The sequence below is a fragment of the Pseudonocardia lutea genome, assembly GCF_042658055.1.
Lineage (GTDB): Bacteria > Actinomycetota > Actinomycetes > Mycobacteriales > Pseudonocardiaceae > Pseudonocardia > Pseudonocardia lutea.
Map to the genome: position 1 here is coordinate 1 of NZ_JBHSQK010000039.1, position 50,105 is coordinate 50,105.

The 50,105-nt window shown below is 72.8% G+C and carries 47 protein-coding genes and 3 pseudogenes; 29 read left to right on the forward strand and 21 right to left on the reverse strand.

The window, feature by feature from the left end:
- Nucleotides 1-1,007: 1,007 nt before the first annotated feature.
- Nucleotides 1,008-2,633, reverse strand: a complete 1,626-nt coding sequence (locus ACFQH9_RS16100; RefSeq protein WP_379566940.1) for a flavin-containing monooxygenase — start codon at nt 2,631-2,633, stop codon at nt 1,008-1,010.
- 1,079 nt (nt 2,634-3,712) lie between these two features.
- Here ACFQH9_RS16100 and ACFQH9_RS16105 point away from each other — a divergent pair.
- The 3 genes and pseudogenes from ACFQH9_RS16105 to ACFQH9_RS16115 all read left to right on the forward strand — a co-directional run bounded on the left by ACFQH9_RS16105 (nt 3,713) and on the right by ACFQH9_RS16115 (nt 6,888).
- Entirely contained in the window at nt 3,713-4,783 is a 1,071-nt protein-coding gene (locus ACFQH9_RS16105; protein ID WP_379566941.1) for an alpha/beta fold hydrolase, read from the forward strand.
- A gap of 566 nt (nt 4,784-5,349) precedes the next feature.
- Nucleotides 5,350-5,903 (forward strand): annotated as a pseudogene (locus ACFQH9_RS16110) (PP2C family protein-serine/threonine phosphatase).
- A 625-nt stretch (nt 5,904-6,528) separates the two neighbouring features.
- The gene (locus ACFQH9_RS16115) at nt 6,529-6,888 is read left to right on the forward strand and encodes a helix-turn-helix domain-containing protein (protein WP_379566942.1); all 360 of its coding nucleotides are present in this window, start codon (nt 6,529-6,531) and stop codon (nt 6,886-6,888) included.
- Between the two features lie 426 nt (nt 6,889-7,314).
- On the opposite strand, the pseudogene ACFQH9_RS16120 reads toward ACFQH9_RS16115, so the two are convergent.
- Nucleotides 7,315-7,437: pseudogene (locus ACFQH9_RS16120) on the reverse strand (DUF3618 domain-containing protein); the annotation flags it as partial.
- A 696-nt stretch (nt 7,438-8,133) separates the two neighbouring features.
- Here ACFQH9_RS16120 and ACFQH9_RS16125 point away from each other — a divergent pair.
- The 9 genes from ACFQH9_RS16125 (at nt 8,134) to ACFQH9_RS16165 (ending at nt 15,001) form a co-directional block, all read left to right on the forward strand.
- A complete protein-coding gene (locus ACFQH9_RS16125) occupies nt 8,134-8,796 on the forward strand; it encodes a vWA domain-containing protein (RefSeq protein ID WP_379566943.1) in 663 nt (220 codons plus the stop codon).
- A gap of 242 nt (nt 8,797-9,038) precedes the next feature.
- Nucleotides 9,039-10,103, forward strand: a complete 1,065-nt coding sequence (locus tag ACFQH9_RS16130; protein WP_379566944.1) for a PP2C family protein-serine/threonine phosphatase — start codon at nt 9,039-9,041, stop codon at nt 10,101-10,103.
- A complete protein-coding gene (locus ACFQH9_RS16135; RefSeq protein WP_379566945.1) occupies nt 10,100-11,278 on the forward strand; it encodes a protein kinase domain-containing protein in 1,179 nt (392 codons plus the stop codon). Before ACFQH9_RS16130 ends, ACFQH9_RS16135 begins: the two co-directional genes overlap by 4 nt.
- Nucleotides 11,275-11,580 (forward strand): hypothetical protein, encoded by a 306-nt coding sequence (locus tag ACFQH9_RS16140; RefSeq protein ID WP_379566946.1) that lies wholly within the window; start codon nt 11,275-11,277, stop codon nt 11,578-11,580. Before ACFQH9_RS16135 ends, ACFQH9_RS16140 begins: the two co-directional genes overlap by 4 nt.
- 113 nt (nt 11,581-11,693) lie before the next feature.
- Nucleotides 11,694-11,924, forward strand: coding sequence for a hypothetical protein (locus ACFQH9_RS16145; RefSeq protein WP_379566947.1), 231 nt, complete (start codon nt 11,694-11,696; stop codon nt 11,922-11,924).
- A 149-nt stretch (nt 11,925-12,073) separates the two neighbouring features.
- Nucleotides 12,074-12,505 (forward strand): ATP-binding protein, encoded by a 432-nt coding sequence (locus tag ACFQH9_RS16150; protein WP_379566948.1) that lies wholly within the window; start codon nt 12,074-12,076, stop codon nt 12,503-12,505.
- Nucleotides 12,502-13,332 (forward strand): STAS domain-containing protein, encoded by an 831-nt coding sequence (locus tag ACFQH9_RS16155; RefSeq protein ID WP_379566949.1) that lies wholly within the window; start codon nt 12,502-12,504, stop codon nt 13,330-13,332. Before ACFQH9_RS16150 ends, ACFQH9_RS16155 begins: the two co-directional genes overlap by 4 nt.
- Before the next feature lie 254 nt (nt 13,333-13,586).
- Nucleotides 13,587-13,991: a hypothetical protein gene (locus ACFQH9_RS16160; RefSeq protein ID WP_379566950.1), complete on the forward strand. Its 405-nt coding sequence runs from the start codon at nt 13,587-13,589 to the stop codon at nt 13,989-13,991.
- A gap of 605 nt (nt 13,992-14,596) precedes the next feature.
- On the forward strand, nt 14,597-15,001 hold the full coding sequence (locus tag ACFQH9_RS16165) for a hypothetical protein (protein WP_379566951.1): 405 nt from the start codon (nt 14,597-14,599) through the stop codon (nt 14,999-15,001).
- On the opposite strand, the gene ACFQH9_RS16170 is transcribed toward ACFQH9_RS16165, so the two are convergent.
- On the reverse strand, nt 14,961-15,638 hold the full coding sequence (locus ACFQH9_RS16170; protein ID WP_379566952.1) for a class I SAM-dependent DNA methyltransferase: 678 nt from the start codon (nt 15,636-15,638) through the stop codon (nt 14,961-14,963). The two genes, ACFQH9_RS16165 and ACFQH9_RS16170, sit on opposite strands and share 41 nt — an antisense overlap.
- 65 nt (nt 15,639-15,703) lie before the next feature.
- A complete protein-coding gene (locus ACFQH9_RS16175; RefSeq protein WP_379566953.1) occupies nt 15,704-16,465 on the reverse strand; it encodes an AraC family transcriptional regulator in 762 nt (253 codons plus the stop codon).
- A gap of 54 nt (nt 16,466-16,519) precedes the next feature.
- On the opposite strand from ACFQH9_RS16175, the gene ACFQH9_RS16180 reads away from it, so the two are divergent.
- Complete coding sequence (locus ACFQH9_RS16180; RefSeq protein ID WP_379566954.1) at nt 16,520-17,713, forward strand: MFS transporter; 1,194 nt, start codon at nt 16,520-16,522, stop codon at nt 17,711-17,713.
- Here the strand turns inward: ACFQH9_RS16180 and ACFQH9_RS16185 are convergent.
- Nucleotides 17,604-18,089: a DUF7144 family membrane protein gene (locus ACFQH9_RS16185; protein WP_379566955.1), complete on the reverse strand. Its 486-nt coding sequence runs from the start codon at nt 18,087-18,089 to the stop codon at nt 17,604-17,606. The genes ACFQH9_RS16180 and ACFQH9_RS16185 overlap by 110 nt on opposite strands.
- A gap of 247 nt (nt 18,090-18,336) precedes the next feature.
- Between ACFQH9_RS16185 and ACFQH9_RS16190 the strand changes: the two genes are divergently transcribed.
- The 4 genes from ACFQH9_RS16190 to ACFQH9_RS16205 all read left to right on the forward strand — a co-directional run bounded on the left by ACFQH9_RS16190 (nt 18,337) and on the right by ACFQH9_RS16205 (nt 24,255).
- Nucleotides 18,337-20,925, forward strand: coding sequence for an MGH1-like glycoside hydrolase domain-containing protein (locus tag ACFQH9_RS16190; protein WP_379566956.1), 2,589 nt, complete (start codon nt 18,337-18,339; stop codon nt 20,923-20,925).
- Nucleotides 20,922-23,030 (forward strand): glycogen debranching protein GlgX, encoded by a 2,109-nt coding sequence (gene glgX / locus ACFQH9_RS16195; protein ID WP_379566957.1) that lies wholly within the window; start codon nt 20,922-20,924, stop codon nt 23,028-23,030. The genes ACFQH9_RS16190 and glgX overlap by 4 nt, the downstream gene beginning before the upstream one ends.
- Nucleotides 23,031-23,153: 123 nt before the next feature.
- Nucleotides 23,154-23,774 carry a GyrI-like domain-containing protein gene (locus ACFQH9_RS16200; protein ID WP_379566958.1) on the forward strand — a complete coding sequence of 207 codons (621 nt, stop codon included), beginning with the start codon at nt 23,154-23,156 and terminating at the stop codon, nt 23,772-23,774.
- A gap of 124 nt (nt 23,775-23,898) precedes the next feature.
- Nucleotides 23,899-24,255, forward strand: coding sequence for a nuclear transport factor 2 family protein (locus ACFQH9_RS16205; protein WP_379566959.1), 357 nt, complete (start codon nt 23,899-23,901; stop codon nt 24,253-24,255).
- Between the two features lie 29 nt (nt 24,256-24,284).
- Here ACFQH9_RS16205 and ACFQH9_RS16210 read toward each other — a convergent pair whose 3' ends face one another.
- The 5 genes and pseudogenes from ACFQH9_RS16210 to ACFQH9_RS16230 form a co-directional block, all read right to left on the reverse strand.
- Nucleotides 24,285-24,917, reverse strand: a complete 633-nt coding sequence (locus ACFQH9_RS16210) for a DUF3159 domain-containing protein (RefSeq protein WP_379566960.1) — start codon at nt 24,915-24,917, stop codon at nt 24,285-24,287.
- 188 nt (nt 24,918-25,105) lie between these two features.
- The gene (locus ACFQH9_RS16215; RefSeq protein ID WP_379566961.1) at nt 25,106-26,278 is read right to left on the reverse strand and encodes a PP2C family protein-serine/threonine phosphatase; all 1,173 of its coding nucleotides are present in this window, start codon (nt 26,276-26,278) and stop codon (nt 25,106-25,108) included.
- A gap of 61 nt (nt 26,279-26,339) precedes the next feature.
- A complete protein-coding gene (locus tag ACFQH9_RS16220; protein ID WP_379566962.1) occupies nt 26,340-27,140 on the reverse strand; it encodes an alpha/beta fold hydrolase in 801 nt (266 codons plus the stop codon).
- 85 nt (nt 27,141-27,225) lie between these two features.
- Nucleotides 27,226-27,636, reverse strand: a complete 411-nt coding sequence (locus tag ACFQH9_RS16225; protein ID WP_379566963.1) for an ATP-binding protein — start codon at nt 27,634-27,636, stop codon at nt 27,226-27,228.
- A 65-nt stretch (nt 27,637-27,701) separates the two neighbouring features.
- A pseudogene (locus ACFQH9_RS16230) lies at nt 27,702-28,004 on the reverse strand (MEDS domain-containing protein); the annotation flags it as partial.
- A gap of 293 nt (nt 28,005-28,297) precedes the next feature.
- Here ACFQH9_RS16230 and ACFQH9_RS16235 point away from each other — a divergent pair.
- Together ACFQH9_RS16235 and ACFQH9_RS16240 are read left to right on the forward strand one after the other, a co-directional pair.
- Nucleotides 28,298-28,705 carry an STAS domain-containing protein gene (locus tag ACFQH9_RS16235; RefSeq protein ID WP_379566964.1) on the forward strand — a complete coding sequence of 136 codons (408 nt, stop codon included), beginning with the start codon at nt 28,298-28,300 and terminating at the stop codon, nt 28,703-28,705.
- Nucleotides 28,705-29,175 (forward strand): ATP-binding protein, encoded by a 471-nt coding sequence (locus ACFQH9_RS16240; RefSeq protein WP_379566965.1) that lies wholly within the window; start codon nt 28,705-28,707, stop codon nt 29,173-29,175. Before ACFQH9_RS16235 ends, ACFQH9_RS16240 begins: the two co-directional genes overlap by 1 nt.
- On the opposite strand, the gene ACFQH9_RS16245 is transcribed toward ACFQH9_RS16240, so the two are convergent.
- Genes ACFQH9_RS16245 through ACFQH9_RS16270 form a run of 6 tightly spaced genes read right to left on the reverse strand, consistent with a single transcriptional unit; the run spans nt 29,168 to nt 35,222 of the window.
- The gene (locus tag ACFQH9_RS16245; RefSeq protein WP_379566966.1) at nt 29,168-30,748 is read right to left on the reverse strand and encodes a SpoIIE family protein phosphatase; all 1,581 of its coding nucleotides are present in this window, start codon (nt 30,746-30,748) and stop codon (nt 29,168-29,170) included. The two genes, ACFQH9_RS16240 and ACFQH9_RS16245, sit on opposite strands and share 8 nt — an antisense overlap.
- A complete protein-coding gene (locus ACFQH9_RS16250; protein WP_379566967.1) occupies nt 30,745-32,511 on the reverse strand; it encodes an ATP-binding protein in 1,767 nt (588 codons plus the stop codon). The genes ACFQH9_RS16245 and ACFQH9_RS16250 overlap by 4 nt, the downstream gene beginning before the upstream one ends.
- On the reverse strand, nt 32,508-33,545 hold the full coding sequence (locus ACFQH9_RS16255; RefSeq protein ID WP_379566968.1) for an ATP-binding protein: 1,038 nt from the start codon (nt 33,543-33,545) through the stop codon (nt 32,508-32,510). The genes ACFQH9_RS16250 and ACFQH9_RS16255 overlap by 4 nt, the downstream gene beginning before the upstream one ends.
- Nucleotides 33,533-33,943: an anti-sigma regulatory factor gene (locus tag ACFQH9_RS16260; RefSeq protein ID WP_379566969.1), complete on the reverse strand. Its 411-nt coding sequence runs from the start codon at nt 33,941-33,943 to the stop codon at nt 33,533-33,535. Before ACFQH9_RS16260 ends, ACFQH9_RS16255 begins: the two co-directional genes overlap by 13 nt.
- A complete protein-coding gene (locus tag ACFQH9_RS16265) occupies nt 33,940-34,365 on the reverse strand; it encodes an STAS domain-containing protein (protein ID WP_379566970.1) in 426 nt (141 codons plus the stop codon). Before ACFQH9_RS16265 ends, ACFQH9_RS16260 begins: the two co-directional genes overlap by 4 nt.
- Before the next feature lie 11 nt (nt 34,366-34,376).
- A complete protein-coding gene (locus ACFQH9_RS16270) occupies nt 34,377-35,222 on the reverse strand; it encodes an STAS domain-containing protein (RefSeq protein ID WP_379566971.1) in 846 nt (281 codons plus the stop codon).
- Nucleotides 35,223-35,330: 108 nt separating this feature from the next.
- Here ACFQH9_RS16270 and ACFQH9_RS16275 point away from each other — a divergent pair, with 108 nt between their 5' ends.
- Nucleotides 35,331-35,567, forward strand: coding sequence for a hypothetical protein (locus ACFQH9_RS16275; protein ID WP_379566972.1), 237 nt, complete (start codon nt 35,331-35,333; stop codon nt 35,565-35,567).
- 48 nt (nt 35,568-35,615) lie between these two features.
- Here the strand turns inward: ACFQH9_RS16275 and ACFQH9_RS16280 are convergent, their stop codons facing one another.
- On the reverse strand, nt 35,616-36,356 hold the full coding sequence (locus ACFQH9_RS16280; RefSeq protein ID WP_379566973.1) for a class I SAM-dependent methyltransferase: 741 nt from the start codon (nt 36,354-36,356) through the stop codon (nt 35,616-35,618).
- Between the two features lie 45 nt (nt 36,357-36,401).
- Between ACFQH9_RS16280 and ACFQH9_RS16285 the strand changes: the two genes are divergently transcribed.
- Complete coding sequence (locus ACFQH9_RS16285) at nt 36,402-36,977, forward strand: P-loop nucleotide/nucleoside kinase family protein (RefSeq protein WP_379566974.1); 576 nt, start codon at nt 36,402-36,404, stop codon at nt 36,975-36,977.
- A 7-nt stretch (nt 36,978-36,984) separates the two neighbouring features.
- On the opposite strand, the gene ACFQH9_RS16290 is transcribed toward ACFQH9_RS16285, so the two are convergent.
- From ACFQH9_RS16290 to ACFQH9_RS16300, 3 genes are all read right to left on the reverse strand, one after another.
- Entirely contained in the window at nt 36,985-38,520 is a 1,536-nt protein-coding gene (locus ACFQH9_RS16290; RefSeq protein WP_379566975.1) for a hypothetical protein, read from the reverse strand.
- A 130-nt stretch (nt 38,521-38,650) separates the two neighbouring features.
- Nucleotides 38,651-39,553, reverse strand: a complete 903-nt coding sequence (locus ACFQH9_RS16295) for a hypothetical protein (RefSeq protein WP_379566976.1) — start codon at nt 39,551-39,553, stop codon at nt 38,651-38,653.
- Between the two features lie 132 nt (nt 39,554-39,685).
- Nucleotides 39,686-40,183 (reverse strand): Dps family protein, encoded by a 498-nt coding sequence (locus tag ACFQH9_RS16300; protein WP_379566977.1) that lies wholly within the window; start codon nt 40,181-40,183, stop codon nt 39,686-39,688.
- 91 nt (nt 40,184-40,274) lie between these two features.
- On the opposite strand from ACFQH9_RS16300, the gene ACFQH9_RS16305 reads away from it, so the two are divergent.
- Nucleotides 40,275-40,712 (forward strand): Fur family transcriptional regulator, encoded by a 438-nt coding sequence (locus ACFQH9_RS16305; protein ID WP_379566978.1) that lies wholly within the window; start codon nt 40,275-40,277, stop codon nt 40,710-40,712.
- 96 nt (nt 40,713-40,808) lie between these two features.
- Here ACFQH9_RS16305 and ACFQH9_RS16310 read toward each other — a convergent pair whose 3' ends face one another.
- Complete coding sequence (locus ACFQH9_RS16310; RefSeq protein ID WP_379566979.1) at nt 40,809-41,543, reverse strand: GntR family transcriptional regulator; 735 nt, start codon at nt 41,541-41,543, stop codon at nt 40,809-40,811.
- A gap of 119 nt (nt 41,544-41,662) precedes the next feature.
- Here ACFQH9_RS16310 and iolC point away from each other — a divergent pair, with 119 nt between their 5' ends.
- From iolC to ACFQH9_RS16345, 7 genes are all read left to right on the forward strand, one after another.
- Nucleotides 41,663-42,640 (forward strand): 5-dehydro-2-deoxygluconokinase, encoded by a 978-nt coding sequence (gene iolC, locus ACFQH9_RS16315; RefSeq protein ID WP_379566980.1) that lies wholly within the window; start codon nt 41,663-41,665, stop codon nt 42,638-42,640.
- Complete coding sequence (locus tag ACFQH9_RS16320; protein ID WP_379566981.1) at nt 42,637-43,536, forward strand: class I fructose-bisphosphate aldolase; 900 nt, start codon at nt 42,637-42,639, stop codon at nt 43,534-43,536. Before iolC ends, ACFQH9_RS16320 begins: the two co-directional genes overlap by 4 nt.
- Nucleotides 43,533-44,435 carry a 5-deoxy-glucuronate isomerase gene (gene iolB / locus ACFQH9_RS16325; RefSeq protein WP_379566982.1) on the forward strand — a complete coding sequence of 301 codons (903 nt, stop codon included), beginning with the start codon at nt 43,533-43,535 and terminating at the stop codon, nt 44,433-44,435. The genes ACFQH9_RS16320 and iolB overlap by 4 nt, the downstream gene beginning before the upstream one ends.
- Nucleotides 44,435-46,342 (forward strand): 3D-(3,5/4)-trihydroxycyclohexane-1,2-dione acylhydrolase (decyclizing), encoded by a 1,908-nt coding sequence (iolD, locus tag ACFQH9_RS16330; protein ID WP_379566983.1) that lies wholly within the window; start codon nt 44,435-44,437, stop codon nt 46,340-46,342. Before iolB ends, iolD begins: the two co-directional genes overlap by 1 nt.
- Nucleotides 46,343-46,355: 13 nt before the next feature.
- Entirely contained in the window at nt 46,356-47,867 is a 1,512-nt protein-coding gene (locus ACFQH9_RS16335; RefSeq protein WP_379566984.1) for a CoA-acylating methylmalonate-semialdehyde dehydrogenase, read from the forward strand.
- Nucleotides 47,868-48,049: 182 nt separating this feature from the next.
- Nucleotides 48,050-48,514 (forward strand): MarR family winged helix-turn-helix transcriptional regulator, encoded by a 465-nt coding sequence (locus tag ACFQH9_RS16340; protein ID WP_379566985.1) that lies wholly within the window; start codon nt 48,050-48,052, stop codon nt 48,512-48,514.
- Between the two features lie 199 nt (nt 48,515-48,713).
- Nucleotides 48,714-49,172, forward strand: coding sequence for a hypothetical protein (locus ACFQH9_RS16345; protein WP_379566986.1), 459 nt, complete (start codon nt 48,714-48,716; stop codon nt 49,170-49,172).
- The last annotated feature ends 933 nt before the right edge of the window (nt 49,173-50,105 follow it).

Genomic DNA, 50,105 nt, shown 5'->3' on the forward strand with positions numbered 1-50,105 from the left:
GCCGACGTTGGACAGGTGCTCGGCCAGGGCGTCGAGCAGCTCGGCGAGCGGCCGGCGGCAGCGGTCGGGGTCGGGCAATGGGGGCCGCCTGGCCACACCAAGGACATCTGGCAGGTCACGACGGACCGGATCTGCCGCGCGCTCGTTCGGCAGGACCAGGCCGCGACACGCAGGTGCCCGAGGTCGAGGGCCGGATCACGTCGACGGAGGCCGGCTACGACTTCGCGAGGAAGACCTGTCACCTTCGGCCCGGTGCTCGGACGACAACGTCAGGACGATCAACAGCGACACGGAGTCCGTGGTCTTCAGCCAGCTGCCGGCCCAGCGATGGAGATCTTTGGTGCGCGGCGCGATGAGTCGGACGGTTGGCTCATCCCGTAGTCGGTCTCGGGACCGGCAACTCCATGTGGCTCGGCACCGAGCGTGATACCTTCGCGAGCCATTACCCCCGTCGGATCGGCGCGATCACCGCCGGCGCACTCGTCCTCCTCCACCAGGGAAACGGCCGCACAACACGCAGCCGACAGTTCGCGAGCGAAACACGTACTGGTTCGTCGTCCACGCCTGCTGCGAGAGCAGCGTCAGCCGGGGACGGCCGCCGGCGCGTCCTCGCGCCCCAGAGGGAACGGTGGCCGGGCGTGCGCGTCGCCGGGTCGCAGCGCAGGCCGTGGAGCGCGATGTCGGTGATGTCCCGGGCGACCTCCTGGATGCTCGAGGGGCCGTCGGGGCGGAACCACATGTTCACCAAGTCACGTTGCGGTCGGCGCCGGTGACGCGGGCGACGGGGTGCCGAGGTGGTCATTACGCTCGGATGATCACTCGATCTGCGGCGGTCGCGAACTCGGGTCGAGAGGTGGGTGAGGGGCCTTGGCGACGACGCGGTCCCGGCTCAGATCAGGGCGTGTTCTGCGAAGCCCGTGCGGGGCGCGTCCGCGTCTTCAGCGCGCCCCGGCGCGCGCAGAGGTGAGCCCGTGACGGCCGCCGCGGGCCGCCCGGTCGGCTGCTGCTCAGGAGACCTGGAATCCGGCGTAGTCGTTCGCCTTCGACTCTGCGTACTTCGCCCGGTACAGCGGAAGACCGCCCGGGTAGTTGAGCATCTGGACCGGCTTACCGGGGATGTTCGCGCCCACGTACCAGGACTTGGCATGGAGGAAGAGCGTGGGCGCGACCAACTCGGCCACGTGGTGGGTCCACTCCTTCTCGGCCTCCGGGGTCGCTTCGATGCGCCGGTGGCCGTTGCTCAGCATGTGCTCGAGGGTCTCGACGATCATCTCGCCCTGAACCTCCGCGCAGGTCGGGCCGTTGCAGAAGCCCGAGGGGCTCTGTGGGCCATAGGCGAACAGCAGGTTCGGGAACCCTGCCGTAGCCATGCCGAGGTGGGTGCGCACCCCGGAGGCCCACTTGTCGCGCAGCAACGAGCCGTCGGCGCCCCGGATGTCGATCGCGGTGAGCCCACCGCTGACCGCGTCGAACCCGGTGGCGAGCACGATGATGTCGAACTCGTGCTCGACCCCGTCCGCGGTCAGGATGCCGCGCTCGGTGACCGCCTGGATCGGCGCGTCGTTGAGGTCGACGAGCGCCACGCTGTCCTGGTTGAACGCCTCGTAATAGTGCTGCTCGAGCGAGGGGCGCTTGACCCCGAACGGGTGTGGCGGCGTGGTCGGCGCGAGCTTCTCCTGCAGCGCGGCATCGGTGATTCGCGCGCGCACCTTGTCCCGCCAGAATGCGTAGGCGTACTCGTTGGACTTCGGATCGAACAGCGTGTCCTGGAAGGTCGCGAGCCAGAAGCGGAAGCCACCGGCTTGCCAGAGACGCTCGTACTCGGCGGTGCGCTCCTCCTGGCTCACGTCGGTCGCATTGCGGGGCTCAAAGTCGAAATCGAAGCCCGCGAACGTGTGGCCGCGAGACTCGAACCGCTGGGGAAGGGTGGCCTTGATGGCCGCCTGATCGGTGGGGCCGAGCGTGCGCTGACCCATCGGGAGCGCCAGGTTCGGTGTGCGCTGGAACAGGGTCAGCTGCACGGCTTCGCCGGCGGCTTCCTGGACGACCTGGACGCCGCTCGCCCCGGTCCCGATGACGGCGACCCGCCTGCCGGTGAAGTCCAGCCCCTCCTGCGGCCACAGGGCTGTGTGATGCCAGCGTCCCTCGAAAGTGTCCTGGGCCAGGCCGGGGATCTGCGGGATGTACGGCTTGGAGGCAAACCCGAGGCAGGCCACGAGGTAGGTGCAGCGCATGGTCGTGCCGTCCGACGCGCGCACCACCCATTGGTTGTGGCCGCTGTGGAAGTGCGCCGCCGTGACCCGGGTGTTGAACCGGACGTCCTTGCTGATGTCGAGCTTGCGGTCGAGATAGGCGAAGTAGTCGCGAACTTCGTTCCAGCCGGGGTAGAGCTCCGTGAACTCCCAGTCCCTCCACAGGTCGTCGCGGGAGAACTGGTAGATCGGGCCCTCGGTGTCGACCCGGGCACCGGGGTAGCAGTTCCAGTACCAGATCCCGCCGAGTTCAGGGCCGGCCTCGAGAATCTTCACGGAGTGACCGAGGCTGCGCAGTCGGTCGAGTTGGTAGATGCCGGCGAAACCGGCTCCGATCACGAGGACGTCGAATTCCTCGACGACATCAGGTGTCGTGCTCATAGTCTTGCTCCTTCACCATGCAAGGTGTTGATTGGCCGGAAGCGGACGTCGCCCACAGAATTCCGTCGCGATCTCGTCGCCGAACCGACTGCCCTGATCCAGCCGGCACCGGCGAGCCCTGCAGGTCGACGAACGCCCATGCAGGCTGGCGAGCCTCCTGGACCGTCAGGTGCTGGAAGCATCGCCGGCCGGCCTCGCGCATATGACCGAGCGCCGCCCGAGCCTGTGGATCCAGCGGCATCCTTGCCTCCTGCGCACGTGGTGACCCACATCACAACGGTCGCCCCGCCCTTCCGAGTAGTCAAGGACCCGCGAGGGCTGCCGGCCGCAGCAGCGCCACCTGCCCTGCGCGCCATGGGATGGACGAAATCGTTCCGACTCGAGCAAGACAGGACGAGCTTGCCAGGCGAAGGAGCAGCAAGGCTCCTCGGCGACTCCAGGCCAAATGCGGATCGCCAGTGCGGCACCCGGTCCCGGCGCCGGCTGTCACGCGATCCGCCACGGCCCGTCGGTGCCGTCCGAGGCCTCGCCGCTCGGCGTGCTGGCCGACCACCAGTGTCGGCCGAAACCCGGAATGTCCGCCGCGCGGACGGGTAACCAGCCTGCCTGTGTGCATCGCCGCACGTAAGGAGCGCCGGTGGTTCTGTCCCGTCTCGCTGCTGCCGCCCGCCGGACGGCGGGAGCGGCCCTGGCCGCCTCCGAGCCCGGGGTCGGGTTGACCGCCGGCCTGGTCGCGGGGTCAGCCGTGGTCGGCGCCAGGGCTACCCGTGGCGGTCGCCGGCGCCGCCGGCATGGTCGCCGCTGGCTCACTGGGGCTCGCGCGGAGCGTCGTAGACGCTGGTGTCAGGCGGGCCGCCACGGAGGTGACAGGGTCCGACCCGTTCACCGACGGACGATTGGCGCGGGCCGCGGATGCGGCCCGGAGCAGGTTCGAGCCGGGCCGCCGAGCGCATCCCCGCTGCGTCTGGGTCTCCGGGGGCCACGCGCACGAGATCGCCGAGCCGGCCGTCGAGGGCAGTGCGGAGCGCCGGTCGGCGCACTGCTGACGAATTCGCACAGCACGAACAGGGAGGTCGGCTATGGCTTTGGCGAACCCCTTCTACACACCTGAGATGCAGGGGCCGTACGAGTTGTACAGCCTGGGGGAGTTCGAGCTCGAGGACGGCGGGGTCATTCCCGACCTACAATTAGCCGTCGCCACGTTCGGAGCCCTCGACAAGGATAAAGGCAACGCCATCTGTATCCCGACGTGGTTCTCCGGGACGCATCTGACCTGGGAGCAGGTCTACATCGGGCCGGAACGAGCGCTGAATCCCGACAAGTACTTCATCGTCGTCATCAATCAGATTGGGAACGGGCTCTCGACGTCGCCGCACAACGCCGAGGGTGATATTGCGATGTCGAAATTCCCGAAGGTGCGCATCGGTGACGATGTTCGGGCTCAGGAGCAGTTGCTTGGACAACGGTTCGGGATCGAGCGGCTGCACGCTGTGGTCGGCGGCTCGATGGGCGCCCAGCAGACCTGGGAATGGGCCGTCCGCTTCCCGGACAAGGTGCAGCGAGCAGCCGCGATCGCCGGCACCGCGAAGAACACCCCGCACGACTTCCTGTTCACGCAGACTCTCCTTGACGCGATCACCGACGACCCGGGCTGGAATGGCGGCGAATACACGTCGAACACCGACGTCGGCCGTGGCCTGGCTCGGCATGCCGACATCTGGGCGGTCATGGGCCTCTCCACCGAGTTCTGGCGGACCGAGTTCTGGCGCAACATCGAGCTCCCCGACGTCACCTGGAACAGCGCCATCGAGTTCAAGGACCGCTTCATCCGCGCTGTCTTCGCCGCCATGGACCCCAATTCGCTACTCGCGCAGGGCTGGAAATGGCAGCGCGGCGATGTCTCCCGCAACACCGATGGGGACCTCGCGGCCGCGCTCGGCCGGATAACGGCCAAGATGTTCGTCATGCCGATCGACGAGGACATGTTCTTCCCGGTTCGGGACTGCAAGTCCGAGCAAGCGTTGGTGCCGAACAGTGAACTCCGGGTGGTGCACTCGATCGCCGGCCACTTCGGCCTCTTCGGATTCGAGCAGTCCTACCTGCAGCAGGTCGACGACAACCTCACCGAGCTGCTGAGCTCCAAGGTGTGAACCTGGATCCCCTTCGCGTCGGCCATTGTCGTTCATGCCGACGCAGTCGGCGAGACCGTGGCTGACTCCACCGACGGGGCGGTCTTCACCACTCCGCGTGGCGTGCGGCGCGGTAAGGACGGTGTACGCAAAGCGCTGGGCGAGCTACTTGCCGACCTACCCGACGCGAAGTGGGAGGTACCGCGGCGAGGCAGTCGTGGCTCTCGACACGAGCCGAGATCGGTTGGCACGAGGGCTAGGCCGCCCATATGCCTGGGATAGGCAGGGGTGATCGCCCGTTTTGGACGCGAAGATCATCGGCCTGACTGCGGCGAGGCGAATTCAACCGATCGTCGCAACACCTCGAGCAGGAGGTGTGGGATGGGGCGTCAGCCGGGGTGGATGGTCACCCAGACGGGCCGTCCGGCGATGCGGTCTCCGGGGCGCCCGCCGATCCGCCGGGATGTCGGAAACACCAGTCGTCCATATATGACTGGAACCATCGAAACACGTTCGACTACACGCTCGACCGGGGGACCCTGCACCTGTCGATCACCGACGCCGCCGGCCACGACGTGGAAGCGGCGATGCTTGCCACGGTCCTCGTCAGCGCGCTGCGCAATGCCCGCCGTGCGGGAATGGACCTGCACTCACAGGTCGTCAGCGCCAACGACAAGCTCGCGGCGCACTCCTCGGTGGGCTGGTTCGTCACCGGCCAGGTCGTACGACTAGACCTGGACCGTAAGACCGCCATGATCGTCAACGCCGGCCACCCGGCCCCTTTCGGTTGCGCCAGGGTCGGGTCGAGGAGATCAAGCCGGCCATCGACATGCCGTTCGGCCTCGAGCCCTGTAGGTCCTTCCAGGTGCAGCCGCTCGCGCTCGAACCCGGCGACCGGATCGTGTTCGTCACGGACGGGATGCTCGAGCGGCACGCCGCCGATCTGGACTTCCACACCACGCTCCGGGACACCGCCCACCTGCACCCGCACGAGGTCGTGCATGCACTCGGCGCCGCCGTACTCCGAATCACCGGCGGGAACCTGCGCGATGACGCCACCGTGCTCTGCCTCGACTGGTACGGCGGGTCGGCGGGTCGCGAGGCCCACCACGGGGCCAGCCTGGAGCATGCCTCCATGTGAGCCGGGCGGCCGCCCTGCGCGGCCGGCACCTGCCGACCTGGCCCGAAGGTAAGGGTTGCCAGGCCTGCCCCCAGCCGTCCCGCGGTGAAGGGTGGTCCTCGCTTCGGCGAGGTGACCGAACCCCAACCCCGTAGCCCCCTTCGGCGTACGGGCCGAGTCGTCCTGGCCCCTTGCAGTAGGGCGCCAGCACCTTCTCCGGTCCTCTGAACGAGATGGTCGCGGCCCGCGAGGCGCGAAAATCTCATCTCTGCGAGGTAGACATTCGCGCATGGCTGTGTGTAACCTCCACGTCGGAGACCGAAGAGGAGATCAGCGCGGGAGATGACGTAACTACCCGCGAGGCAACACCGGCAAGTCGCAACACCAGCAAGTCGCAACACGGAGGAGAAGGGAACACAGCACCACTGTCAGACCTGCTGCGGCCCTCGAGGGCCGAGTGGGTACCCGCCTCGTCGGAACGGAAGGTGATTCTCGGTTACCACGCGGATGCGTTGTCTCGCAGGAGTCGTTGTTCGGAGTTCTGCGAGTCGTGGAAGCCGACCTTCGAGTCGGTGGATGGTGTGAAGAGCTAACCCCTCGGGGGCCCGGTGCGACTGCACCGGGGCCCCTCGTCTGTGGAGGTGGAATGACCCAAGACCCCAGGACCGCGGCGGACAAGTTCGACGACGAGCACTACCCCGCCTACACGATGGGCCGAGCGGCCGAGATGCTCGGCACGACGGCGGGGTTCCTGCGCAGCCTGGACGAGGCGAAGTTGCTCGTCCCGCAGCGCTCGCCCGGGGGTCATCGGCGCTACTCCCGGTACCAGCTGCGGTTGGCCGCTCGGGTCCGGGCACTGGTCGACGAGGGCACGGCGGTGGAGGCGGCGTGCCGCATCGTGGTCCTGGAGGACCAGCTCGAGGAGGCCCGGCGCATCAACACCGAGCTGAACCAGCGCGCCCAGGCGAGCGGCCCCGCCACGACCACCGCCTCCGACTCGTCCTGAGCGGCCCAGCAGGAGGCAAGGGGCCGACTCGCCGACGATGGAGTCCCGGGTGTTCCGGTCCAGCGGGTCGGACACAGCACCAGCGAACGCGGCTCCGAGACCGGGAGTCATCGCCGGCCCCGGAGTCAGCGCCGGGTCGGGGTCACTGCTGGGCCTGCTCCTTGACGGTGCCGGCGGCGTCCTGCCCGGCGGCCGACCGGCCCTCGTCGGCCACGGTGGAGGCGGCGTCCTCGGCCGTCTCCTTGACCGACTGCACGGCCTGCTGGGCCGGCTCGCGGAGGTCCTCGCCGCGCCGGCCGCCTGGTGGGCGGTGTCGCGGGCGGACCCGGCGGGGTCGCTGCCCGTGACGGCGTCGCGCCAGCCGGACACCCGGCCGCGGACGCGGTCGACCCGGCGCTGCACGACGCGGCCCGGGGTGACCTTCTCGGTCAGGGCCTCGACGTCGCCGCTGAGCCGGTTCTGGGTCTGCTCGGTCTGGCGGCGGATCGCGTCCGGGTCGTCGGTGCCGTAGGGCGTGGGATCGGCGGGTGTGCCGTAGGGGGTGGTCATCGGGTCCTCCTATCGGCCCTTGAGGGCGTCGGGAACCTGCTTGAGGGTGTCGACGGTGCGTTCCGGGGTGGGACGGGTGCGCCGGCCTCCTGCTTCAGCTCGGCCTGGGCGAGTGCGAGCTCCTGGCGCATCAGGGTGGGGAGATCCCGCGAGACCCGGCCCATGAGGTCACCGACCGAGACGCCGGAGACGTCGGGCGGGTCACCGCTCGGGCCGCCCACCGGGCTCGCCTCCGAGGGGGCGGCGCGACGGGGAGTGGCGCGGCGGTCGGCGCAGGTACCCCGTTCCGAGGTGTGTCGACCAGCGGGCTTCGGGCGGAGAGGGTCGTGAACTCGGTCCCAGGGACAGGTCTGCGCGGCTACAAGGTGCGCGGACTGAGGTGCCTGCGAACAGCCGTTCGGTCCTCCCGCTCGCGACCGAACGGAGCACGGGGAGGAATTCTCGGTCGGCTCGAGCCGACGCGTCGGGTTGGAGTCGGTCCGCGGGGGTAGCTGCAGGCGTGCACGGAGGCGGCGTCTTGCCGTCCCCCGCCGTCGAAGGAGAGAGATGTCGAACGAGTCCAATCCCACTCCGGAGAGCACGCCCGCGGCGGGTGCTGCAGCGGGTGACGACCCGGCCGCAGCGGCCTCGTCCGAGGCCGGGGAGGTGTCGGCGCCCGCTGCGACGCAGACCAGCCTCGCCTCGCCGCCTCGTGGCTTGAGCTACGCCGTCGACATCGTCTTCTGCATCGACGTCACCGGCAGCATGACCCCCATCCTCGACGCGGTGAAGGCCAACGCGCTGCGCTTCTACGACGACGTGCAGCACAATCTCGTGGCCAAGGGCAAGAACGTCGACGAGCTCCGGGTGCGCGTCGTCGCGTTCCGGGACTTCTTCGCCGACGGGGAGGCCGCGCTGCAGGAGTCGCCGTTCTTCGCGTTGCCGGCAGACCAGGTCGGGTTCAGCGACTTCGTCAACGGACTGCTCGCCGAGGGCGGCGGCGACGCGCCCGAGTCGGGTCTGGAGGCGGTTGCGCTGGCGGTGAACTCGCCGTGGACCAACCGTGGGGACCGGCGCCGCCAGGTCGTGGTCGTCTGGACCGACGCGCCCGCCCACCCGCTGGACCCGACGAACATCCCCGCCGAGCTGCGTGGCCGGGTACCTGCGGACTTCAGTGCGTTGACCGACCTCTGGGAGGACGCGCAGGGTCCGCTCGGTGCCAGCAGCAAGCGACTCATCCTCTTCGCCCCGGACGCCCCGGGCTGGAGTGACATCTCCGGCGTGTGGGAGAACGTCGTCCACTATCCCTCGCAGGCCGGCGCGGGTTTGTCCGACGTGGACTACGGGACGATCGTGGACTCCATCGGCAACTCGGTGTGAGCGGGGGCGGACCTGTGACCGAGCGGGCCGCCACCACGCCCCCGGAGCCGGACGACGGCACCGATCAGGCCGACAGCACCGTTCAGGGCGAGAGCACCGTTCAGGGCGAGAGCACCGATCAGGCCGAGCCCGCAGACACGGCCGACGGCGTTCAGCTCGACATAACGGAGCCGGCCGACAGCACCGAGTCGGTCGACAGCACGGAGTCGGTCGGCAGTACGGAGCCGGTCGACACACCGACGGTGGATTCGTCGGGGGACGACCTGCCCGTGTCGGGTGGGCCGGCGCTGTCGTTCGGCTTCAACCTGGGCAGGATCGCGGGCGCGGGGGAGGACTCGGATCCCGTCCTGCGCGACGGCCGGGAGCTCGGCCTCGTCGCCGTGTTCGACGGGATGGGGGGCGCGGGCGGGACGGTGTACGAGACCCCGGACGGCCCTCGTACCGGCGCCTACCTGGCGTCCCGGGTGGCTCGCGACGTCGTCGAACAGCGTCTGGTGGCGCTGCTGGACCCCGACTGGAACCTCGACGGTGCGGCGACCGCGGCGGACCTGCGGCGATCGCTCCGCACGGCGCTGCAGGAGCGGCTGGCCGAGCTCAGGGCGCCGGCCAGCGGTCTGCGGTCCCGGCTGCTGCGGGCCCTGCCGACGACCATTGCGGTGGCCGCCCTGCAGCGCCGCGAGCGGGACGGGCGCCAGTGGTCCTGTCACCTGTTCTGGGCCGGTGACTCCCGCGTGTACGCCTTCGAGCCGGGCGGGGGTGCCTGCCAGCTGACCCGCGACGACATCCGGGACTCGGGGGACGCGATGGCCAACCTTCGTGAGGACTCGGTGGTGAGCAACGCGGTGTCCGCCGACACCGACTTCGTGGTCCATCACCGCCGGACCGAGCTGACCGCGCCCTTCCTGGTCATGGCGGCCACCGACGGCTGCTTCGGGTACGTGCCCTCGCCGATGCACTTCGAGCACCTGGTCCTCGCCTCGCTGCGCGACTCTCACGACACCGACGGCTGGTCGGCCGCCGTGCAGGCCCGGATCGGCGCGGTCACCGGCGACGACGCCTCGATGGCCGTGCTGGGCATCGGCGCGGACCACGACACCTTCCGGGCGCTGTTCGCCCCTCGCACCGCCGAGCTCGAACGGCGCTGGATCACGCCGTTGGACGGCCTGGACGCGGATGTGCGCGAGCAGGAACGGAAGCTCGAGGAGCTGCGGGAAGCGCGGCGCAAGCGCCGAGCCCAGCTGTGGGCGGCCTACAAGCCCGGCTACGAGCGACACCTCGCGCCGCCGACGACGGAGGGGACGCCATGAGAGCGGGAGACGTGCTGCACGGCTACCGGCTGCTGGAGGACTTCCGGGTGGTCGGTGCCGGGCTCAGCGAGTGGAGCTTCGCCGAGCGCGACGGCCGGGCCTACTTCATCAAACGGTTCCTCGCCCCCACCTATCCCGACGACGACGCCCCGGGCAGCGCCAAGACCAAGGAACGCAAGCGGGCCCGCTGCGCCGCCTTCGAGGCGCACCACCGCGGCATCCAGGCCGCCATGGCCCCGTTGACCACCTACGGCGGGAATCTCATCGCCACCCTGGACTTCTTCCGCGAGGGTGCCAAGTACTACAAGGTGACCGAGAAGGTCGACGTCGCCGGGCTGGAACCGGGCGACGTGGCCGCGCTGGGCTTCCCGGCACAACTGGTGCTGCTCAAGACCGTCGCGCACAGCCTCAAGATCCTCCACGACCTGCACATCGTGCACAGCGACCTCAAGCCGAGCAACGTCCTGATCAAGCGCACGGAACTCGGGTACACGACCAAGCTCATCGACTTCGACAGCTCCTACATCGTCGGCAACCCGCCCCCGCCCGACGAGATCGTCGGCACGATGAACTACTACTCCCCGGAGCTGATCGGCTACATCCAGGGCAGCGCCCCCGCCGCGGTCCTCACCGAGGCCTCCGACATCTTCGCGCTCGGCCTGATCTACGCCGAGTACCTGACCGGGGCTCCGCCGGCCTTCGACCCCGACTTCCACGAGGCCGCCATCGCCGTGCTCAACGGCGCTCGACTCCAGCTCCCGCCGGTGGACGTCCCCGCTCCGGTCGTGGCGCTGGTGGAACGGATGTTGCTGAACGACCCCACCGCGCGGCCCTCCATCGCCGAGGTCCACGCCACCCTGATGGGTCTGCGCAGCGAGACCCCGACCCTCGGGCGCGCCCCGCGCCCGGCCACGGCCCCTGGCCGTTCCCCCCTCCGCCTGGGACCCTCCGACGCCCGGGGCGGGTCCCGCCCGACGACCGCGCGACCGGCAGCGCCGGCAGAGCCGGCGGATCCCGGCGAGCCGCGGCCGGCGTCGCGCGGTTCCACTCTTCGGGGGAAGGGGCTGCGCGTCGCCGCCAAGGCGGTCCGCCCGGGACCCGAGGCGCCCCCTCCCGGTCGGGGCCGCGCGCTGCTCGGCAAGCTGATCGACAAACTCGAGGAGCGTGGCCGGTGACCGGGCTGTGGCAGTGCGCGGTCTGCGAGACCATCAACAACGGTGGCCAGTACTGCTCGGCCTGCGGTGCGGCCCTGACCAAGCGCTCCGCGGCGGTCACCGCTGTGCGCAGCCGCCTGACGCAGGCGCCACCCCCGCCACCCGTCACGCCGTTGCCCGACCCCGTCCGCCGGGCGATCAACCGCGAGCCGGTCGACGAGGAGGACTGGCCCTACGACGAGACCAGCTTCCGAGTGCTGCCTCTACCGGGCGGCTGTCTCTTCACCGCGGGACCGCGCCGGACGGACTTCCGCGAGCCCTGAGCAGATGCTGGCTTGGCCTCGTTACGCCCAGGAGCAGCCGGGATCTCCCGAGCAGGTGCCCTGGAGACGAAGGCGGGGGTTTCGACCGCGTCGGGTGTGCAAGTCGGTCGGCCATGGACACCCGCACTGTCGACGATCGGGGCCCCGACGACCCCTGGGCGCCCGCCCGGTCCGCGACCACGGAGGAGGCCGTCGCGGATCACGAGCGCAACCCCGAGTACGAGTTGCACGTGGGGCGGCTGGTCGAGGCCGACGGCCGCGCCTGCCGGTACGTGTCGCTGTGGTTGCACGGCGCCCGGTACCACGGATGGCTCGATGCCGGTGAGCCCCGCCCCGACTCCTGACGAGCGCGCGGGCCGACCTCGGCGAGGCGGGATCCGGCTCCGCCGCGCGCCGCCGGCACCGACCGTCCCCGTTTGCCCGGCAGTGCGCAGGGTAGGTAGGGCTCCGTTCCTGGCGGCTGAGCGTGACGGGATCGAAGGAGACACCTCGGATGCGCACTCCCACCCCGCGAACCGCGGGGCCGTCGACGCGCCGGCCGGATCTCGACACCTGGGTCGCAGCGGCATTCCAGCTGGCCGATCTCCGGCGGGACCTCCACGCTCTCGCGCTCCGGTTCCAGCTGTCCGACGACGACGCCGGTCGGCTGCTGTTCGCGGTGGGCGAGGTCGTCACGGACGCGCTCGTCCGGGACGCGATACCGGTACGTGTGCGCTGGTACTCCGGCGCGACGAGCGTGCGGATCCGGGTCGACGAGGCGGCCGGACCGCACGACGACCCGGGCGACCGTCGGCGTCGCCGGGGCGCCGCGGGAGCCGCGCTGTGGATGGCACACCACGTCGCCGCCGTGACCCTGGTGCACACCGGGCCGCGCACCACCACCCACGTCTCCTTCCCCGCGGGTTCGTGCGGACGGGCGCGGTGAGCCACACCTGCGTCGTGGCCCGGTCGGCCGAGGAGCGACTCGAGGCGGTGGCTGCCTTCCTCACCGAGCCCGCCCCCTCCGCCCGGAACCGGGTCGTGCTGACCGGATGTGTCGATCGGGTGGAACTCGCCGGCCGGCTACGCGCCTGGGACCTCGACCTGCCCGCGCTCGAGGTGAACCGGCACGTCCTTCTGCTCCCCCGTGGCGTCGATGCCGCCGTCGCGATGGACTTCCTGCCCCTGTCCGTGTCGGGCGTCCGGCGGCTCCTGGTGTGGGCGGACCCCTCGCTCTGCCCCTGCGAGCATGCACTGCACACCCTGGCCACCTGCCGTGACATCGACGTGTTGTGCCACTACCGCGCTCACGATCTGACCCGCGATCTGCGCGACCAGGTCCGGTCCTGCCACGACCACGTCCGGGAGATTCCTGCCGTGTACGACGACGGGATCCTGCGGATCACCGAGCGCCCCGATTCCGTCGTGCACCTCGCCGGTGAGTGTGACCTGGCCAACGTCCACGCGCTGCGGTCCCGCCTCGACGACCTGGTCCGCATCGGCCCACGGGTACTGGACCTGAGCCGAACACGCTTCGTCGACGCGAGGACGACCATGCTCCTTGCCGACCTGGTGGCCCAGCGCCGGATCACCCTGCGCCGGGCCCCCGAGATGGTGGACCACCTGCTTCGGCTCGCACGAGGGGCACCGGCCTGCGCTGCGGAACCCGACGAAGCACTGGTCGACGTGCGCGGCGGCCCCGGCGGCCGTGAATGCCTGCCGGGTACCGCCGGCCGCCACGAGAGCCACGCGAGCGCGGAACCACCGGTGTAGGTCCCGGCCGGGGATGGGCACGGTCCTCGTTGCGCCTCCGGGCGCGACATCCGAGGCCGACGAGCTGCGTATCCGCCGGCGGGTGGAGCGATCGAGCACGGCGAGGGAGGCGGGCGTGCGGCCGGACTGCTGCCCGGGCACGGCGACCGATCACCCGCCGGGTGCTGGAACTCCCGTCGCGTCCTGCACCGGCGCAGCGGCTACCGGGTGCCACCGGGCGGGCGTACCGTCCGAGAAATGATGCTGGCCGTCCGATGACCCCGGGGCGCTACTACGAACAGGTGTCTGATTACGTCGACGACGCCCGTGACTACCTCGCCCGCCGCACGGACGACCTGGCTAACCGTCGCGCCGCCCTGGCCAACCGCGCGGCCCGGCTCCGCGCGCGCGAACCGCTCGCCCACGACGACCTCGTCTGCGCCGAGCAAGCCGCCGCCGACGGGCTCGCGAACGCCATCGCCGCGCACGGCCGCGCCGCCATCCAACACGAGCGCACCGCCTTCGCGCACGACCGCTGCGCCGATCTCCTCGACGCACACCACGCCCCGGACCAGGCCGCCCGCCATCGTCAGGCGGCCGCCGACGAACGCGACGCGGCTCAGCAGAGCCGCGCCGAGGCGGATCGCGCCGAACGAGAGGGATCACCACACGCGACGTGAGATGCGGCCTCTCGACGGGTGCGGTGTAGCGACGCGCACGGCAAGGTGCGGGCACGGCAAGGCGCCGGTGCGGGGGAGCCTTCGCGTTGCCGGCCCTGTACTCCACAGGCAACTTGGGGAGCTGGTGTACCTGCTTGCCATGGGTGCCGTCGGGCTGCCACCCGGCTGAGCTGAGGCGAAGACGGCTTCCGAGGCTCAGGCCGGCGGGCAGGGGCCGCTCACCTCGGACGTGTTCGCCGAGCAGATCGGCCGGGTCGCTCAACTGCACCGGTCGGCCGGCGGCGAACTCGTCGATCGGGCTCGGCCGAGGCAGCACGAGCTCCAACCGGGAATCGCGGCCGACGTGGGTGCGGATGAGTTCAGCCCAATCGGGGCGTCCACACCCCGAGCAGACCCACACGACGGCTGGAGTCCTCCGATGACCGAGATCAGCACCACCGCACCCGTCACCACCTCGCGCGCCGCGGAACGTCGGCCTCTGGAGGGGTCCCTCTGGGTCTGGCCACGATGCTGGCCCACCAGGGGCGCATCGACCAGGCCCGACTGGCCGGGACGGCCGCGCCGGCAGCTACGCGGCCCTCACCGCGAGCGATGCCGACAGCGGCATGCTGTGGTCGAACCGTGTCGTCGAGCTGCACCTGCGCGAGGGCGGCGAGTTGGGCGGTGCGTTCGTGGAGATGCGGGCGAACTTCCTGACCCTGGCCGGTCACCACCGGACGGCGGTGATGCTGTACTCCGCTGCTCGCGCGCAACGCGACCGCGAAGGTCTGGCCTGGCGATCGGCTCCCGAGACGGCGACGTTGCTCGAGCGCGCCCGAACGGCCCTGGGTCCGCGCGAGTACGAGCGAGCCTGGCGGGAGGGCGAGGGCCCCACCCTCGGCGAGGTCGTCCACGTCGCCGTCGACCTCGACGGCCTGGAGCCCCCGGGCCACGGTGAGGTCCTGCCCCTGGGCTCCACCGGGAGCCAGGTCAGGACGTCCGACCGGCGGTCGGGCGCTTGCACGCGATGAGGCAGGCCTGCGGGATCTTCGTGGCGGCGCTGGTCGCGGCGGGGGCGCGGACGAGCTGGGCGGTGAGGTCGAACCCGGCACCGTCGAGCAGGGCCGTCACGGCGGCGGGCCGGAGTCGGTGGAAGTCCAGTGAGACCTGGTGGCCGAAGGCCTCGTCGAAGTGCAGGACGTCGTCGCCCACCTGGAAGGCCACCAGCAGGTGGCCTTCGTCCACGAGCACGCGGTGGAACTCGGCGAACACCACGGGCAGGTGGACCGGGGGGACGTGGATGATCGAGTACCAGGCGACGAGCCCCGCCAGGCTCGCGTCGGACGTGTCGAGTGCGCTCATGTCGCCGACGTCGAAGGTGACGCCGGGATGCTCGCGACGGGCGAGGTCGACCATCGCGGCGGAGAGATCGATGCCGCGGATCGCCATCCCCAGGTCGTGCAGGTGCGCGGTCACGTCCCCGGGTCCGCTGCCGACCTCGAGCAGCCGTCCGTCCGGGTGCCGGTTCGCCACGAGCTCGGCGAAGCCGGCGAGCACGGCGCGGTCCAACGGGCTGTCGGCGAGCTCGGAGCGGAACGTCTCGGCGTAGGCCTGTGCGATCGCGTCGTAGCCGCTGCGGGTGTCGGTGAGGTACCTCGACTCGATCACTCGCGCAGCCTACGAGGCCGTGGGCCGGGCGACGCAGTGGATCCGGCTCGAGCGACACCCTGTTCTCAGCAGCCCGGACCCTGTCGCGCGGTGGGTCGTGCTCCCGGGGTGTGGCCGAAGGTGCGGCGGAAGACGTCGATGAACGCGCTCGCCGACGCCCAGCCGCAGCGGTGCGCGACGGTGGTGACCGGCGTGCGTTCCGCCAGCAGGACGAGGGCGGTGTGCAGCCGGAGCTGGGTGCGCCACTGGGGGAACGTCATGCCCAGGTCGCTGCGGAACAGCCGGGACAGGGTGCGGGAGCTCGCCCCGACCTCGCGGCCCAGCTCGGCCAGGGTTCGCCCGTCGGCCGGGTCGACGGCCAGGATGTCGCACACGGACTGCAGCAGCGGCGACGTCGGGGCCGGCAGATGGAGCGGCTGCTGCGGGGAGGCCCGCAGCTGGTCCAGCAGGACCGCGTGCAGGCGGGCGCGTTCGGGGCCGCCGTCGTCCGGACTGCGGGTGTAGGCGACGATCAGCTCGCGCAGCAGAGGGGCGACGGCGAGGACCGTCGGCGCGGTCAGGCCGAGCGGGTTCTCCGGCACCGGTACGCCGACCAGGTGCAACTCGAGCTCGCCGTGGGCGTGGTGGGCGTGCACGGTGCCGGCGGGGACCCAGATGGCGCGGTTGCCCGGGGCGACCCAGGTGCCGGCGCTGGTGGAGATCTCGAGGACCCCCCGAGCGGCGTAGACGATCTGGTGGTCGTCGTGGCGGTGGGCGTCGATCCCGGTCCCGGGCGCGAGGCGCTGCACGCGCGTCGGCGCGACGGGCGCGTGGCGGATTTCCGGCATCGCGCGGCAGGTTATCGGAAGCGGGACAGGCCCGGAGGTCCGCACGATCGAGGCGTGGGAAGAAGGACCTCGATCGCCCTGCTGGCGATCGGGCACGCCTGCGTCGACGTCTACCAGGGCGCCGTCGCCGCTCTCGTCCCGTTCTTCGTCGCGGAGCGTGCCTACGGCTATGCCACGGTCGCCGGCATCGTGCTGGCCGCGAGCCTGCTGTCGTCGGTGGCGCAGCCGGTGTTCGGTGCGCTCACCGATCGCCGGCCCATGCCCTGGCTCCTGCCGGTGAGCACGATCGTCGGCGGCGCCGGCATCGCGCTCAGCGGCGTGACGGGCTCCTACGGGCTGACGCTGGTGTTCGTCGCGCTCTCGGGGATCGGGGTCGCCGCCTACCACCCGGAGTCGGCGCGGACCGCCCGCCTGGCGAGCGAGGGCAGCCACAGCGCGATGGGCGTGTTCTCCCTGGGCGGCAACCTCGGGTTCGCCACCGCACCGCTGCTCGTCGCGGGTGTGGCGGCCGCAGGTGGGTTGCGGATGACCCCGCTGCTCGTGTTCCCCGCGCTCGCCGGTGCCGTCCTGTGCCTGCCCGTGCTGCGGGCAGTGGCCCGGCGACACGGCGGCGGGGAACGCGGTGCGGCCGTCGCGCGCGGCGCCGACGACTGGGGCTCGTTCGTGAGGCTGTCCTTCGCCGTGATCGCCCGATCCGTCGTCTTCCTGGGACTGAGCACGTTCCTCGCGCTCTACGTCCAGCAGCGCTCCGGAGGCGGTTCCGTCGCCGGGACCGTCGCGCTGTTCGTGCTCTACCTCGGCGGTGCGGTCGGCTCCGTGGTGGGCGGGATCCTCGCGGGGCGATGGGACCGGGTCACGGTGGCCCGCTCCTCGTACCTGGTGAGCATCGTCGCCGTGGCCGGCGTGGTGGTCGTGCCGGGACCGGCGATCTCCGTGTTCGTGGCGCTGACCTCCATGGGCCTCTACGTCCCCTTCTCGCTGCAGGTCACCCTCGGCCAGGACTACCTGCCCTCACGGGTCGGCACCGCCAGCGGGATCACGCTCGGCCTGACCGTCGGCATCGGGGGCGTCGCCAGCCCGGTCATCGGTTGGCTCGCCGACCGGACGACGCTCCAGGTCGCGCTCGCACCACTGATCCTCATGCCGGTGGTGAGCTGGCTGCTGTTCCGCGGTCTGCCGGAGCCGGGCGCGTCCCATCCGGGCGGTAGGGCACGAGTGCCCAGATCACGATCCCGTTCAGGGCGATGAGCACCAGTCCCCAGACCGGGAAGTGGGGGAGGAACGCGAAGTGCGCCACGATGTTCAGCGCGGCCGCCGTGATGCCGAGGCCGCGGGCCCAGCTCGCGCCGCGCAGCACGCCGACGCCGGCCACGAGGAGCAGCACGGCCACGACGAGGTGCGTCCAGCCCCAGACGGTGAGGTCGAGGGCGTAGGTGTACTGCGGTGTCCGCACCACGAGCACGTTCCGCGCGATCGACGCGATGCCGGTCAGGATGCCGCACACCCCTCCGACCAGCATGAGGACCGCGGCGCCCAGGGCGAACGTCCTGGTGAACTCCGTCCTTCCCCCCGGAGTCGCCGCTCCACCGGGCTCGGCCTGCTGCGGGGTGGCGTGCGTACTCATCGTCGGCTCCCTTCGACGGTCGGGGTCTCCGGCCCCACGCTGACCGCTCGCCCGCACCCCGGGCCCATCCGGGACGGGTGAATCCCCGCCGGCCCGCGGGCCGGAGACTCCGCGCCGGGCGACGACGGCGACCGGGAGGCGTGGTGGGCGCGGAGAGCGAGCGGGTGCGGGGGTTCGAGAGCCTCGACGAGGGGCTGCGGTCGGGCGACCCGTGGTACCGCTGGGGGCCGTACCTCAGCGAACGGCAGTGGGGGACGGTTCGCGAGGACTACAGCCCCGACGGGAGGCCTGGTCCTACCTGCCGCACGACCGGGCCCGGTCCCAGGCCTACCGCTGGGGCGAGGACGGCCTGGCCGGCTTCTCGGACGTCGAGCAGCGGCTCTGCCTCGGCCTGGCGCTGTGGAACGGGCAGGACCCGATCCTCAAGGAGCGCCTCTTCGGGCTGACCGGTCCCGAGGGGAACCACGGTGAGGACGCCAAGGAGTACTGGTGGTACCTCGACGCGGTCCCCTCCCACGCGTGGAACCGCTGGCGCTACCACTACCCCCAGCGCGCCTTCCCCTACGAGGACCTCGTGACGACGAACGGGGCGCGCGGCCGTCGGGACCCGGAGTACGAGCTGCTCGACACCGGCGTCTTCGACGACGACCGCTACTGGGTGGTCGAGGTGCACTACGCCAAGGCCGACCCGGACGACCTGCTGGTGACCGTGGAGGTCACCAACGCCGGCCCGGAGCGGGCCGCGCTGCACGTCCTGCCCACGCTCTGGTTCCGCAACACCTGGTCCTGGGACCCGGCCGCCACGGTGCCGGCGATGTGGGCGAGCGGCCCGGCGACGGTCGCGGTGCCGCACCCCTTCCTCGGGGACCTGGAGCTGGCCGCGGCCCCCGGACCGGACGGCGCGGCGCCCGAGTTGTTGTTCTGCGACAACGAGACCAACCTGCAGCGGCTGTACGGGAACCCCGGTCCCCGGTACCCGAAGGACGGGATCAACGACCACGTCGTCCACGGCGCGGCCACGGTGAACCCGGAGGGCACCGGGACCAAGTGCGCGGTGCGGTACCGCGTGGCGGTCGACCCCGGCGCCACGGTGGAGCTCCGCCTGCGGCTGCGCCCCGAGGACCGGCCGGGCGACCTGGGCGCGGATTTCACGCGGGTCCGCGACCGGCGGCGCGCGGAGGCGGACGAGTTCTACGCCGAGCTGACGCCGGCGGCGGCCTCGGCCGACGAGGCGAACGTGATGCGGCAGGCCTTCGCCGGGCTGCTGTGGAGCAAGCAGTTCTACTTCTACGACGTGGCCCGCTGGCTCGCCGGCGACCCGGGCCAGCCGCGGCCGCCCGCCTCCCGGGAGCACGGGCGCAACGCCCGGTGGCGGACCTTCAACTCCTTCGACGTGATGTCGATGCCGGACAAGTGGGAGTACCCCTGGTTCGCCTCCTGGGACCTCGCCTTCCACTGCGTGGCGCTGGCGCACGTCGACCCGGCCTTCGCGAAGTACCAGCTGCTGCTGGTGTGCCGCGAGTGGTTCCAGCACCCGAACGGCGCGCTGCCCGCCTACGAGTGGGACTTCGGGGACGTCAACCCGCCCGTGCAGGCGTGGGCCGCGCTCGAGGTGTTCGCCCTCGACGGGGCCCGCGACATCGACTTCCTGTCCCGGGTCTTCGACAAGCTCCTGCTCAACTTCACCTGGTGGGTCAACCTGCAGGACTCGGACGGCTCCGACGTCTTCGAGGGCGGCTTCCTCGGCCTGGACAACATCGGCCCGATCGACCGCTCGCACCTGCCGCCGGGCTACCTGCTCGAGCAGTCCGACGCGACCGGCTGGATGGCCGCCTACGCGCTGGCCATGGGGGTCATCGCGGCCGTGCTGCGCAACGCCGGCCGGCCCGCGGACGACCTGGTCCGCAAGTTCCTGGAGCACCTCGCCGCCATCCGCGACGCGGTGGAGTCGGAGGGGTTGTGGGACCCGGAGACCGGGCTGTTCGCCGACCGTCTCGTGGCGCCCGACGGCACCGTCGTGCCCGTGGCGGTGCGCTCCATGGTCGGCGTGATCCCGATGCTCGCCGCCGGGGTCGCCGACGAGACGACCCTGTCGCGTGCGGCTGCCGGGGGCAAGCACGTCGCCCGGCTCCTCGACCCGGAGGGCCTCGACGACGAGGAGAAGCTCGCCGCGCGCGGGCTGCTGCGCGGCGGCCCCGGGAACCGTCAGCTGCTGCTCGGCGTGGTCGGTGTGGACAAGCTGGAACGCCTGCTCGCCCAGCTGTTCGACCCGGCGGAGTTCCTCTCGCCCCACGGCCTGCGCTCGGTCTCCGCCTACCACCGCGACCACCCGTACGTGCTCGACGCACCCGGCCTGCACGCCGAGATCGACTACGAGCCGGCCGAGTCGACCGTCGCGATGTTCGGCGGCAACTCCAACTGGCGCGGCCCCGTCTGGTTCCCGGTCAACCATCTCGTCGTGACCTCGCTCGAGCGCTACCACCGCTTCTTCGGCGACGACCACACGGTCGAGTACCCGACCGGCTCCGGCAAGCGGCTGCGGCTCGACGAGGTCGTCGCGGATCTGTGGGAGCGGCTGGTGTCGTTGTTCCTGGTCGGGGACCACGGGCGGCGGCCCTGCTTCGGCGGGGTCGAGCGGCTGCAGCGCGACCCGCGGTGGAAGGACAACCTGCTGTTCAACGAGTACTTCCACGGCGACGACGGCGCGGGGCTCGGTGCGTCGCACCAGACCGGCTGGACGGGGCTGGTCGCCGACGTGATCCGCCGCCGGCACGGCGCGGTGGACCCCGTCGGGCACGTCCTGCGCAGGCTGCGCGAGCAGGGACCGGACTGGTGAGCGCGCCCGCGCGCACCGTGCTGCCCGGCACCCTCGCCCCGCTCGGCGCGACCGTGCGCGACGGCGGCACGAACTTCGCGGTGGCCTCGCGGGCGGAGCGCGTGGAGCTGTGCCTGTTCGACGGGACCGACGAACAGCGGCTCGACCTGCCCGAGTACGACGCCGGCGTCTGGCACGGCTTCGTGCCGGGTGTCGGGCCCGGGCAGGCGTACGGCTACCGGGCCCACGGGCCGTACGAGCCCGCCCGCGGCCTGCGCTACAACCCGGCGAAACTGCTGCTCGACCCCTACGCGCGGGCGGTCGCCGGCGAGGTGCGCTTCGGACCGGAGGTGCTCGGGCACGACCCGGACGATCCCGGGCGGCCGAGCGCGCTGGATTCGGCCGCGCACGTCCCGCGCGGCCTCGTCGTCGCTGCCCCCGCGGCCACCTCGAGCCCGGCACCGCGGTACTCCTACGCCGACACGGTGATCTACGAGGTGCACGTCAAGGGCTTCACCGCGACCCACCCCGGGGTCCCGCCCGAGCTGCGCGGCACGTACGCCGGTCTGGCCCACGACGCCGCCCTCGCCCACCTCGTCGGCCTGGGCGTGACGACGGTGGAGCTGCTGCCGGTGCACCATCACGTGTCCGAGGCGTTCCTGCCGGACCGGGGCCTCACCAACTACTGGGGCTACAACACGATCGGCTACTTCGCCCCGCACCCCGGCTACTCCGCCGAGGTCCGCGGCGGGCGCCCCGGCGGTGAGGTCGCGGAGTTCCGGGCCATGGTGGACGCCGTGCACCGGGCCGGTCTGGAGGTCGTGCTCGACGTCGTCTTCAACCACACCGGCGAGGGCGATCCGCACGGCCCGACCCTGTGCCACCGCGGCCTCGACAACGCGGGCTACTACCGGCTCGACCCCGCCGATCCGCGCCGCTACCTCGACACCACCGGCTGCGGCAACTCGCTCGACACGGCCGATCCGTTCACCCTGCAGCTGATCATGGACTCGTTGCGGTACTGGACGACCGTGCTGGGCGTCGACGGCTTCCGCTTCGACCTGGCCCCCACCCTCGCCCGTGACGACGGCGGGTTCGACCGCCTCGCCGCGTTCTTCGACCTGGTCGCGCAGGACCCGGTGGTGTCGCGCGCGAAGCTGATCGCCGAGCCGTGGGACGTCGGGCGCGCGGACAGCTACGACCTCGGCCGGTTCCCGCCGCTCTGGCGGGAGTGGAACGGCCGCTACCGCGACACCGTCCGGGACTTCTGGCGCAGCCACGACGGGCTGCTGGGCGAGTTCGCGACCCGCTTCGCCGGCTCCGCCGACCTCTACGGCGGCCGCGGCCGCCGGCCCACCGCCTCGGTCAACTTCGTCACCGCGCACGACGGGTTCACCCTCGCCGACCTGGTGAGCTACGACCGCAAGCACAACGAGGCCAACGGCGACGGCAACCGGGACGGGACGGACGACAACCGCTCGTGGAACTGCGGCCACGAGGGACCCACCGAGGACGCGGAGGTGCGCGCGCTGCGCGGCCGCCAGCAGCGCGCCCTGCTGACCACGCTGCTGCTCTCCTTCGGCGTCCCCATGCTGCTCGGCGGCGACGAGCTCGGCCGCACCCAGCGCGGCAACAACAACGCGTACTGCCAGGACGACGAGCTGACCTGGTTCGACTGGGCGCACGTCGACGAGGAGCTGCTCGCCTTCACCCGCCGGGTGATCGCGCTGCGGCGGTCCCATCCGGTGTTCCGCCGGCGCCGCTTCCTGTCCGGCGTCGACTGGCGCAACCTCCGCTGGTACACCCCCGCCGGCACGATCCTCACCGGCGCCGAGTGGGCCGACCCGACCGCCCACGCCGTCGCGATCTACCTCGACGGCCGGGACGCCCCGGACCGCGACGCCGCGGGTCGCGCGCAGCTCGACGACGACTTCCTCGTCCTGGTCAACGCCTGGTGGGAGCCCGTGCCGTTCACGGTCCCGCCCACCCGCGACGGCCAGGTCTGGCAGCCCGAGATCGACACCTTCGCGCCCGCGGAGACCGAGCGGCACGGCAAGCGGGCGACGGGCGACGCCCTCACCGTGGGGCCCCGGTCCGTCGTCGTCCTGCGTGCTCCCGCGGTGTGAGATCGCGGCGGCCGCGGCCTCGCTCCACCGCCCAGGAAGGTGCGCGGGCGACGACATCCCCCGTGACAGCGCGGACCGGGTGCGGGACCCTCCCGACGTGATCGACACTCGTCGGGAGGGCCCGTGCCGACCAAGCTGGACCTGAAGCGGGAGCTGCCGTGCTACCGGGCCAGGCGCGACTCGCCGGAGGTCCTGGACGTGCCGGACCTGCAGTACCTCATGATCGACGGGCACGGCGACCCGAACACGCCGGTGTACGAGGCCGCCGTCGCCTCGCTCTACCCCCTCGCGTACACGCTCAAGTTCGCCAGCAAGAAGGAGCTCGGCCGCGACTACGTCGTCATGCCGCTGGAGGGCCTGTGGTGGTCCGACGACATGGCGGCCTTCACCACGGCCCGGGACAAGTCCCGGTGGAGCTGGACCCTGATGATCATGGTGCCCGGCTGGACGACGACCGGGATGTTCGACGCCGCCGTCGAGAAGGTCCGCTCGAAACGGGCCCCCGCGCGGTTGGAGGACGTCCGCCTGGAGACCTTGGCGGAGGGACGCTGCGTCCAGGCACTCCACGTCGGCGCGTACGACGACGAGGCCGACCTGCTGCGCCGCATGCACCACGAGTTCATCCCGCGGCACGGCCTCACCATGGCCGGCAGGCACCACGAGATCTACCTCGGCGATCCACGCCGCGCCGACCCCTCGACACTGCGCACCATCCTCCGGCAGCCCGTGACCGAGGCCTCCTGAGCGGCGACGGGCTGTCCGTGCCCTCCCCGAGTCATCGGACGAGGTGGACCGGCGAGGGTGGTTGACCGCTCAGCAACCGCGCTCCTACGTTGATCGACCGGGCGGGCGGACGAGAGGGCGTGCGGTGGCGACGATCGCGGAACTGATGAAGGCGAACCTGGAAGAGGTCTTCAACGAGCGCGACCCCGAGCGGAGGAGGGCGGTCATCGCCCGGACCTATGCGCCCGGCGTCGAGTTCTCCGACCCCGAGGAGACCCTCACCGGGCACGAGGCGCTCGACGCGAAGGCGCAGAAGCTCCTCGACGAGGCCCCGGACTTCGCGTTCACACCGGATGGGCCGGTCCGCGTCGCCGCCGACCTCGGCCACCTCGCCTGGAACTTCGGTCCGGCGGGCGGGGCCCCGGTCGTGCGGGGCATGGACATCGCCCTGGTCGAGGACGGGCTCATCGCCCGCCTCTACACCCTGCTGCTCACGGACTGACGCCGCCGAGGCGGGCCGGCGCACAGGCGTCACGAGCCGGTGTCCGCCCTGCCCGCCGAGTCCGCCGTGCCCGCCTCGGCGGCCGGGCTCGGGCGCCCGCCCCGCTCCTGCTGCCGCGCGTGCTCGGGGTACCAGATCGTGAACTTGATCGCAGCCACGAGGAGCAGCACCGGCACGATCCAGTTGAACGCGGTGGAGGTGCCGGGCATCGCGACGACCAGCAGGTCGCAGAGCGCGTTGAGCAGGAAGACCACGGTCCAGACCGCGGTGATCGCGACGTTGACCCGCCGGAAGAGCGGGCTGGTCCAGTACTCCTTCGGCACCGAGCGGCGCGCGTAGTACTCGGTGAACGGCCGGCGGACCGCCAGGGACGCCGCCGACACCAGGAACAGGGCGGCGCTGGACAGCAGCTGCGCCCGGTCCTCCACCCAGATGAGCCCGTCCCGGTCGAGGACGAGGGCCAGGAGGGCGAGGACCCCGAAGAAGACGATGCTCACCGCGTCGAGCAGGCCGACCTCGCGGTACCGGACCCAGTCCGGGACGACGAGGATCACCGCCACGAGCAGCGCGGTCAGTGTGGCCCACTCCCACGTGCTCGGACTGCAGAGCACCGTGAACACGATCCAGGGCGCGAATCCGACGAGCACTCCCAGGTTCCGCACGTGCGTGCCCCCTCCCGGACGTCCGGCCGAGCGGCCGTGCCCCGGCGTCCATGGTGGAAGCGACGACCTCCCGTGACAAGACCTCGCGCAGGTCAGGGTGACGGCACAGACCTCCGACCGCCGGGTCGGTCTCGCCAGCAGGGCCGTTCTGCGGATCTCCCGCACCTCGTCGCGGAGCCCGCTCGACCTCAACGGGCCTCCGGGACGCCGAGGGCGAGCAGGGCGACGTCGTCGTCGAGTCCGCCGAACCCCGCGAGCAGTTCCTCGACGGCGTGAACCGCCCCCTTCGCCGAGATCGGTGCCAACGTGGAGGCGAAGTCGTGGAGGCGACCCTCGTCGAAGCGGTCCACCCCGGATCCGAGCCGTGCCTCGGGGAGACCGTCGGTATAGAGCAGGAGGGTGTCCCCGGGATCGAGGTGCACGGTGGTGGTGGCAGCGCGCGCGTGCTCGACGGCGCCGAGCAGCAGGCCGCCCTCGAGGTCGTCGACGTAGCCGGCCGTGCCGTCGGCCCGCAGCAGCAGCGGGGGCGGGTGTCCCGCGGCGCCCAGCTCCAGGCGGAATCCTCCCGGAACCGGCACGAGCAGGCCGAACACGGTGGTGCACAGGGCGGGTGTGTCGATCGAACGCTCCTGGGCGAGCACGGCGTTGAGGGTGTCGAGCACACTGCCGGGGTCGGGGTCGTGGACGGCGGCCGAGCGCAGCGTGTACCGCGTGAGCGAGGTCAGGGCCGCGGCGCCGGGGCCCTTCCCGCAGACGTCGCCGAGGAAGAAACCCCACCGGTGGCCGTGCAGCGGGAACAGGTCGTAGAAATCGCCGCCGACCTCCCCGTGCGCGCCCGCCCGGTAGTAGGCGGCGGTCTCGAGCCCGGGGACGTCGGCCAGCGCGGGGGGCAGGAGCGTGCGCTGGAGCACCGAGGCGAGCCGCTGCACACGATCCCGGTCCCGTTCGGCCTCCCGTCGTGCGGCCAGCAGCTCGCGTTCGTACCGGCGGCGGTCGCCCGCCTCGAAGACGATCGTGCGGACCAGCGCCGGGCGCCCGTCGGCGTCCCGGCGGAGGACCGAGGAGAGCAGGACGGGCATCCGGGTGCCGTCCGCTCGACGCATCTCGGTGGCGATGCTGCCGACGCTGCCCTGCATGGAGAGCAACGGGGCGAAGTGGGTCTCGTGGTAGAGCCGTCCGCCCACGGTGAGCAGGTCCACGAAGCGCGTGCCCACGATCTGCTCGCGCGGGCGGCCGAGCCACTCGGCCAAGGTCCGGTTGACCCGGACGACGGTGCCGTCGGGCCCGGTCGAGAGGTAGCCGCAGGGCGCGTGGTCGTACAGGTCCTCCGTGTCGTCGTCGCGCACCGCGGAGTCCGCCATCGTCAGCAGGCCGCGCCAGGCCGACCCGGCGACGAGACCGTACGCGAGGCGGGCGGGAGGATCATGCGGGCCGCAAGAAGGAGAGGATCGCCGCCGCGGTCTGCTCGGGGGCGCTCAGCTGCGGGCAGTGACCGATGGCGTCGAGGGTGACGAGGCGGCTGCCGGCGATGTGCTCGTGGACGTAGGCCCCCACCTCCGGCGGGGCGATCACGTCCTCCCGGCACTGCAGCACGAGGGTGGGCAGGGTGACGGCGTCGAGATCGGTCCGGTTGTCGGAGAGGAACGTGGTCCGGGCGAAGACGCGCGCGACTTCGGGTGCCATGCGGCAGAAGCTGTTCGTCAGCTCCTCGCCCAGCTCGGGGCGGTCCGGGTTACCCATGATCAGCGGCGCCGTCGTCGCCGACCATCCGAGGTAGTTGCTGTCGAGGGACTCCAGCAGCTCGTCGATGTCGGCGGCGCTGAAGCCGCCCCGGTAGCCGTCGGCGTCGAGGTAGCGGGGCGAGGGCGTGACGAGGACCAGCTTCGAGAAACGCGCCGGCTCGCGGTTGGCCGCCAACACCCCGACCAGCGCCGCGACCGAGTGCCCGACGAACACGACGTCGCGCAGGTCCAGCTCACGGCAGATGTCGAGCACGTCGGAGGCGTAGCCCTCGAGCGAGGAGTACTTCCGGGGGTCCCACGCGGCCGGGTCCGACCCACCGGCTCCGACGCCGTCGAACAGGACGAGCCGGCAGCTCGGGGCGAGCAGCGGCTCGACCAGCCGCCACATGTGCTGGTCACAGCCGAAGCCGTGGGCGAGCAGGAGCAGGGGACCATCCTCCGCGCCCCTCACCACCACGTTGTTCCGCGTCCGGACGTCCACAGGGGGCATCATGTCATCGTCTCCGCTCCACGGAAGGGCTCGACCTGGACGCGGGCGGGCCCGGCGCAGGCCGACCTCGTCCGCGTCACCGTCGCAGATGGACGCGCGTCGTGGTGCCGCCCCGACCGGTGTGGGTCCGGACGAGGTCGGCGAGGTGCTGCACCATCGGCAGACCCCGTCCGCTGAGCTGGGAGTCGGCGGGGCGGCGCCGCCCCGTGAGCGGGTCCTCGAGCCGGCCCGCGTCGTGCATCTCCCCCACGAGGTAACCGTCCTCCGTCCACACCCGCAGCCGTCCGGAGCCGCCGCCGTGCCGGATGCTGTTGGCGGCCAGCTCACCGATGGCGAGCAGGAAGTCCTCGCAACGATCCTCATCGAGCCCGGCCCGCGCCGCCTGCCCGGCGGCGAAGGCGCGCGCCCGGCCGAGGCGCGTGCGATCGAACGGGAACTCGGCGTAGCCGTGCGCCTCGGGCAGCTCATGGTTCGTCTCGACGAGCACCGCGTCCGGGGTGAACGCGGCGCGGGGCGCGTGCCGTCGCGCTCGACGAGGACCGGATGGGTGCGCTCGGCGTCCCCCAGGACCTCGGCCGGCAGCCCCCTGAGGTCGTTCGGGCAGAGCACGGTCACCCGCCGTCCGCGGAAGGCGAGGTTGATGAGCGCCTCGTGCTGCAGGCAGGCCGGGTACTCCAGCGGCGTGCGCCCGGGCCAGATCGGCTCGCCCACGATCCGGACGTGCCGACCCGGCGGGCTGTCGTCGACCGCGCGGTACAGCACCTCCGGAAGGATCCGGCCCGGATTGCGCCCCACCTCGCTCATGTCGAGCAGGCGCACGTGACGGGCGTCGGCTCCCAACTCCTCCCGCAGGAGCGCGAGATTGTGTGTCGGGTCCCGCGTCTGCTTCGATCATGGCCCACCGGCTCGCTCGGACGACCTGCCGTGCCGACGGTACGGCACCGCACCCGACGGGGCGGCGGACGGCGTCGAGGCGGCGAGAGATCCTGAACCCCTCTGCTTCCGCTGGTGGGGAGCAGGAGGGCCGCGTAGCCTCCTCGTCCGGAGAAGGGGACCGGGTTCACCTCCCGCGCGCCCGCCGGTGCCGCGCACGGCGCCGGGCACCGGCAGGATCGTTCCGCGGTCGCGGAGCGGGTGAAGGGCGGACGATGCAGGTACGGCGCACCTCGGGCACGGCCGAGATCAACCACCTGCTACGCCCGGGATCGGACGTCGAGGACGCCCTGACGGTTCGCGTCGAGCACCTGGACCGCACCACCGTCGTCACGATCGCCGGCGAGATCGACCTCGTCACCGCCGCCGGGCTGGACGAGGCCCTGCTGGCCGAGCTCGAGGCGCAGCCGGCCGTCCTCGTCCTCGACCTCACCGGCGTCGACTTCTTCACCTCCGTCGGGCTGACCGCGGTCGCCCTCGCCCAGCGCGGCGCGGAGGACCGCGGCATCGCGCTGCGGGTGGTCGCGGACTCGCGGCGGGTGCTGCGCCCCCTGCAGATCACGGGCATGGACCGGACGCTGGCGCTCTATCCCTCGCGGGCCGCCGCGCTCGGGGACGCCTGATGGTGGCGGTCCCGGTCCGGTCCGGAACGCAGCCCGTCGGCGACCCGCCGGACGCGCAGGCCTGGAGCCGGGAGCCCGCCCCGGACGGCCCGCTGCTCGAGCACCGGTTCCCCGGCGAGGCCGTCCGGCTGGCGGCGGTGCGCCGGGAGCTGGGGACCTGGGCCGCGGCGACCGGGCTCGACGAGGAGACCGTCGAGGACCTGCTCCTCGCCGTCTACGAGGCCATGGTCAACGCCGCGGAGCACGCCTACTCCGACGGCGAGCGCCCGGTCGACCTCGGCGCGGTGTGCACCGCCGACGGCTGCGTCCTGGTCGTCGTGCGGGACGTGGGCCGCTGGCGCCCCATCCCGGAGGACCCGGGGCACCGCGGCCGGGGCCTGGCGATGATCACGAACCTGAGCGACCACGCCGAGATCGACCGCGGGCCCGGCGGGACCACCGTCTCCCTCTGGTGGCGCCTGGTCAGGTGACGGCGTCGCCGCGCAGGATCAGCAGCGCGATGTCGTCCTCCCGGACACCGGCGAACCGCTCCAGCAGCTCGTCGCCCAGCTCCTCGGGCGCCGGGTGGACCGAGACGGCGGCCCGCAGCTCCTCCAGGGCCGCGTCGAGATCCACGCCCCGTTTCTCCACCAGACCGTCGGTGTAGAGCACCAACGTCCAGCGCGGGGGCAGGGCGAGCACCGAGTCGGCCTCGTGCGGGCGGCGCAGACCCAGCATCGGCCCGCGCGCGGCGAGCGGGACGGTGCCCTCGGGCGAGGCGAGCAGCGGCGCGAGGTGCCCGGCGTTGGCGACGGTGACGACGTCCTGCGCGGTGTCGAGCACCATCACGCAGACCGTCGCGAACTCGCGCGGGTGGTACCGGCGCAGCATGTCCTCGAGCCGGTTCAGGATCGCGGACGGCCCGTGCCCCTCGACGGCGTAGGCGCGCAGCGCGTGCCGCAGCTCGACCATCACGGTGGCCGCGTGGATGGAGTGGCCGGAGACGTCGCCGATCGCGAGCAGCAGCCGCCCCTCACCCAGCTCGACGACCTCGTAGAAGTCCCCGCCGATCTCGGTGTTCTGCGCCGCCGGCACGTAGCGCACCGCGACCTCCACCCCGTCGGGGGCGAGCGGGCGGCTGGGCAGGAAGGCGCGCTGCAGGGTGAGGGCGAGGGTGTGCTCCTCGACGTAGAGCTGCAGCGAGTCGACGGCGAGCGCCGCCGCGTTGCTCAGCTGGACGAGCAGGTCCCGCAGCTCGGCGCCGAGCCCGGGCGTCCGCAGCACGATCGCCACCCGGCCGCTGCGGAACCCGGACCGCAGGGCCGACGCCGGCGAGTCCGCCTCGTCGTCCCCCGTCGCCTCCGCCCACGCCACGGTCACCGGCCCGTCGGAGGGCCCGCCGGCGAGCCGGTCGAGCAGCCGCGGCGGCACCGAGTCGCAGCGCGGCGTGTCGTCCGGATCGGCCGGGTCGACGACGGCGCGGCGCACGGTCCGGTCCGACGCCGCGACCAGGGCCGCGGCCGGGACCTCGGCCAGCGCCGCCGCGCCCGACGCGATGGTGGTGGCCAGTTCGTCGAAGTCGACGGCGGCGTTCATCGCCATGGTCGCGCGGCTCAGCCCGGCGAGCCGGGCGGCCAGCCGCTCCGCCGCCGCCCGGGCGCGGTGGTAGCGCAGCACCGACCAGACGGTGGCCCGCAGCTCGTCCGGCTCCACCGGCTCGACGAGGTAGGCGTCGGCGCCGCGGGTGAGCCCCTGGGCCCGGTCCTGGCCCCGGATCGCGGTGGCGGACAGGTGGATCACCGGGCGGCTGAGCACGGGATCGGACTTGATCCGCTCGCACACCTCGAACCCGCTCATGTCCGGCAGCCCGACGTCGAGCAGCACGACGTCGATCGGGTCCCGCGCCACCCGGTCCAGCGCCTCGGTCCCGGTCGCCGCCTCCACCACGCGGTAGCCGGCGCGGCGGAGCCAGCTGGCGGCGACGTACCGGTTCCCGGCGTTGTCGTCGACCACGAGGATCGTGGTGCCGTCGACCACCTCGACGGTCGCCTCCGGGCTGCTCATCCGGCCCGCCCGACCAGGTCGCGGGCCGCGCCGACGGCCGCGACCAGCACCGGCCCGGACAGCTGCGCCTTGTCGACGACGGCGGCGGTGCGGCCCAGCTCGCGTCGCCGCTCCTCGGTGAGCCGCGCGGCGGTGACCACCACGACGGGAACGGCGGCGAGCGTGGCGTCCGCGCGCATCCCGGCGAGGACCTCACCGCCGGTCGGGGCGGGGATGTCCAGGTCCAGCAGCACGAGGTCGGGGACCTCCGCCCGCAGCGCGCGTTGCGCGGCCGGGCCCGAGTCGGCCTCGATCACCACGCCGTCGAGCCCCTCCACCATCCGCCGCAGCAGGGCCCGCACCGCGGGGTCGTCGTCGACGAGCAGCACCCGCCCGAGCGGGACGACGCCCTCGGCGGTCCCGGCGGCGGGCCGCGCGGGCAGGCGGAGCGTCAACGTGGTGCCCCGCCCCGGCTCGCTGTCCAGCTCCAGCGAGCCGCCGAGGATCGCCGCCAGCCGGCGCGAGTAGGGCAGGCCCAGACCGGTGCCGCCGCTGGCGGCCTGCAGGTGCCCGCGGACCTGGTAGAACTCCTCGAACACCCGCTGCTGGTGCTCGGCGGGGATGCCGATGCCGGTGTCGCTCACCCGGATCTCCACCTCCCCGCCGTCCGCGGCCAGGCCCGCCCGCACCCGCACCCGCACCTCGCCCTGCTCGGTGAACTTCAGGCCGTTGCTCACCAGGTTGCGCAGGATCCTGCCGAGCAGCACCGGGTCGGTCCACACGACGTCGATCGCCGGCGGCTCCACGACGAGCTCCACCTCGGCCCCGGCGACCGGGCGCAGCGTGGCGCGCAGCTCGTCGAGGACCGAACCGAGGTCCGTCGGCACGATCGTGGCGGCGAGCTGGCCCGACTCGGCCTTGGCCACGTCGAGCAGCTCGTTGACCAGCGACAACAGCATGGCGCCAGCGTCGCGAATGAGCTCGACCTGGTGGCGCTGCTCGGGGTCCAGCGTGCCGCCGCCCGCCGGGTCGAGCAACAGCCGCGAGATGCCGAGCACCGAGTTGAGCGGGGTCCGCAGCTCGTGGCTCACGTTCGCCCAGAAGCGGGTCTTCGCCTCGCTGGCCTCGCGCAGCCGGGTGGAGGCGTCGTCGAGCTCCGCGTAGAGGGCGACGACCCCGCGGTTGGTCTCCTCCAGCTCCTCGGAGAGCTCCGCGTGCAGGGCCAGCACCCCGCGGTTGGTCTCCTCGAGCTCGGCGTTGACCCGCAGCAGGTCCTCCTGCCGCGCCTGCAGGCTCTCCAGCGCCTCGAGGAGGTCCTGGTTCTGGCTGCGCAGCGTGGCGAGCGGATGGGCCGGGCTCGACTCACGGACCGCCGTGCGGATGCGCTCGGCCTGGTCGGGGTCGACCGCGCTGCCCGGCGGCAGCCGCTTGGTGAGCCGCACCGAGGCGCCGGTGCCCTCGCGGCTCACCACGCAGCCGTCCGTCAGCCGGGCGGCGGCGCGCACGCCCTCGAGGTCCTCGGGGTGCCCGCCGCCGCCGGACCACTCCGCGGTGAGCACCAGCGCGGGAGCGGGCTCCGCGCCGAGCGACATCGTGATCGTGACCTCGCCCGGCAGGGTGGCGAGCTCGCGGCTCAGCTCGCTGAGCGCGGTGGCGACCCGGATCTGGTCCTGGTGCTCGAGCCCGGCCAGCGCCGCGACCTCGCGGCCCCGTTGCCGTGCGACGAACACGTCCTGCTCGCCGCGCACCCGCAGCCGGAACACCTCGCCCCGCCCGCGCGTCACCGGTCGGCCCCGGGCGCACGGCCGACCAGGACGGAGGCGTCGTCCTGGCGCACACCCTCGTCGCGCAGCAGCGCGGCGGCGACGACGACCGGGGACCGCCCCGGGAGCGAGACCAGGTCCTCCGCGCGCCAGCGCGGCCGGACGCCGTCCGAGTGCAGGACCACGACGCCGTCGGCGGGCAGGGAGTAGTCGTGGGCCCGCAGCGTCGGGACGCGGTAGCCGGCGATCCCGCCGACCGAGATCATGCTGCGCTTGGTCGTGCCGCTCACGACCGCGCCGGCCACGTTGCCGATCCCCGCGAACCGCACGAGTCCGGCGCCGGGGTCCAGTTCGGCCACCGCGACCGCGCCGCCGCGGGTGCCGGACATGGCCCCGTGGATCGCCCGGAGCGCGTCGACCGGGCTCGCCGGCGGCCGGTCGGGCTCGGTGAAGGCGCGCACCGCCTCCCGGGCCGCGGCCGCCGCGAGCGGGCCGTGCCCGGCGCCGTCGCAGAGCATCAGCCAGAGCCGCGAGCCCTCCCCGCGCAGGGCGTAGGCATCGCCGCAGAGCTGCTCGCCGGACAACGCGCGGGTGATCCCCGCGGCGTTCGGCCCGGACGGCGCGGCCCCGCGCGTCGCCCGGAACCGGGCGAGGAGCACGGTGCCCCGCCCGGGCCGCGAACCGATGTCGAGGTCGTCGACGAGCCGCCCGATCGTGCCGAGCCCGACGCCCAGGCCGCCCCGGGTGGAGTGCCCGTCCCGGCTGGAGGCGGGCACGTCGCTCATCCCGGGCCCCGAGTCGACCGCCACCGCCTCCAGGCCGCCGGTCCGGTCCTCGTGCACCGCGCGCAGCAGCATCGCCCCGCCGCCGGCGTGCCGCAGCACGTTCGTCCCGATCTCGGTGACGGCCAGGCCGACCTCCGCCACCCGCTGCTGCGGGAAGCCGAGCTGCTCGGCGATCTTCTCCGCCGCCCGTCGCGCGGCGCCGGGCCCGCTCGGGTCGTCGAGCGGCAGCCAGGCGACGTCCTCGACCCGGGGCGGGATCACCGCGTCCACTTCACCACGGTGACGGTCGTGCCGCGGCCGACGGCGGTGTCGATCTCGAACTCGTCGACGAGCTTGCGGGCGCCGGACAGGCCGAGCCCGAGCCCGGACCCGCTGGTCCACCCGGGGGTCAGCGCCTGGTCGACGTCCGGGATCCCCGGGCCCTGGTCGGCGAACACCGCCCGGATCCCGGCCCGCCCGTCGCGGTGCACCGTCTCCACCGTGGCCGTGCCCGAGCCGCCGTGCACGAGCGTGTTGCGGGCCAGCTCGCTGGCCGCCGTGACGAGCTTGGTCTGGTCGACCAGCGACAGCCGGACCTCCTGGGCGCGCGCCCGGACCAGCTGCCGGACCCGGACGACGTCGTCGCCGCTGCGGACCGGCAGCTCCTCGACACCGGTGGAGGTGGTCACGGCCCGGCGGCCGGGCCGCCGCCCTCCGCGACGGGGACGGTGCCGTCCGCCTCCCCGGCCACCGGCAGGTCGCGCCCGCCGGACAGCGCGCGCAGGATCTTCATCCCCCGCTCGACGTCGAGCGCCGTGCGGACACCCTCGAGCGAGAGGCCCAGCTCGACGAGCGTGATCGCCACGGCCGGCCGCATCCCGACGACGACGGTCTCGGCGTCGAGCAGCCGGGACAGCGCGGCGATCGAGGCGAACATGCGGCCGATGAAGGAGTCGACGATGTCGACCGCGGAGATGTCGATGAGCACGCCGCGCGCGCCGGTGGCGACGATCCGCTCGGCCAGGTCCTCCTGCAGCGCGAGGACGGTGTTGTCCTGGAGGTCGATCTGGATCGACACGAGCAGCGCGTCGCCCAGGGACAGGACCGGCACCCGTTCCACGGTCAGCGGCCCCCGGCGCGGCGCACGACCTCGACGCCGGTGCCGCGCATGGCGTGCAGCAGCGCGTCGGCCAGGCTCGACTTGGTGGTGATGTCGCCGAACTCGATGCCGAGGGTCACGATCGTCTGCGCGATCTGCGGCCGGATGCCCGAGATCGTGCACTCCGCGCCCATCAGCCGGGCGGCCACGACGGTCTTGAGCAGGTGCTGCGCGACCTCGGTGTCGACGGCGGGGACGCCGGTGATGTCGATGATGGCGTGCTCGGAGCCGGTGTCGACCAGGGTCTGCAGCAGCTTCTCCATCACGATCTGGGTGCGCGCGGAGTCCAGCGTGCCGATGAGCGGGACGGCGACCACGCCCTCCCACAGCTTCACCACCGGTGTCGTCAGCTCCAGCAGCTGCTCGGCCTGCTCGCTGATGACCTGCTCGCGGGCGCGGGCGAAGCTCTCGAACGTGACCAGGCCCAGCGCGTCGACCCAGCGGGAGGCCTCGACCACGGTGCCGAGGGTGTCGCCGGTCTCCCCGTCCTCGTCGGCGGCGGCGAACAGGGCCTCCTTGAGCGCGAACACCGCCGACGCCGTCTCGCTCGGGCTGAAGCCGCGGCGCGCCCACTCCCGGGAGAGCTCGGTCAGGAAGCCGCGGGCGCCGGCGTAGGCGTCGGACCGCACGTCGAGCCCGGTGCCGGCCGCCTCGACCAGCACGCCGAGCAGGTCCGAGCAGGTCCGCTCGAGCTCACCGGTCGTCAACCGGCCGCGCAGCGGCGCCTCGGCCGCCTCGACCCACCGCCGCAGCACCTTGTCCTCGCTGCGCAGCAGGTGCTGCACGCGCCCGCCGCTCGCCTGCGCCATCGCCACCTCCCGTGACCGTTTCCCGCAGCACCTAACCACACGGGACGCACCCGAATCCCTTCCGCCTGAGCGGGTAGGCGACGGCTCCGCCGAGGAGAGGAGCGCCTGGTGGCCGAGTGTGAGGTCTGCGGCAACGACTACGACATGGCGTTCGAGGTGCACGCCCAGGGCGCGGTGCACGTGTTCGACAGCTTCGAGTGCGCGATCCACCGGATGGCCCCGGTGTGCGAGCACTGCGGCTGCAAGATCATCGGGCACGGTGTGCAGGCCGGGGGCAAGTTCTTCTGCTGCGCCCACTGCGCCTCGCACGCCGAGGGCGGGGAGGCGATCACCGACCGGGCGTGAGGGTCGGGCCGGGCGCCGCCCCGGGAAGGACCGACCGGGCGGGTTCGGTCAGGCCGGGCGCCGCCCGAGGAAGGTGTGCACGACGTCGCGCTGCCAGCCCGTCATCGGCTCCACGCGGACGTCGGCGAACCCGGCTGCGCGCATCCGCGCGGCGAGCCGCCCGGCACCGTCGAAGTCGAGGACGCTGCGCCACAGGTAGCGGTAGAGGTCGGCCCGGCCAGTGACCCGGCGACCCAGCGGGATGATGATCCCCCAGGAGACCGCGGTCCAGATCGCCCGCGCGCGCAGGCTGTCCCGCACGGAGTACTCGTGCACCGCGATCGGTGCGCCGGGGGCGAGCAGGTCGCGCATCGCCCGCAGGCCGGCGTCCCGGTCGGTCAGGTTGCGCACGAGGTAGGCGGCGAGGATCCCGTCGAACGGGCCGGTGATCCCGGTCGCGGGCAGGTCCTCCAGCCGGGAGTGCACGAAGGTCACCCGCTCCGGCCAGTCCTTGCGCCGCGCCTCGGCGATCATCTCCGCCGACCCGTCCACGGCGACGATCTCGGCCTCCGGCGCGGCGGCCAGCAGCGCGGCCGTCGAGGCGCCCGTGCCGCAGCCCAGGTCCAGCAGCCGCGGCCCGGTTGCGCTCCGGGGCGGAGCCTCCGGAGCCGACCATCGGGTGAGCCGGCGGGCCGACAGCCGCAGGTGCTCGTGGTAGCCGGGGTTGCGGCCGACGAGCCGGTCGTACGAGGCGGCGTGGTCGTCGAAGGCGCCGGGCACGGTGGCCGGGCCGATCGGGTCGCGGGACACGGGGTGATCCTGGCCCGACCGGCGTCGATCGTGCACGGTGGACCCGTGGACGGGAGGATCGCGCCGGTCTGGGTGGTCGCCGGGGCACCCGGCGCGGGCAAGACGACCGTCGCGGAGGCCCTGCTCGCCGCCCTCGACCCCGTGCCCGCGTTGCTGGACAAGGACACCGTCTACGGGGACTTCGTGGCCGCGACCCTCGCCGTCGCGGGCCGTCCGCCCGGCGAGCGCGAGGGCCCCTGGTACGACGCGCACGTCAAGGTCCACGAGTACGCCGGTCTCACCGCCACCACCCGGGAGATCCGCGGACACGGCTGCCCCGTGCTGCTGTCCGGCCCCTTCACCGGGCAGATCCGCGACCCGGACCGCTGGCGCCGGTGGGTCGCCGAGCTCGGCGGGCAGGACGTGCGGCTGGTCTGGGTGCGCTCGGACCGCGCCACCCTCCGCCACCGGCTGGAGCGGCGCGGATCGGCGCGGGACACGGGCAAGCTCGCGGACTTCGACGCCTTCGTGGCCCGCATGCGCCCGGACAAGCCGCCGCCCGTGCCGCACCGCGTCGTCGACAACCGGCTCGGCGCGCCGCCCGTCCCCGAGCAGGTCGCGGCGCTCGTGCGCCGGCCGTAGGGGGCCGTCAGCGCAGGCGGTACCAGGTGCCCTCGGCGGCGCCGCGGACCGGCGTGTAGTCCCGGGCCAGCACGGCGCGCAGGTCCGGGCCGCGCTCGGCGAGCCAGTCCGCGGCCTGGTCGTCGACCAGCACGACGCTCGGGCGCGCGGTCGCGACCTCGCCGGCCATCTCCCGCCACTGCCGGTCGGCCATCAGGTCGTAGTCCCAGCCGTTGGTGCGCACCACCAGCGGCTTGCCGGCGAGCAGGTGGTAGAGCGGGTCGCCGAGCACGAAGAGGCTGTCCGCGGGCCGGACACCGGCGGCCGCGATCTCGGCGCGGATCGTGTCGTAGCCCGCCACGCGCTCGTCGATCCGGGCCCGGCTCGCGGCGGTGAACCCGCCGCCGTCGAGCACGGCCGGGCCCGTCCAGCTCGCGGCGTGCGCGAGCAGCGGCAGGCAGGCGACGGCGAGCAGCGCGATCGCCCGCCCCGGCCGGGGGCCACGGGCGAGCCGCGGCGCGAGGTCGTCGAGCCCGCGCAGGGCGAGCACGACCAGCGGCGCGGACAGGAAGTACCACTGGTACCACCAGCCGAACTGGCCCGCGACGGACAGCACGTGCAGCACCGCGAAGGCGACCATCGCCAGGTCGAGGGCGTCCCGGCGGCGGAACGCGCCCACACCCCGCCGGGCCGCGAGCAGCACGACCGGCGCGGTCCACAGGAGGTACCGGCCGAGGCCCTCCAGCAGGCGGGCGAGGGAGCGGGAGCCGTGCGCGGCACCCATCTCCACGGCGTCGAGCAGCCAGACCCGCAGGGCCGCGCCGCCGGCGCCGCGGGCCGCCAGCCAGGCCAGCACCACCAGCAGCGGCACGAGGGCCGCGCCCACGACCACCGGCAGGGCGAGGACCCGGGCGCGCCCGCGCAGCCGCAGCACCACGAACACCAGTAGTGCGAGCCCGGTCACCGCGGCCAGCGGCAGCTTGAACACCCCGACCACACCGACGCACACCGCGCCGCCCACGATCCGGCGCCACCCCGGGGTCCGGTCGGGATCCGCGGCGACCAGGGCGAACGCCCCGACCGCCGGCACCAGGCACAGCATCTCCAGCTGCCCGAAGTCGCCCGGGCCGGCGGAGGCCAGGAGGACGCCGGTCGCCAGGGCCGGCAGCCAGCGGCGCACCCGGCGCGTGGCCGTCCGGCGGCGCAACAGCGCCCACACGCACGCGCCGAACGCGACGGCGGCGAGCACGTCGAGCAGGCGCGCGCCCACCTCGCCGAGCCCGAGCGCGTCGGCCAAGCCGTACCAGAGGAAGACGCCGGGCTGCTTGACGTCCCACAGGTCGGTGTAGAGCGTCTCGCCGTGCAGGACCTGCCGCCCGATCAGCGAGAAGATCGCCTGGTCACCGCGGAAGGGATAGGTGACCACGGTCCAGGCGAGCGCCAGCAGCAGCGCGAGCGTGAGCCCGCCGAGGGCGGCCTCCGCCGGCCCGGGGGTCCGGCGGACCCGGATCGGTCCGCTCGCGGGCTCCCGCGGTGCGGGCACCCGGGCCGTCGTCCCCGCCATCTCACCGAGCGCCCCGGATCCGTCCCGAACCTGCACTGCCGATCTCCCTCACGTGCGCCGTCCGCGGGGAAGATCGGGAGCGGGGCGGGTGTCGTTTCCAGCGGCGCCGGGCGTCACCCGATCGAGTGGGTCAGGCGCGCGGGTCGTGCACCGCCAGCACCCGCTTGCCGACGGCGTCCTCCCGTCGCGGCAGGTCGACGACGCCGAACAGGATCCAGCTGATCGCCCACGACTCGGTGGTGATCGAGGGCGTCAGGTCGGGGGGCAGGGTGAGCGAGAAGGGCAGGTCGACGGGTGCGCCCGGGCGCAGCTGCAACGGCCCGGACACGGTCGTGCCCGCCTTGCGCTCCGCGGTCAGTACCCGGTCCTCCTGCGTCTCGACCAGCATCAGGTCCACCCGCAGGGCCCGGGCGTCGAGCTCGGTGCGGGCGTCGACGCGCAGTCGGCCGGTCACCGTGGCGCCGGCCGGGACCGACCGGTGCGGCAGCCCGTCGATCGTGATCCGGGCGAGCCGGTCCGAGTCGCCCCGCGGTTCGGTCGTGGCCTCGGCCGGGGCGCCCACCGCGAGCACGGTGACGGCGGCGCGCTCGTCGGTGCCGGGCGCGACGACCTGCACGAACCACTCGGAGCGGAGCGCCTTGCCGATGCTCGTCGGCGCGCCCCAGGCCTCCGAGCGGAGGATCTCGTAGCGGTAGTCCTCGGGGTCGTCGACGAGCGGGTCGTCGTCGGTGTCGGGGAAGGGCACGCTGCGGTCGGGGACCCGCAGGTCCACCTCGACCTCGACGGCCTCGCCGGCCCGCAGCGGCCGGCCCCGGAACACGTACCGGCCGTCGACGGCCCACGAGTCCGTCCAGCTGTTCCCGCTCTGGCTGATGCTGTCGGCGTGCAGCAGCGCCACGGCGATCTCGGGGTCGGGCAGGTCGGTGCCCGGGGTCAGGCGCACCCGCGCCCGGATCGTGTCGCCGGGCCGGTACACCTCCCGGTCCGTGCGGATCTCCACCGCCGCCCCGCGCCTGCGCCGTCCGAACACCACGTGAACCACCCCGTTCCGATCTCTCGGGGAGCACGGTCCGGGCGGCACGGACGTTACGGACGGCCCCGAGAACGGGACGCGGCCGGACCCCCGAGGGAATCCGGCCGCAGCCGCCCGTCACGCCCGGGTCGCTCAGGCGCGCCGGTTCTCCGAGCTGAGCATCCAGGCCTGCTTCTCCAGGTCGACGATCACGGTGTGGAGCAGGTCGGCGGTCGAGGGGTCCTCGGCGTCGACGGCGTCGTGCACCTCGCGCGCGGTGGCCGCGGTGCGGTAGAGCAGCTCGGTCATCGCGTTGACGACCGCGGTGGTGTCCTGCTCGCCGGTCAGCTGGCGCGGCAGCGAGGTCGTCTCGGCGACGGTCCGCGGGCTGCCGTCCGGCACGGCGTAGAGGGCGCGCATGCGCTCGGCGACGGTGTCGCTGTGCTCGCGCGCGACGTCGACGATCTCGTCGAGCTGCAGGTGCAGGTCGCGGAAGTTGGCGCCGACGACGTTCCAGTGGAACTGCTTGCCCTCGAGGTGCAGGGCGACGAGGTCGACGAGGACCTTCTGCAGGTTCGCCTCCAGCTCCGGCGAGGCGGTGAAGGGACGGAAGGCGGTGGGGGCGCTGGACGTGGTGTTCGTGGCGGTCATGCTTCCTTTCTACCCTACTTTTGACTGCGTCAAGTTGTGAGGCTGGTCAAGTTAGTGACTGCATCCAATCTGTTGGGGTAGCCTCACCTCCGTGGACGACTTCACCGCTCAGCTCCGGGAGAAGGGCCTGCGCAGCACGCCGCACCGGCGCGCGGTGCTGCACGCCCTGGCCGACCGACCGCACGCCACCGCCGTCGAGGTGGCGGAGGTCGTCGCGCGGGCCGGGGCGGCCGCCGGGCCGGCCGCGGTGTCGGAGCTGTCCCGGCAGGGCCTCTACAACGTGCTCGAGGACCTGCGCCGGGTCGGGCTGGTGCGCAGCATCGAACCGGCCGGGTCGGCCACCCGCTTCGAGCTGCAGCACGGCGACAACCACCACCACCTGGTCTGCCGCGTCTGTGGGCGGGTGAAGGACGTGCCGTGCGCCGTCGGGTCCGCGCCCTGCCTCGATGCCGGGCACCAGGAGGGCTTCGAGGTCGACGAGGCCGAGCTCGTCTTCTGGGGCCGCTGCGCGGAGTGCGCCGCGCGCTGAGGCTCCCCTGCTCGATGGGGCGCCGGTGCGGTGCTCGCGCTCGGCGCGAAGTCCGTCGCGCTCACCGGGTACGCGTTCTCCGGTTCGATCCGGACCTCACACCACCAGCGACGTCCGCACCGTGTACTGCGAGGCCCGGTACACGTGCATTCCCGTCTCGACGAACGCGCCCGTGTCGTCGTAGACCGAGCGGCGGACCGTGACGCAGGCCGCCGGTTCCTCCTCGCCCAGCAACCGCGCCTCGTCGGTGGTCATCAGCCGCGCACCGATGCTCTGGTGCGCGATCCGGAAGCTCGCCCCCTGCGCCCGCAGCAGCGCGTACAGGCCCGTCCGTTCCAGGTCCGCGACGGAGACGCGGTAGCGCTCCGGCAGGTAGTTGGTGAGGATCGCCAGCCGCACCCCGTCGGCACTCCGGAGGCGTCGGATGCGGGTCAGCCGCTCCGGCAGGCCCGGCGGTTCGGGCACCTCCTCGGCGCTGCACTCGTCCAGCGACAGCAGCTCGGTCGCCGGCTCGCGCCCCTCGGCGGCCAGGTCGTCGAACAGGCTCGTCAGTCGGGCCTCGCGGCGCACGTGCGGCTGCACGACCTGCGTGCCGACGCCGCGCTTGCGCACCAGCATCCCGCGGGTGACCAGTTCCTGGATCGCCTGCCGCGCGGTCGGCCGGGCCAGGCCGAGCCGCGCCGTCAGCGCCACCTCGGTCTCCAGCCGGTCGCCGGGCCCGAGGACGCCGGTCTCGATCGCGTGCTCGATGGCCAGCGCGAGCTGGTGGTAGAGCGGGACCGGACTGGTCCGGTCCAACGCGACGTCGAACTCGACGGGGGTGTCCTCCATGCGGGGGAGACTACAAGTCTGTACGTAGCTATGTATAGACAAAGTATTGACTGCGACGGCGCCGCGCTCGTAGTTTCGAGCACGGCAGCAGCGCGGAACCAGACGTCGAAGAGGACTCGATGAGCGAACCAGCAGAGGTGTTGACCTTCGGGCGCGCCGGGGTGGACATCTATCCCCTGCAGGTCGGGGTGGGCCTGGAGGACGTCGAGTCCTTCGGCAAGTTCCTGGGCGGCACCACCGCCAACGTCGCCGTCGCCGCCGCGCGGCTCGGCCGGCGGGCCGCGATCATCACCGGGGTCGGCGACGACCCGTTCGGCCGCTACGTCCGCCAGGAGCTGCGCCGGCTCGGGGTGAGCGACGAGCACGTCGTCACGAACCACGAGTACCCGACGCCGGTCACGTTCTGCGAGATCTTCCCGCCGGACGACTTCCCGCTGTACTTCTACCGCAAGCCCAAGGCCCCGGATCTGCAGGTCACGACCGCCGACGTCGACCTGGACGCGGTCCGTGCGGCGCAGCTGCTGTGGCTCTCGGTCACCGGGCTGTCGGAGGAGCCGAGCCGGACCACGCACCACGACGTGCTCGCCGCGCGCGACGGCCGACCGGCCGTCCTCGACCTGGACTACCGGCCGATGTTCTGGGAGACCCCCGCCGCGGCCACCGAGCAGATCCAGAAGATCCTTGGTCAGGTGACCGTGGCCGTCGGCAACCGCGAGGAGTGCGAGGTCGCCGTCGGCGAGACCGACCCCGAGCGGGCCGCCGACGCGCTGCTCGACGCGGGCGTGGAGCTCGCCATCGTCAAGCAGGGCCCGAAGGGCGTGCTGGCGAAGAGCCGCACCGAGCGCGTCGTCTCCCCGCCCCTCACGATCACCCCGTACAACGGCCTCGGCGCCGGGGACAGCTTCGGCGGCTCGCTGGCCCACGGCCTGCTCGCCGGCTGGCCGCTGGAGCAGGTGCTCGGCCGGGCCAACGCGGCGGGCGCGATCGTCGCCTCCCGTCTGGAGTGCTCCACCGCCATGCCGACCGCGGAGGAGATCGACGTGCTCCTCGCCGGCGGCGACCCCAACGAGGCCCGCAACGAGAAGGTGACCGCGTGAGCTTCGCCCGGAACCACGACGAGATCCGGGACATCCGGACCTTCGAGCCGCAGCGCATCACGTCGCTGCTCACGACCCGCCGGCGCCGCCCGTTCGTCCCCGCCGACGGCCGGCTCATGATCGTCGCCGCCGACCACCCGGCCCGCGGCGCGCTCTCCGCCCGCGGTCGCTCGGACGCCATGGCCAGCCGCCCCGAGCTGCTCGACCGCCTGGTCACCGCGCTCGGCCGGCCCGGCGTCGACGGCGTGCTCGCCACCGCCGACATCCTCGAGGACCTGCTGCTGCTGGGCGCCCTCGAGGGCAAGGTCGTCGTGTCCTCGATGAACCGCGGCGGCCTGGCCGGCTCGGTGTTCGAGATGGACGACCGGATGACCGGCTACGACGTCGCCGGCACGGCCGAGGCGGGCTTCGAGGCCATCAAGATGCTCACCCGCATCGACCTCGACGACCCGGCCACGGTCAACACCCTCGAGACCTGCGCGCAGGTCGTCACGGACGCCAACCGCGCCGGGATCGTCGCGATGGTCGAGCCCTTCCTCTCCCGGCGGGTCGACGGGCGGGTGGTCAACGACCTGTCCACCGAGGCCGTCGTGAAGTCGGTGCACATCGCCCAGGGCCTGGGTGCCTCGAGCGCCTACACCTGGATGAAGCTGCCGGTGGTCGACGGCATGGAGCGGGTCATGGAGGCCACGACCCTGCCGACGCTGCTGCTCGGCGGCGACCCGACCGGCGCGCCCGAGGAGACCTACTCCTCCTGGAAGGCCGCGCTGGACCTGCCCTCCGTGCGGGGCCTGATCGTCGGTCGCGCGCTGCTCTACCCCGCCGACGACGACGTCGCCGGCGCCGTCGACACCGCCGTCTCCCTCGTCCGGCCCCAGGAGGTGGCCGCCGCATGACCGAGTACGTGATCCCCGCCGGAACCGGCGCGGCCGACGGCTACGAGCTCGAGGTCACGCCGAAGTCCGCGGGCCGGTGGACGGCAGCCGGCGGAGCCGGCGGGGTGGGTGAGTGCTGGGAGCACTCCAGCCTGCGGATCCTGAACCTGCCCGCGGGCGGCGAGCGCGTCGTGGAGACCGGCACCGAGGAGATGTTCGTGGTGCCGCTGTCCGGCTCCGCGACCGTCACCCTCGGCGGCGAGACGCACACCCTCGAGGGGCGCGCGAACGTCTTCGAGGGCCCCACCGATGTCTCCTACCTGCCGATCCGCTCCACGGTCACCGTCGCCTCGGAGGCCGGCGGCCGGTTCGCCCTGTGCGGCGCGCAGTGCGAGCAGGAGCTGCCCTTCCGGTACGGGCCGAAGGCCGGGGTCCCGGTGGAGCTGCGCGGCGCCGGCCAGGCCAGCCGCCAGGTGCGCAACTTCGGCACCGTCGGCTCCTTCGAGGCCGGCTCGATCATCGCCTGCGAGGTGATCACCCCGGGCGGCAACTGGTCGAGCTACCCCGCGCACAAGCACGACGAGGCGGGCCCGCACGAGTCGCAGCTCGAGGAGATCTACTACTTCGAGATCGCGCCCGGCCCGGCCGGCCAGCCCGGCCTCGGCTTCCACCGCACCAGCAGCTCACCGGGCCACGAGATCGACATCATGGTCGAGGTCCACGACCGCGACACGGTGCTGATCCCGTGGGGCTGGCACGGTCCCTGCGCCGCCGCACCCGGACACGACATGTACTACCTCAACGTGATGGCCGGCCCCGGCGAGGAGCGCGCCTGGCTCATCACCGACCACCCCGACCAGGCCTGGATCCGCGACACGTGGGCCGACCAGGCGATCGACTCCCGCCTCGGAGGTCAGTAATGGGTGAGACGACCCGGCTCACCGTCGCGCAGGCGACCGTCCGGTTCCTCGCCGCGCAGTACGTCGAGCGCGACGGCGAGGAGCAGAAGCTCTTCGCCGGCTGCTTCGGCATCTTCGGCCACGGCAACGTCGCGGGCCTCGGCCAGGCGCTGCTGCAGGCCGAGCTGCAGGACCCGGACGCCCTGCCGTACGTGCTGGGCCGCAACGAGCAGGCCATGGTGCACAGCGCCGTCGCCTACGCGCGGATGAAGGACCGGCTGCAGACCTGGGCGGTCTCGTCGAGCGTCGGGCCCGGCGCCACCAACATGGTCACCGGCGCCGCGCTCGCCACGATCAACCGCGTCCCGGTGCTGCTGCTGCCCGCGGACACCTTCGCCGACCGCTCGGCGTCGCCGCTGCTGCAGGAGCTGGAGCTGCCCGGCGCCGGTGACGTCACGGTCAACGACGCGTTCCGTCCCGTCTCCAAGTACTTCGACCGCGTCTGGCGGCCCGAGCAGCTGCCCGCGGCCCTGCTCTCGGCGATGCGGGTGCTGACCGACCCGGTCGAGACCGGCGCCGTGACCGTCTGCTTCCCGCAGGACGTCCAGGCCCAGGCGCACGACTGGCCGGTCGAGCTCTTCGCCAAGCGGGTCTGGCACGTGGCCCGGCCGGTGCCGGAGAAGGCGGCGCTGGAGCGCGCGGCCTCGCTGATCAGGTCGGCGGAGCGCCCGCTGATCGTCGCCGGTGGGGGCGTGCACTACTCCGGGGCGACGGCGGCGCTCGCCGCGTTCGCCGAGGCCACCGGCATCCCGGTCGGCCAGAGCCAGGCGGGCAAGGGCACGCTCGTGTTCGACCACCCGCAGTGCCTGGGCGCGATCGGGTCCACGGGCACCACGGCGGCCAACGCGATCGCCCGCGAGGCGGACGTGGTGATCGGCATCGGCACCCGGTACTCGGACTTCACCACCGCGAGCCGCACGGCGTTCCAGAACCCGGACGTGCGGTTCGTCAACGTCAACGTGGCGCCGATCGACGTCGTCAAGCACTCCGGTGCCCCGGTCCTGGCCGACGCCCGCGAGGCCCTCGAAGCCTTGCTGCCCTTGCTCGACGGGTACTCGGTCGCTGCCGAGTACCGGACCCGGTACGTCGAGCTCGACCGGATCTGGACGGAGACGGTCAGGTCCGTCTACGAGCCCGAGATCCCGGCGAACGGCGCCGGCGGCCTGCTGACCCAGAACGAGGTCATCGGGATGGTCAACGAGCTGTCCGACCCGCGCGACGTCGTGGTGTGTGCCGCCGGCTCGATGCCCGGTGACCTGCACAAGCTGTGGCAGACGCGGGACGCGAAGGGCTACCACGTCGAGTACGGCTACAGCTGCATGGGCTACGAGGTCGCCGGCGGTCTCGGCGTCCGGATGGCCTGCCCCGACCGGGACGTCTTCGTCATGGTCGGCGACGGGTCCTACCTGATGATGGCGACCGAGCTCGCCACGGCGGTGCAGGAGGGCATCAAGATCATCACCGTCCTGGTGCAGAACCACGGCTTCGCGTCCATCGGCTCGCTGTCGGAGTCGCTCGGCTCGCAGCGGTTCGGCACGCGGTACCGCTACCGCTCCGCGGAGACCGGGCGGCTCGACGGCGACCTCCTGCCGCTCGACCTCGCCGCCAACGCCGAGAGCTTCGGCATCCGGGTGATCCGCACCACGACCCCGTCGGACTTCGCCGAGGCGATCGCCGACGCGAAGAAGGCCACGGACAGCACGGTGATCTACGTGGAGACCGATCCGCTGATCGGCGCTCCGGACTCGGAGTCCTGGTGGGACGTCCCGGTCAGCGCGGTCTCGGAGCTCGAGTCGACGCAGTCCGCGCGCAAGGTCTACGACGAGCACAAGGCGACCCAGAAGTCGTTCCTGCGGCCCAGCTCCTGAGGAAGAAGGAATCATGACCGACAGCAAGACCCTGTACCACTGGGCCAACGGGCAGAAGGTCGACGGGAAGTCCGGCCGGTTCTCGGACGTGACCAACCCGGCGACGGGTGAGGTGACCGCGTCCCTGCCGTTGGCGTCGGAGGAGGAGGCCGCGGAGGTCATCGCGGCGGCGAAGGCGGCGTTCCCGGCCTGGCGGGACACCTCGCTGGCCAAGCGGACCCGGGTGCTGTTCAAGTTCCGCGAGCTGCTCGACGAGCGGGCCTCGGAGCTGGCGGCGATCATCACCTCCGAGCACGGCAAGGTGCTCTCCGACGCCGCGGGTGAGGTGGCGCGCGGGCAGGAGGTCGTGGAGTTCGCCTGCGGGGCCCCGCACCTGCTGAAGGGGTCGGCGACGGAGAACGCCTCGACCAACGTCGACGTGGCCTCGATCCGCCAGCCGCTGGGCGTGTGCGGGATCATCAGCCCGTTCAACTTCCCGGCCATGGTGCCGATGTGGTTCTTCCCGATCGCCATCGCCGCGGGCAACACCGTGGTGGTCAAGCCCTCGGAGAAGGTCCCGACCGCGGCGCTGTGGATGGCCGAGCTGTGGCGCGAGGCCGGGCTGCCCGACGGCGTGTTCAACGTCCTCAACGGCGACAAGACCGCGGTCGACGCCCTGCTGACCAGCCCGGACGTCAAGTCGATCTCCTTCGTGGGCTCGACGCCGATCGCGCGGTACGTGTACGAGACCGGCACGCAGCACGGCAAGCGGGTGCAGGCGCTGGGTGGGGCGAAGAACCACATGGTGGTGCTGCCCGACGCGGACCTGGACCTGGCTGCGGACCAGGCGATCAACGCCGGGTTCGGGTCGGCCGGGGAGCGGTGCATGGCGATCTCGGCGCTGGTCGCGGTCGGGGACATCGCCGACACGCTGGTCGGGAAGATCGCCGACCGGGCCAAGGCGCTCAAGACCGGGGACGGGCGGCGCTCGTGCGACATGGGTCCGCTGGTGACGAAGGCGGCGCAGGAGCGGGTGTCGGGCTACATCGACGCCGGTGAGTCGGCGGGCGCGACGCTGGTGGTCGACGGGCGGCAGGGCGAGTTCGACGCCGACGGGCCCGGGTTCTTCGTGGGCCCGACGCTGTTCGACAACGTGCAGACCGACATGAGCATCTACACCGACGAGATCTTCGGCCCGGTGCTGTCGGTGGTGCGGGTGGAGTCCTACGACGAGGCCGTGGAGCTGATCAACGCCAACCCGTACGGCAACGGCACGGCGATCTTCACCAACGACGGCGGGGCGGCGCGGCGGTTCCAGAACGAGGTCGAGGTCGGGATGATCGGCGTCAACGTGCCGGTGCCGGTGCCGATGGCCTACTACTCCTTCGGGGGCTGGAAGAACTCGCTGTTCGGCGACACCCACGCCCACGGGGTCGAGGGCTTCCACTTCTTCACCCGCGGCAAGGTCGTGACCACCCGCTGGCTGGACCCGGCTGCGCGGGAACAGCACGGCGGCATCAACCTGGGCTTCCCCCAGAACGCCTGATCCGCTCCCACGTCCCGGCCGCGTCCGGGATCCGCAGGGGCTCCCCGCCGGGCCGACCGATCCCCGGCCCGGCGGGTGACCCCCGCGACCGCCGGCCCCGCACCCGTCCGTGGTGCGGGGCCGGCGGCGTTCCCGAAAGCGTCCCGGCGGGGACCGGTCGCCCGGACGGGCATGATGACGCCGTGTCGAGCCCCGCACCGCCCCCTGCCGGACCGCCGGTCGGCCCGGGCGCCGTGGCCGTGCTGCTCGCCACGCTCGGCCGGCGGGTGCGCGAGGAGATCGACACGGCGCTGCGGGCCGAGCAGCTCACGATGCGGCACCTGTCGGCCCTCGGACACCTGGCCCGACGACCGGGGCTGTCCTACAGCGAGCTCGGACGCCGTGCGGGGGTGACGGCCCAGAGCATGCAGGCGACGTTGCGCCAGCTCGAGGAGCGCGGCGCGGTGGAGCGCCGCACCGAGCCGGGGCGGGGCCGCGTGGCCGAGCTGCACGTCACACCGGACGGGCGCCGGCTGCTGACCCGGGCGGAGAAGGCCGTCGCCGAGGTCGAACGGGGGATGCTCGCCTCCGTTCCCCGGCCCGAGCGCGCCCTCCTGGCCCGCACCCTCGTGGGGATGCTCGGGCGGCTGGGGGAGGACACCCCCTGATCGGGCTGCTAGTTTCAGCTTGACTGGAAGTGGATGCCGCCGTGTTCCGGTGAAGTGGGGGCCGGGCCGTGGCGCCGGTTTCAGCCGAACTGAAGGGGAGGGAGCCCCGATCGTGCCCCCGGAGGGGTGTGCCGAGACCGGAGTTTCAGCCTCTCTGCAACTCGACCCGGCTTTCCCGAGCCGGAGGAAGGAGACGGATGTGACGGCCGTGCTGCTCTCGGTCCACGTCCTCGCCGCCATCGTGTTCGTCGGACCGGTGACCGTGGCCACATCGATGTTCCCGCGGTACGCCCGCGCGGCCCTCGCGGGCGAGGGGTCGGCCGCCCCGGTGACGCTCCTCCACCGAATCAGCCGGGTCTACGCGGTCCTCGCGATCGCGGTGCCGGTCTTCGGACTGGGGACCGCGGTGGCGATGGGCGTGCTCGGCGACGCGTGGCTGATCGCCTCCCTCGTCCTCACGGCGGCGGCCGCGGCGCTCCTGGGGCTTCGGATCCTCCCGGCGCAGGCCGAGGTGGTGGCCGCCCTCGGGGGAGAGAGCGACAGCCGCGCACCGGTGACCGCGCGGCGGCTGTCGATGACGTCCGGGGTGTTCGCGCTGCTCTGGGCGGTCGTCGTCGTCCTGATGATCGTGCGCCCCGGCTCGACGACGGGGGTCTGACGTGCTCACGGGCCCGTGGGTGGCGGCGGTGGTCGAGGCCGGGTCGCCCACGGCCCCGAAGGTGGCTGGTGCTGCGCCGCGTGGAGCTGAATTCTCGGTGAACGGAAAGAGCGTCTCCCACCGGCCGCCGCGGAATTGCTCGCCCCCGCGTTCGCGGCGCGTCCGGTGGGAGACGCTCATCCGGTCCAACGCGACGGAGCGGGACGAGTTGCACGCCCGAACGGGTGGTCCCTCGGTCGCTGCCTGCGACGACGTGTCCACGGATCGCGTTTCCCCGAATTCGATCGAGCGGTCGTGGGCGTGGACCACGGACTTTTCGGGTGGTGATCGCGGTTCGATCACGGGCGGCCCCCGGTATCCACGGCCCCGGTCGGAGTAGGTGCTTCCGAAAGCAAATGATCGAGATGTCCCGGGAGGAGCGGCAGCCGGCCCCCGGGCGAGCTCCCGGCCCCCGCCGCCTCGCGCGCCCTCGCGTACACGCGTGGGGACCACCCGAGCCGGTCGGTGCTCTCCGTCGGCCGGGGGCGGGTGGGGATCTCCTGGGGGACGAACCCGTCCCCGGTCGCGTCGAACGACAGCCGGCGCTCGCTCGCGGGGCGCCACCCGGGCCGACGGACGGGGAGTTGCGCACCGTGACCGCCGCTCAGTCTTGTCCTCGCAGGTCAGGCCGGTACGGGCGGCCTTCTGCGGCCTCCGGAACGATCCTCGACGACAAAGTGTGACCGGCGTCATGAAGCGCGAAATCTGCCGTCAACCTGGCCGACGGCGTCGGGCGCACCTCCTTGACCTGCGGCGATGGGCCGGTTCGAGGGTGGGGGACCCCGGTTTGACCCTCGCCGTCGGCGGGGCGTAACTTTCTCGTCGTCAGCGAGACGCCGGACAGAACGAGCCCTCGAGGTTCGGTCAACAGGCCCGCTGGCCGCCCCCCGAGCC

Coding starts and splice junctions, on each gene's coding strand:
- ACFQH9_RS16100 (WP_379566940.1), bottom strand. CDS start 2,633: ATGAGCACGACACCTGATGTCGTCGAGGAATTCGACGTCCTCGTGATC.
- ACFQH9_RS16105 (WP_379566941.1), top strand. CDS start 3,713: ATGGCTTTGGCGAACCCCTTCTACACACCTGAGATGCAGGGGCCGTAC.
- ACFQH9_RS16115 (WP_379566942.1), top strand. CDS start 6,529: ATGACCCAAGACCCCAGGACCGCGGCGGACAAGTTCGACGACGAGCAC.
- ACFQH9_RS16135 (WP_379566945.1), top strand. CDS start 10,100: ATGAGAGCGGGAGACGTGCTGCACGGCTACCGGCTGCTGGAGGACTTC.
- ACFQH9_RS16145 (WP_379566947.1), top strand. CDS start 11,694: ATGGACACCCGCACTGTCGACGATCGGGGCCCCGACGACCCCTGGGCG.
- ACFQH9_RS16150 (WP_379566948.1), top strand. CDS start 12,074: ATGCGCACTCCCACCCCGCGAACCGCGGGGCCGTCGACGCGCCGGCCG.
- ACFQH9_RS16160 (WP_379566950.1), top strand. CDS start 13,587: ATGACCCCGGGGCGCTACTACGAACAGGTGTCTGATTACGTCGACGAC.
- ACFQH9_RS16165 (WP_379566951.1), top strand. CDS start 14,597: ATGCTGTGGTCGAACCGTGTCGTCGAGCTGCACCTGCGCGAGGGCGGC.
- ACFQH9_RS16175 (WP_379566953.1), bottom strand. CDS start 16,465: ATGCCGGAAATCCGCCACGCGCCCGTCGCGCCGACGCGCGTGCAGCGC.
- ACFQH9_RS16185 (WP_379566955.1), bottom strand. CDS start 18,089: ATGAGTACGCACGCCACCCCGCAGCAGGCCGAGCCCGGTGGAGCGGCG.
- ACFQH9_RS16215 (WP_379566961.1), bottom strand. CDS start 26,278: ATGGCGGACTCCGCGGTGCGCGACGACGACACGGAGGACCTGTACGAC.
- ACFQH9_RS16235 (WP_379566964.1), top strand. CDS start 28,298: ATGCAGGTACGGCGCACCTCGGGCACGGCCGAGATCAACCACCTGCTA.
- ACFQH9_RS16240 (WP_379566965.1), top strand. CDS start 28,705: ATGGTGGCGGTCCCGGTCCGGTCCGGAACGCAGCCCGTCGGCGACCCG.
- ACFQH9_RS16245 (WP_379566966.1), bottom strand. CDS start 30,748: ATGAGCAGCCCGGAGGCGACCGTCGAGGTGGTCGACGGCACCACGATC.
- ACFQH9_RS16270 (WP_379566971.1), bottom strand. CDS start 35,222: ATGGCGCAGGCGAGCGGCGGGCGCGTGCAGCACCTGCTGCGCAGCGAG.
- ACFQH9_RS16290 (WP_379566975.1), bottom strand. CDS start 38,520: ATGGCGGGGACGACGGCCCGGGTGCCCGCACCGCGGGAGCCCGCGAGC.
- ACFQH9_RS16300 (WP_379566977.1), bottom strand. CDS start 40,183: ATGACCGCCACGAACACCACGTCCAGCGCCCCCACCGCCTTCCGTCCC.
- ACFQH9_RS16310 (WP_379566979.1), bottom strand. CDS start 41,543: ATGGAGGACACCCCCGTCGAGTTCGACGTCGCGTTGGACCGGACCAGT.
- iolC (WP_379566980.1), top strand. CDS start 41,663: ATGAGCGAACCAGCAGAGGTGTTGACCTTCGGGCGCGCCGGGGTGGAC.
- iolB (WP_379566982.1), top strand. CDS start 43,533: ATGACCGAGTACGTGATCCCCGCCGGAACCGGCGCGGCCGACGGCTAC.
- iolD (WP_379566983.1), top strand. CDS start 44,435: ATGGGTGAGACGACCCGGCTCACCGTCGCGCAGGCGACCGTCCGGTTC.
- ACFQH9_RS16335 (WP_379566984.1), top strand. CDS start 46,356: ATGACCGACAGCAAGACCCTGTACCACTGGGCCAACGGGCAGAAGGTC.